Source organism: Streptomyces oryzae, assembly GCF_017676365.1.
In the GTDB taxonomy this organism is placed as follows: Bacteria; Actinomycetota; Actinomycetes; order Streptomycetales; family Streptomycetaceae; genus Streptomyces; species Streptomyces oryzae.
In genome coordinates this window covers 1-56,877 of the sequence record NZ_JADKMA010000018.1, presented here as the reverse complement: position 1 = coordinate 56,877, position 56,877 = coordinate 1, and the positions used below count along the sequence as shown (strand labels likewise).

At 71.6% G+C, this 56,877-nt stretch carries 48 protein-coding genes and 1 pseudogene (1 of these 49 only partly in view); 17 read left to right on the top strand and 32 right to left on the bottom strand.

Annotated elements, in window-relative coordinates; all coding sequences use genetic code 11:
• The 3 genes from lnt to ITI46_RS06045 form a co-directional block, all read right to left on the bottom strand.
• Positions 1-1,314: the 5' portion of an apolipoprotein N-acyltransferase gene (gene lnt / locus ITI46_RS06055; protein ID WP_247745533.1), read on the bottom strand. It extends 630 nt beyond the left edge of the window; 1,314 of the gene's 1,944 nt are visible here — the first part of the coding sequence; it begins with the start codon at positions 1,312-1,314; its stop codon lies beyond the left edge, outside the window.
• Positions 1,315-2,128: 814 nt separating this feature from the next.
• The gene (locus ITI46_RS06050; protein ID WP_209238341.1) at positions 2,129-3,769 is read right to left on the bottom strand and encodes an amidohydrolase; all 1,641 of its coding nucleotides are present in this window, start codon (positions 3,767-3,769) and stop codon (positions 2,129-2,131) included.
• A gap of 84 nt (positions 3,770-3,853) precedes the next feature.
• A complete protein-coding gene (locus tag ITI46_RS06045; protein ID WP_209238340.1) occupies positions 3,854-4,294 on the bottom strand; it encodes an Lrp/AsnC family transcriptional regulator in 441 nt (146 codons plus the stop codon).
• Positions 4,295-4,531: 237 nt separating this feature from the next.
• Here ITI46_RS06045 and ITI46_RS06040 point away from each other — a divergent pair, with 237 nt between their 5' ends.
• The 3 genes from ITI46_RS06040 to ITI46_RS06030 all read left to right on the top strand — a co-directional run bounded on the left by ITI46_RS06040 (position 4,532) and on the right by ITI46_RS06030 (position 6,936).
• Positions 4,532-4,963 carry a hypothetical protein gene (locus tag ITI46_RS06040; RefSeq protein ID WP_209238339.1) on the top strand — a complete coding sequence of 144 codons (432 nt, stop codon included), beginning with the start codon at positions 4,532-4,534 and terminating at the stop codon, positions 4,961-4,963.
• Between the two features lie 78 nt (positions 4,964-5,041).
• Complete coding sequence (locus tag ITI46_RS06035; RefSeq protein ID WP_209238338.1) at positions 5,042-6,097, top strand: Gfo/Idh/MocA family protein; 1,056 nt, start codon at positions 5,042-5,044, stop codon at positions 6,095-6,097.
• 146 nt (positions 6,098-6,243) lie between these two features.
• Positions 6,244-6,936 carry an HhH-GDP family DNA glycosylase gene (locus ITI46_RS06030; protein ID WP_372451851.1) on the top strand — a complete coding sequence of 231 codons (693 nt, stop codon included), beginning with the start codon at positions 6,244-6,246 and terminating at the stop codon, positions 6,934-6,936.
• 24 nt (positions 6,937-6,960) lie between these two features.
• Here ITI46_RS06030 and ITI46_RS06025 read toward each other — a convergent pair whose 3' ends face one another.
• A complete protein-coding gene (locus ITI46_RS06025) occupies positions 6,961-7,917 on the bottom strand; it encodes an endonuclease/exonuclease/phosphatase family protein (protein ID WP_209238337.1) in 957 nt (318 codons plus the stop codon).
• A gap of 128 nt (positions 7,918-8,045) precedes the next feature.
• On the bottom strand, positions 8,046-9,221 hold the full coding sequence (locus ITI46_RS06020) for an acyl-CoA dehydrogenase family protein (protein ID WP_209238336.1): 1,176 nt from the start codon (positions 9,219-9,221) through the stop codon (positions 8,046-8,048).
• A 388-nt stretch (positions 9,222-9,609) separates the two neighbouring features.
• On the opposite strand from ITI46_RS06020, the gene ITI46_RS06015 reads away from it, so the two are divergent.
• A complete protein-coding gene (locus ITI46_RS06015; protein ID WP_209238335.1) occupies positions 9,610-10,866 on the top strand; it encodes a glycoside hydrolase family 18 protein in 1,257 nt (418 codons plus the stop codon).
• A gap of 161 nt (positions 10,867-11,027) precedes the next feature.
• Here the strand turns inward: ITI46_RS06015 and ITI46_RS06010 are convergent, their stop codons facing one another.
• Positions 11,028-11,303, bottom strand: coding sequence for a GlsB/YeaQ/YmgE family stress response membrane protein (locus ITI46_RS06010; RefSeq protein ID WP_209238334.1), 276 nt, complete (start codon positions 11,301-11,303; stop codon positions 11,028-11,030).
• Positions 11,304-11,416: 113 nt separating this feature from the next.
• Between ITI46_RS06010 and ITI46_RS06005 the strand changes: the two genes are divergently transcribed.
• The 4 genes from ITI46_RS06005 to ITI46_RS05990 all read left to right on the top strand — a co-directional run bounded on the left by ITI46_RS06005 (position 11,417) and on the right by ITI46_RS05990 (position 17,661).
• Positions 11,417-13,207, top strand: coding sequence for a bifunctional 3'-5' exonuclease/DNA polymerase (locus tag ITI46_RS06005; protein WP_209238333.1), 1,791 nt, complete (start codon positions 11,417-11,419; stop codon positions 13,205-13,207).
• A gap of 159 nt (positions 13,208-13,366) precedes the next feature.
• The gene (gene gnd, locus ITI46_RS06000; RefSeq protein WP_209238332.1) at positions 13,367-14,839 is read left to right on the top strand and encodes an NADP-dependent phosphogluconate dehydrogenase; all 1,473 of its coding nucleotides are present in this window, start codon (positions 13,367-13,369) and stop codon (positions 14,837-14,839) included.
• 111 nt (positions 14,840-14,950) lie between these two features.
• Complete coding sequence (locus ITI46_RS05995) at positions 14,951-15,154, top strand: hypothetical protein (RefSeq protein ID WP_209211691.1); 204 nt, start codon at positions 14,951-14,953, stop codon at positions 15,152-15,154.
• A gap of 401 nt (positions 15,155-15,555) precedes the next feature.
• Positions 15,556-17,661 carry a M4 family metallopeptidase gene (locus ITI46_RS05990; protein WP_209238331.1) on the top strand — a complete coding sequence of 702 codons (2,106 nt, stop codon included), beginning with the start codon at positions 15,556-15,558 and terminating at the stop codon, positions 17,659-17,661.
• Positions 17,662-17,741: 80 nt separating this feature from the next.
• Here ITI46_RS05990 and ITI46_RS05985 read toward each other — a convergent pair.
• The 7 genes and pseudogenes from ITI46_RS05985 to ITI46_RS05955 form a co-directional block, all read right to left on the bottom strand.
• Positions 17,742-18,640, bottom strand: a pseudogene (locus ITI46_RS05985) (geranyl diphosphate 2-C-methyltransferase).
• A 44-nt stretch (positions 18,641-18,684) separates the two neighbouring features.
• Positions 18,685-19,740: a family 2 encapsulin nanocompartment cargo protein terpene cyclase gene (locus ITI46_RS05980; RefSeq protein WP_209238330.1), complete on the bottom strand. Its 1,056-nt coding sequence runs from the start codon at positions 19,738-19,740 to the stop codon at positions 18,685-18,687.
• Between the two features lie 135 nt (positions 19,741-19,875).
• Positions 19,876-21,222, bottom strand: a complete 1,347-nt coding sequence (locus ITI46_RS05975; protein ID WP_209238329.1) for a Ni/Fe hydrogenase subunit alpha — start codon at positions 21,220-21,222, stop codon at positions 19,876-19,878.
• Entirely contained in the window at positions 21,219-22,013 is a 795-nt protein-coding gene (locus tag ITI46_RS05970) for an NADH-quinone oxidoreductase subunit B family protein (protein WP_209238328.1), read from the bottom strand. Before ITI46_RS05970 ends, ITI46_RS05975 begins: the two co-directional genes overlap by 4 nt.
• Position 22,014: 1 nt before the next feature.
• Entirely contained in the window at positions 22,015-22,851 is an 837-nt protein-coding gene (locus tag ITI46_RS05965; protein WP_209238327.1) for an FAD/NAD(P)-binding protein, read from the bottom strand.
• Positions 22,848-23,330, bottom strand: coding sequence for a cyclic nucleotide-binding domain-containing protein (locus ITI46_RS05960; RefSeq protein ID WP_307808073.1), 483 nt, complete (start codon positions 23,328-23,330; stop codon positions 22,848-22,850). Before ITI46_RS05960 ends, ITI46_RS05965 begins: the two co-directional genes overlap by 4 nt.
• Complete coding sequence (locus ITI46_RS05955; protein WP_209238326.1) at positions 23,327-24,484, bottom strand: 4Fe-4S dicluster domain-containing protein; 1,158 nt, start codon at positions 24,482-24,484, stop codon at positions 23,327-23,329. The genes ITI46_RS05960 and ITI46_RS05955 overlap by 4 nt, the downstream gene beginning before the upstream one ends.
• Before the next feature lie 172 nt (positions 24,485-24,656).
• Between ITI46_RS05955 and ITI46_RS05950 the strand changes: the two genes are divergently transcribed.
• The 3 genes from ITI46_RS05950 to ITI46_RS05940 all read left to right on the top strand — a co-directional run bounded on the left by ITI46_RS05950 (position 24,657) and on the right by ITI46_RS05940 (position 28,565).
• Positions 24,657-25,217 (top strand): hydrogenase maturation protease, encoded by a 561-nt coding sequence (locus ITI46_RS05950; RefSeq protein WP_307808072.1) that lies wholly within the window; start codon positions 24,657-24,659, stop codon positions 25,215-25,217.
• 116 nt (positions 25,218-25,333) lie between these two features.
• Complete coding sequence (locus tag ITI46_RS05945) at positions 25,334-25,738, top strand: DUF302 domain-containing protein (RefSeq protein ID WP_209238324.1); 405 nt, start codon at positions 25,334-25,336, stop codon at positions 25,736-25,738.
• Positions 25,739-25,853: 115 nt separating this feature from the next.
• Entirely contained in the window at positions 25,854-28,565 is a 2,712-nt protein-coding gene (locus ITI46_RS05940) for a cation-translocating P-type ATPase (RefSeq protein ID WP_209238323.1), read from the top strand.
• A gap of 7 nt (positions 28,566-28,572) precedes the next feature.
• Here the strand turns inward: ITI46_RS05940 and ITI46_RS05935 are convergent, their stop codons facing one another.
• Positions 28,573-29,448 carry a universal stress protein gene (locus ITI46_RS05935; RefSeq protein ID WP_209238322.1) on the bottom strand — a complete coding sequence of 292 codons (876 nt, stop codon included), beginning with the start codon at positions 29,446-29,448 and terminating at the stop codon, positions 28,573-28,575.
• A 185-nt stretch (positions 29,449-29,633) separates the two neighbouring features.
• On the opposite strand from ITI46_RS05935, the gene ITI46_RS05930 reads away from it, so the two are divergent.
• Positions 29,634-30,557 carry a universal stress protein gene (locus tag ITI46_RS05930; RefSeq protein WP_209238321.1) on the top strand — a complete coding sequence of 308 codons (924 nt, stop codon included), beginning with the start codon at positions 29,634-29,636 and terminating at the stop codon, positions 30,555-30,557.
• A 41-nt stretch (positions 30,558-30,598) separates the two neighbouring features.
• Here ITI46_RS05930 and ITI46_RS05925 read toward each other — a convergent pair whose 3' ends face one another.
• From ITI46_RS05925 to ITI46_RS05910, 4 genes are all read right to left on the bottom strand, one after another.
• On the bottom strand, positions 30,599-33,019 hold the full coding sequence (locus ITI46_RS05925; protein WP_209238320.1) for a glycoside hydrolase family 65 protein: 2,421 nt from the start codon (positions 33,017-33,019) through the stop codon (positions 30,599-30,601).
• A gap of 101 nt (positions 33,020-33,120) precedes the next feature.
• Positions 33,121-33,906: an FAD:protein FMN transferase gene (locus ITI46_RS05920; RefSeq protein ID WP_247745531.1), complete on the bottom strand. Its 786-nt coding sequence runs from the start codon at positions 33,904-33,906 to the stop codon at positions 33,121-33,123.
• Positions 33,899-34,333 carry an FMN-binding protein gene (locus ITI46_RS05915; protein WP_209238319.1) on the bottom strand — a complete coding sequence of 145 codons (435 nt, stop codon included), beginning with the start codon at positions 34,331-34,333 and terminating at the stop codon, positions 33,899-33,901. The genes ITI46_RS05920 and ITI46_RS05915 overlap by 8 nt, the downstream gene beginning before the upstream one ends.
• 109 nt (positions 34,334-34,442) lie before the next feature.
• A complete protein-coding gene (locus ITI46_RS05910) occupies positions 34,443-35,825 on the bottom strand; it encodes a ferredoxin reductase family protein (protein ID WP_307808071.1) in 1,383 nt (460 codons plus the stop codon).
• 160 nt (positions 35,826-35,985) lie between these two features.
• Between ITI46_RS05910 and ITI46_RS05905 the strand changes: the two genes are divergently transcribed.
• Positions 35,986-36,780 (top strand): response regulator transcription factor, encoded by a 795-nt coding sequence (locus ITI46_RS05905; RefSeq protein WP_280634725.1) that lies wholly within the window; start codon positions 35,986-35,988, stop codon positions 36,778-36,780.
• Positions 36,777-38,225 (top strand): sensor histidine kinase, encoded by a 1,449-nt coding sequence (locus tag ITI46_RS05900; protein ID WP_209238318.1) that lies wholly within the window; start codon positions 36,777-36,779, stop codon positions 38,223-38,225. Before ITI46_RS05905 ends, ITI46_RS05900 begins: the two co-directional genes overlap by 4 nt.
• Positions 38,226-38,241: 16 nt before the next feature.
• Here the strand turns inward: ITI46_RS05900 and ITI46_RS05895 are convergent, their stop codons facing one another.
• From ITI46_RS05895 to ITI46_RS05885, 3 genes are all read right to left on the bottom strand, one after another.
• Positions 38,242-40,581: a heavy metal translocating P-type ATPase gene (locus tag ITI46_RS05895; protein ID WP_209238317.1), complete on the bottom strand. Its 2,340-nt coding sequence runs from the start codon at positions 40,579-40,581 to the stop codon at positions 38,242-38,244.
• A gap of 325 nt (positions 40,582-40,906) precedes the next feature.
• The gene (locus ITI46_RS05890) at positions 40,907-41,365 is read right to left on the bottom strand and encodes a pyridoxamine 5'-phosphate oxidase family protein (protein WP_209238316.1); all 459 of its coding nucleotides are present in this window, start codon (positions 41,363-41,365) and stop codon (positions 40,907-40,909) included.
• Between the two features lie 193 nt (positions 41,366-41,558).
• Positions 41,559-42,134: a CGNR zinc finger domain-containing protein gene (locus tag ITI46_RS05885; protein WP_209238315.1), complete on the bottom strand. Its 576-nt coding sequence runs from the start codon at positions 42,132-42,134 to the stop codon at positions 41,559-41,561.
• A gap of 103 nt (positions 42,135-42,237) precedes the next feature.
• Here ITI46_RS05885 and ITI46_RS05880 point away from each other — a divergent pair, with 103 nt between their 5' ends.
• Positions 42,238-43,410 carry an epoxide hydrolase family protein gene (locus tag ITI46_RS05880; RefSeq protein ID WP_209238314.1) on the top strand — a complete coding sequence of 391 codons (1,173 nt, stop codon included), beginning with the start codon at positions 42,238-42,240 and terminating at the stop codon, positions 43,408-43,410.
• Between the two features lie 96 nt (positions 43,411-43,506).
• On the opposite strand, the gene ITI46_RS05875 is transcribed toward ITI46_RS05880, so the two are convergent.
• Positions 43,507-44,916, bottom strand: a complete 1,410-nt coding sequence (locus tag ITI46_RS05875; protein WP_209238313.1) for a C39 family peptidase — start codon at positions 44,914-44,916, stop codon at positions 43,507-43,509.
• Positions 44,917-45,212: 296 nt separating this feature from the next.
• Between ITI46_RS05875 and ITI46_RS05870 the strand changes: the two genes are divergently transcribed.
• The gene (locus tag ITI46_RS05870; protein WP_209238312.1) at positions 45,213-45,854 is read left to right on the top strand and encodes a uridine kinase family protein; all 642 of its coding nucleotides are present in this window, start codon (positions 45,213-45,215) and stop codon (positions 45,852-45,854) included.
• A 380-nt stretch (positions 45,855-46,234) separates the two neighbouring features.
• Positions 46,235-48,499 (top strand): AAA family ATPase, encoded by a 2,265-nt coding sequence (locus ITI46_RS05865; RefSeq protein WP_209238345.1) that lies wholly within the window; start codon positions 46,235-46,237, stop codon positions 48,497-48,499.
• Here ITI46_RS05865 and ITI46_RS05860 read toward each other — a convergent pair.
• The 10 genes from ITI46_RS05860 to ITI46_RS05815 form a co-directional block, all read right to left on the bottom strand.
• Entirely contained in the window at positions 48,420-49,661 is a 1,242-nt protein-coding gene (locus tag ITI46_RS05860; protein WP_209238311.1) for a hemolysin family protein, read from the bottom strand. The genes ITI46_RS05865 and ITI46_RS05860 overlap by 80 nt on opposite strands.
• Positions 49,658-51,121: a hemolysin family protein gene (locus tag ITI46_RS05855; RefSeq protein WP_209238310.1), complete on the bottom strand. Its 1,464-nt coding sequence runs from the start codon at positions 51,119-51,121 to the stop codon at positions 49,658-49,660. The genes ITI46_RS05860 and ITI46_RS05855 overlap by 4 nt, the downstream gene beginning before the upstream one ends.
• A gap of 233 nt (positions 51,122-51,354) precedes the next feature.
• Positions 51,355-51,822 (bottom strand): PH domain-containing protein, encoded by a 468-nt coding sequence (locus ITI46_RS05850; RefSeq protein ID WP_209238309.1) that lies wholly within the window; start codon positions 51,820-51,822, stop codon positions 51,355-51,357.
• Between the two features lie 20 nt (positions 51,823-51,842).
• Positions 51,843-52,691, bottom strand: coding sequence for an ATP phosphoribosyltransferase (gene hisG, locus ITI46_RS05845; protein ID WP_209238308.1), 849 nt, complete (start codon positions 52,689-52,691; stop codon positions 51,843-51,845).
• 60 nt (positions 52,692-52,751) lie between these two features.
• Positions 52,752-53,024 carry a phosphoribosyl-ATP diphosphatase gene (locus ITI46_RS05840; RefSeq protein WP_209238307.1) on the bottom strand — a complete coding sequence of 91 codons (273 nt, stop codon included), beginning with the start codon at positions 53,022-53,024 and terminating at the stop codon, positions 52,752-52,754.
• Between the two features lie 33 nt (positions 53,025-53,057).
• Positions 53,058-53,543, bottom strand: coding sequence for a 6,7-dimethyl-8-ribityllumazine synthase (gene ribH / locus ITI46_RS05835; protein WP_209238306.1), 486 nt, complete (start codon positions 53,541-53,543; stop codon positions 53,058-53,060).
• 65 nt (positions 53,544-53,608) lie between these two features.
• Entirely contained in the window at positions 53,609-54,964 is a 1,356-nt protein-coding gene (locus ITI46_RS05830; RefSeq protein WP_247745530.1) for a bifunctional 3,4-dihydroxy-2-butanone-4-phosphate synthase/GTP cyclohydrolase II, read from the bottom strand.
• A 71-nt stretch (positions 54,965-55,035) separates the two neighbouring features.
• Positions 55,036-55,719 (bottom strand): nicotinamide mononucleotide transporter family protein, encoded by a 684-nt coding sequence (locus ITI46_RS05825; RefSeq protein WP_209238305.1) that lies wholly within the window; start codon positions 55,717-55,719, stop codon positions 55,036-55,038.
• A complete protein-coding gene (locus tag ITI46_RS05820) occupies positions 55,716-56,351 on the bottom strand; it encodes a riboflavin synthase (protein WP_209238304.1) in 636 nt (211 codons plus the stop codon). The genes ITI46_RS05825 and ITI46_RS05820 overlap by 4 nt, the downstream gene beginning before the upstream one ends.
• The coding region (locus ITI46_RS05815; RefSeq protein ID WP_209238303.1) for a RibD family protein at positions 56,352-56,877 on the bottom strand (526 nt) is incomplete at its 5' end.

Here is a 56,877-nt window from a genome sequence, read left to right as displayed (position 1 = left end):
GACCGGGTGCTGCTTGGTGTAGGAGGCGCCGGGGCCCTTCTTCGGGTCCCAGACGATGCCCTGGTTCTCGACGTAGCCCTGCTTGGTGGGGTGGTCGACGAGGGCGCCGACCAGTACGGGGACGCCGACGGCCTTGACGGCCTTGTCGATCCGGTCGCCCGCCTCGGGCCACTTGTAGGGATCGAGGTCGGAGGAGTTCTCCGGCCAGATCACCAGATCCGGCTTGGGCTCCTTGCCCTTCTTGATCCGGTCGGCCAGATCGAGGGTGGCCTCGACGTGGTTGTTGAGGATCTGCATCGGGCGGCCGAGGAAGTGCATCCCCGGCTGCTGGACGTTGCCCTGCACCACGGCGATGCGCACGGTGTCCGCCGCCTTGGTCGGCACCGGCACCGCGAACCCGGCGGCCGTGATCGCCCCGGCGAGCGCGAGGGCGCCGAACCCGGTGGCGTACGCCCGGGTGGTGCGCGCCGCATCGGAGCGCAGCCGCCAGGCGGTCAGCGCGACGGCGGCCAGCAGCGTGCCGGTGAGGGCGACCGCGAAGGACACCAGCGGGGCACCGCCGAGCGCGGCCAGCGGGGTGTAGGGCGAGCTGGTGTTGGCGAAGGCGAGGCGTCCCCAGGAGAAACCGCCGAACGGCAGCCGGTCGCGCAGGAATTCCTCGGTCAGCCACAGACAGGCACCCCACAGCGGCCAGAGGGGCAGCCGTGAGGTGACGGCGAGTCCCGCACCGAGCCCGAGCACGAACAGGCCCTGGAGGAAGGCGAGTCCGATGGTGGCGTCCCAGCCGACGACGTGCAGCCACTTGAGCAGTACGACGAAGAAGGGCCAGCCGAACGCGAATCCGAGCCAGGCGCCCTGAGAGCCGGTCCGGCCACGGGTGAGCAGGCTCAGCGCGGCGACGGCGAGCAGCGAGAGCGGCCAGATCCCGTACGGCGGGAAGGCGAACGCGAGGGCGACACCGCTGAGCGCGGCGAGGCCGGTGCGGCGTGCTTCGCGCCGGGCCAGCGCTGCCAGCCGGCGCATCCGGCCGGGGCGTCGGGCGCCTGGGGCCGCCGACTGCCCGGCGCGCGAAGGGACGTTACTGCGCGTGTCGGCACTGCTCGTGTCGGCACCGTCCGTTTCGGGCCGGTCTTTGTCGACACTGTCCGTGTCGGGGCTCTCCGGGTCGGCACTGCGCGTGGCCGCGCTGTCGGTGGCCGCGCTGTTCGCGGGCGCGGGCGCGCCCGGCGCGCTGCGCCGCGCGGCGGGTGCGGCCTTCCGCTCCCGGGAGCCGTCCGGGGCGGACGCGGAGGTGGTGTCGGGGCCCGATGCCAAGGTCGCGGCCTTCCTAGCAGGTCGTGCGATGCAGGTCGTGCGATGGTGTGTGCCGACGGTACAACGCGTGGGCCCCGACGCGGGGCGCGGGACCGTAAAGCGGCGGGAAAGCGCGGGGCGGCAGACATGCAGCGTGTCTGCCGCGTTGCGGTGGGTGATGTGTCGCCCCGCCTACAGCCCGGCCGGGCCCGGCCGGGCTGTGAGCCGCATCGTTCGGGTCGGGTTGCGCAATGCGCCACAGAGCTCGGGTGGTTCGGTCGGCTTGCGACGGACCCACCGTCGTGGTCACTCGCGCAGTTCCGCGCGCCCCTGGGGGTGGCCCGCGTCGCGCTGGCTCGCCCCTGGAGGGTGGCCCCGCGTCGCGTTGGTGGTGGGGGGAAGCCCCGGAGGGGATGCGGTCCGGGTCAATCTCCCGGACAGGGACCCGGCGCCCTTCGGGCCGACCTGGGACCCGCTGGCTGCGGATCGTCCGAAAGCCGTTGTCTACTGAGCGTCCGGGCCCCGTCCCGGGTCGCACCCGCCGACCGGCGGAAACCATCTGTCCCCGTGCCGCGGGCGCTGGACCTGGCTCGCAGTGGTGGTGCGCCGGTGCGGTACACCACCCCGTGGCCCAGCGGGGTTCGACGACAGCGCGGAAGCTCCCCGGTCGGACGTCCTGTGGTGGACGCGGCCGAACCTACCGGGCTTCGGGCAATCATTGTCAACAGCCTGGTCACCTGGGGTGTTTCGGCGAAATGCCTGGTCAGTGCGGACAAGGCGGCGTCAGGGCGACGGAGACAGGGGGTCTCGTTCGGCCGTATCGCGATCTCCTACGTCACTCGTCCGGCCGTGCGTAGACCGTACGTCCGCCCACCACCGTCCGCAGGCAGACCGGGACTTGACCGCCCGGCGTCAGGTCGGGCAGGCCCGGGGTGCCGGACCGGGGATCGGTGGACCAGTTGGCGACCCGGGTGTCGGGGGCCTGCACGACCAGCGGCCCGGTGCGCCACAGCGCGTAGTCGGCGGGTGCGCCGGGGACCAGCACCCCGGCGTCGTCGCGGCCGAGCGCGCGCCAGCCGCCCCTGGTGTGCGCGGTGAACGCGCCGCGGACGGAGATCCGGTGCCCGGGAGTGTGGTGGAATGCGGCAGCGCGGATGGCCTCCCATGGCCCGAGCGGGGTGACGGGGCTGTCGGAGCCGAGCGCGAGCGGGACACCGGCCCGCAGCAGAGCCGCGTACGGGTTGAGGGTGGCCGCGCGTTCGGAGCCCAGGCGGCGCGCGTACATTCCGTCCGCGCCGCCCCAGGCAGCGTCGAACCCGGGCTGTACGGAAGCGGTGAGGGCGAGGTCGGCGAAGTCGGCGATGGTGCGCTCGGTGAGCATCTCGGCGTGCTCGACACGGTGCCGGGCCGCCCGGACGCGGGCGAGGCCGACGGTCCCGGCGGCGCGGCGCACCCCCTCGGTGACCGCCTGGAGGGCGCCGTCGCCGATGGCGTGGAATCCGGCCTGCATCCCCGCCTCGGTGCACGCCGCGACATGCGCCGCGATCGCCTCGGCGTCCACCAGCGCGCTCCCGCTGGTGTGCGGCGCGTCCGCATAGGGGGCGCACAGATGCGCCGTGTGGGAGCCGAGGGAGCCGTCCGCGAACAGGTCGCCGGCGGCGCCGACGACGCCGAGCTCGCCGATACGGGCGGCATCCTTCGCCGAGGTGACCAGTTCCGCCCAGTAGCCGTGCACGCGGGGGCCCGGCTCTTCGGCGGCGAGCGCGAGCAGTCCGCGCAGATCGTCCTCGCCGGAGATCTCGGGCCCCGCGCACTCGTGCAGCGCGCCGATGCCCAGCGAGGCGGCGTGTGCGCGGGCGGCGCGCTGGGCCTCGGTGCGCTGCCGCGGGGTGAGTGTGGCGTATGCGGCCTCGCGTACCGCGTGGTGCGCGTCCCCCGTCAACGGGGCGCCCGGCTGGTACCCCTCGCGGGTGGTGATGTCCGGGACGAGGTCCAGCATGGCGGTGCTGGCGAGCGCCGAGTGGACGTCGATCCGGGTCAGATACAGCGGCCGCCCGCCGCTGGCCTCGTCCAGTTCGGCCCGGCCGGGGTGACGCTGTTCCGGCCAGGCGTGCGCGTCCCAGCCGGTGCCGAGCAGTACCGGGTCCTCGGGGCGCGCCTTCGCATACGCACGCACCTGGGCGAGTGCGTCGGCGAGCGTGGGTGCGCCGGACAGGTCGAGGCCGGTGAGCGCGAGCCCGGTTGCCGTGGTGTGCACATGGGCGTCGGTGAAGGCCGGAGTGACAAGGGCGCCGTCGAGGTGGACGACCTCGTCCACACCGTCGGCGAAGGAGTCGGCAGCGCCCTCCGTACCGATCCAGGCGATATTCTCGCCCTCCACGACCATCGCGGTCGCGAACGGGTCGGCGGGACTGTGCACCTCGCCCCCGCGCAGCAGGACGGTACGGGGCCGGGACGGGGCTGTGCGCTCGCTCATGCTCACAGTCTCCCGCCCCGGGCGCTCCGCGCGCGCACGGGGTCCGCGTGGCCCCCGGCGCCCCGGGCACCCGGGAGCAGCGGCTCAGATCCGGGGCGGGCGCGCCTCGTACGGGGTGGACAGCACGACTGTCGTACGGGTGGAGACCCCGGCGAGGCTGCGGATCCGGGCCAGCAGATGCTCCAGCTCGATGGGGGTGGCCACCCGCACCTTGAGGATGTAGTTCTCGTCCCCCGCCACGCTGTGGCACGCCTCGATCTCGGGCACGTCAGCGAGCCGGTCCGCGATGTCGTCCGGGGCGCTGGGGTCGAACGGTTTGACGGAGATGAACGCCGTCATCGGCAGTCCGACAGCCTCGGGGTCCACGAGCGCGGCATAGCCGCGGATGACGCCGCGCTGTTCGAGGCGGCGCACCCGCTGATGCACGGCCGAGGTGGACAGGCCGGTGGCCTTGCCCAGGTCGGTGTAGCTCATCCGCCCGTCCTTGACGAGCAGTTCCACGATCTGACGGTCGAGTTCCTCCACAGCGGATCACCGTACTGTGCCCGCGCGCCCGGCGCATCGAGGCCGCTCCGGCACGAGCGGGCGGCGCGCCGCGGCGAGCGGGCGCCCGGGGCGAACCCACGGACGCACGGCATGTGACGAAGCCCACACACGTGCACCCTCGTCCTCCCGCGCGGGGTGATTATGCGTGTGGCACGGCGGGAAGTGCTTGCTGTGGCCGGAGCCCAGTCGCCCGGCCGTTCCATCGAGGGGGATCACATGCGCACGACGAAGTCCGCCCACTCCGCTCATCGGCACCACGAGGCGCCTGAGAACGATGCGGCCGCTTCCCCGGACGGCCCGGACGTCTCCGCCGAGCAGACAGGACCGGTCGTTGAGGACGAGATGTACGAAGGTCTCCGCGTCAAGTGCCCCGAATGCCGCCAGGCCATCGCGGTGTTCACCCACGAGGAGAAGCTGCCGCGCCATGGGCTGTGCGCCTCGCCCTGGGACCCGTTCGGGCTGACGGTGTGCCAGGGCTCGGGCCGCCCGGTGCGGGACGCCACGCCCTGGGACACCGAGACCCGCGAGCGCGCGGTGAGTGAACTGCTGACCCTGCCAGAGGGGCTGGACTGGCGCACCCAGCCGTTCTCCCACGCCGGCCTCCCCGGCAACCGGCAGGACCGGGCCGTAGGGGCCGGCGCCGAGTAGCCCGACGCCCTCGCCAAGTCACCGTCGGCCGCCGGTAATTCGGTTGCCCCGGCCATCCGGCCCCGTCAAGGTGACCGCATGTCACGGCTGATGGTGGTGGGGCTGCGGCGCGGGATGGTGCTCGCCCGCTGGTGTGCCCGCGCGGGTTTCGAGGTGGCGGCACTGTGCGACCCCGATGCCGAACTGCTGGCGGCGGCCTCCGCCGAGTTCCCGGCGGCACGTACGGCGAGCACTTGGCAGGAGTTGGTGACCGCCGATGTGGAGGCGGTCGTCCTGGCCCACGACTTCGACGCGCACGCCGAGTCCGCGATCGCCTTCCTGGAACGGGGAGTGCACGTACTGAGCGAGTGCGCCGCGTGCGTGACCGAAGAAGAGGGCAGGGCGCTGGTCAACGCCGCAGAAGAGTCCGCGGCCAGTTACTCCTTCGCGGAAAACTACGTCGAGCACCCGCACATACGCACCATCGCCGGGCTGGTCGCGGACGGCGAGATCGGCTCCGTCGAGCTGATCGAGTGCGACTACGTGCACGGCCTCGCGCCGCAGGACGTCGAAGCGATGGTGGGCGATCCCACCCACTGGCGGGGCAGAATCGCCTCCACCGCGTACTGCACCCACACTCTCTCCCCCGTGCTGGATGTGACCGGAGCCTGGCCGGTACAGGTCACGGCGCACCCGGTCGGGACGGCCGAGCGGCCGATGGCGGTGGTGCTGGTCGCCCAGCTGTCGACGGGAGCGCTGGCGCTCACCCGGCAGACGTTTCTCCAGGGCGAGCCGGACAGCCACTGGTCGTGGCTGTCGGTACGCGGCACCCGGGGGCTCGCCGAGTCGCTGCGCGCGCCCGGTGAGGACGCCTGGTCGGTGCGGCTGCGCAACGAGCCGTGGGCGAGGGGCGGTTCGCCGCGGGACGAGATACGCCAGCCGCCGCGTACGACGCTGTACGGCGAGGCCGTCGCCTCTATGGAGGCGGGCACCGCGCTGATCGTCGAGGCGTTCCGGCGGACGGTGACCGAGGGGGCGCCGCCCCGGGTGCCGGTACGGGCCGCGGTCGCCGCCTCGCTGGTGGGGGTTGCGGGCGCCCGCTCGCTGGCGGAGGGCTCCGTTCCGGTGTCGGCACCCAGGGTGGCCGAGTGGTGAGCGGTGCGAGCCGCACGGCACCGTGGTGACGGATCGTGGTGCGCGTTTTCGGCCGGGCGCCGGTGAGGAACACCTGACCGGTAGCCCCCGTACGGGCCCGGAGTGGATTCCCGTACGACTGGGGACCCGGGTGCCGAGGAGGCGTTATGGCTGCGAAAACGAGCATGAAGAGCAAGTCGGCCGGCACCAGGCAGGCCGGCCGCCAGGACCAGCAGCAGGCCCTGGTGCGGGAGCTGCTGAAGCGGCACGGGACGACGTACGCGGAGGAAGCGGGCATCACGCTGCGTGACACTCCGCAGCCGCTCTACCAGCTGCTGGTGCTCTCCCTGCTGCTGAGCGCACGGATTCGCGCGGACATCGCGGTCGCCAGCGCGCGGGCGCTGGTGAAGGCGGGGATGAAGGACCCGAAACGGATGCTGGAGGCCACCTGGCAGCAGCGGGTCGACGCGCTCGGCGAGGGCGGCTACCGCCGCTACGACGAGCGCACCGCCACCCAGCTCGGCAAGGGCGCCGAGCTGGTGCTGGACCGGTGGGGCGGCGATCTGCGCAAGCTGCACAAGAGCGGCGACGTCGAGAGCGGCCTGCGCGAGGTCCCCGGCATCGGCCCCATGGGGGTGTCGATCTTCCTGCGCGAGGCGCAGGCGGTGTGGTCCGAGTACCAGCCCTACCTGGACGACAAGGCGCTCCAGGGCGCGGAGCGGCTGGGGCTGCCGAAGTCCCCGCAGAAGCTGGCAGGGATGGTGAAGAAGGACCAGCTGGCGTCGCTGGCGGCCGGGCTGGTGCGGGTGGCACTCAGCGCGGACGTGTCCCGGGACGTGTGGGACGCCGCCCGCGGCTGAGAGCAGGGCCTGGAGGTCGGAGGGTTACAGCTCGATCAGGGCCTGGACCGGCAGGTGGTCGCTGGGGTACTGGCCGTCGCGCTCGAAGGTGTTGATGGAGGCCCGCAGAACGCGGACGCCGGGTGAGGCGAGGATCCAGTCGATCCGGTCGCCGTCCGGAACCAGCGGTTTGTAGCCGTGGAAGGTCCCGTACAGCTTGCTGCGGGTCTCGGCGGTGTCCCAGGTGTCGGTGAGCCTGCCGTCGGCCAGCAGGGTGTCGTAGACGGGGTTGCCGTGCGCCGGGACGTTGAAGTCGCCGGTCACCAGGCGCGGGAGCGCGGAGTCGAGTCCGCCGAGGCGCTCGGTGATCAGCGCAGCGGACCGCTCCCGCGAGGGCTGGCTCCGGTGGTCGAGGTGGGTGTTGAGGTGGTACAGCTCGCGGCCGGTGGCCAGATCGCGGAACCGCACCCAGGTGACCATCCGGACAACGGTGTTGCCCCAGGTGGCCGAGCCGATGAGGGCGGGCTGGTCGGAGAGCCAGAAGTGGTCGTACTCGAGCGGCAGCAGCCGCCGGACGTCGTAGAAGACGGCCATGAACTCGTCCCGGCTGCCGCCCGCGCGGCCCAGGCCGAGCCAGTCGTAGCGGTCCCGTCCCAGGTCGGCCGCGATGTCCTTCAGCTGCGGGTACAGGCCCTCCTGAGTGCCGATCAGATGCGGCCGCTCGTGGCGGAGCAGCGCCCGCATGACGGGCCGGCGCTCGGGCCAGCTGTTGGGCGGGGTGTCGGAGGCGTAGCGCAGGTTGAAGGTCATCGTGCGGAGCGCTGCGGCCTCCCCGGCTCTGTGCTGCTCGCCCGACGGCGCTGCCGCCGGCTGTGCGCTCGTGGCGTCCGCTGGGGCGGCGTGCGCGGTCGCGGCGCGCGCTGCGAGGGGCAGCGCGAGGGCCGCCGCCGCGGCGGTACGGATGCCACGGCGGCGGGTGAAGTGCGGTACGGCTGCGGACATTTGGCGCCTCCGACTGTGGGCGTACGCGATGTCCGGGAGATTCTCGGACGGCCGGGTGAGGGGCAAGTGGCCGGTGCGCGTACGCGGCACGAACGCGACCGCCGCGCCGCGCACCGCCGGCTCCCGGCTCAGCCCTTGCTCTCGGGGCCCGCCAGATGCCGGGCGACCACCATGCGCTGGATCTGGTTGGTGCCCTCGACGATCTGGAGGACCTTGGCCTCGCGCATGTACCGCTCGACGGGGAAGTCCACCGTGTAGCCGTACCCGCCCAGCAGCTGCACCGCGTCGGTGGTGACGCGCATGGCGGCGTCGGTGCAGAAGAGCTTGGCCATCGCCGCCTGCCGGGCGAACGGCTGCCCCGCGTCGCGCCGCCGCGCGGCGGCCAGATACAGGGCACGCCCGGCCTCGATCTGGGTGGCCATGTCGGCGAGCATGAAGCGCAGCCCCTGGAAGTCCGCGAGCGGGCGGCCGAACTGCTCGCGCTCCGCCGTGTAGGCCAGCGCCTCGTCCAGCGCGGCCTGCGCTACGCCGACGGCGCAGGCCGCGATGCCCAGGCGGCCCGAGTCGAGCGAGGAGAGGGCGACGGTGAAGCCCTGGCCCTCGTCGCCGAGCCGGCGGGCCTCGGGCACCCGCACCCCGTCGAAGTGGACCTGCGCTGTGGGTGAGCCGTTGAGGCCCATCTTGTGCTCGGGTGCGGCGGCGCTCAGCCCTTCGGCGTCGGCCGGGACGAGGAACGCGGTGATGCCGCAGGGCCCCTCCTCGCCGGTGCGGGCCAGGACGGTGTAGAAGTCGGCGACGCCCCCGTGGGTGGTCCACGCCTTGGTTCCGTTCAGCACCCACTCCTCCCCGTCCCGGACGGCCCGGGTGCGCAGTGAGGCCGCGTCGGAGCCGGAGGAGGGCTCGGAGAGGCAGTAGGCGCCGAGCAGCCCGCCCCCGAGCATGCCGGGCAGCCATTCGGTGCGCTGTTCCTTGCTGCCGAAGTGGGCCAGCCCGTGGCAGGCGAGGGAGTGCACGCTGGTGCCGAGCCCCACGGTGAGGCGGGCCGCGGCCAGCTCCTCCAGCACCTGGAGGTACACCTGATAGGGCTGGCCCCCACCGCCGTACTCCTCCGGGTAGGGCAGGCCGAGAAGCCCCGCCTCGGAGAGCAGCCGGAAGGTCTCGCGGGGAAAGACGCCCGCGGCCTCCTGCTCGGCCGCCACCGGCTTGATCTCCCGCTGCACCAGGTCGCGGACGAGGGCCAGCAGGTCGCGTGCCTCGTCCGTGGGCAGTTCACGTTCCACCGGCTGCGGACCGTCCTTGGGCATGGCGCGCTCTCCTTCGGGTCAGGAACTGCGGCGACGGCGCCGGGGTGTGGCGGGTCGCCGAGGGACACCGGCCCATGGGCGGACCGGGGGTGCCGCTGCCCCTGCCGTGATACTGCACCGTCGGGTCGCGAGGGCGGCTGACCAGCGGCTGCGGCGAGTTGGAGTATGCCCGATCGCGGGCCGCGCGTCACCGGCGTACGGGACCGAGCGCGGAGCTGAACCGAACGGTGATCGGAGCTGAACCGAACGGTGATCGTGGCCGTTTCTGGGGGCGGCGCCGGCGAGAAACCAGATTGGTACGAACCATTGACGTACTGGTCTAGTCCTCCTACATTCCCCGGACATACGACCGGCACCACACCCCCCGCACCCCACACGCGAGGTGACCATGCTCGGATCGGACAGCAGACCCCGTTTCCTCCCCGGCAGACGCCGCGGACTCATCGCCCTCGTCAGCGCACTGTGCGCGGCAGCCCTTGCCGCGACCTTGCTCGCGACCAACGCGTCGGCCGGCACCGAGAAGCGGCCGGCCGCGAAGTCGACAGTGGCGGGCAAGACAGTCGGCTACTTCACCAACTGGGGCGTCTACCAGCGCAATTACCACGTCAAGAACATCGAGACCTCGGGCTCGGCCGACAAACTCACCCACATCAACTACGCCTTCGGCAACGTCCAGGGCGGCAAGTGCACCGTCGGCGACAGCTATGCCGACTACGAGAAGGCATACAGCGCCGACCAGAGCGTGGACGGCAAGGCCGACACCTGGGACCAGCCGCTGCGCGGCAACTTCAATCAGCTGCTGAAGCTCAAGGAGAAGCACCCGAACCTGAAGGTGCTGTGGTCGTTCGGCGGCTGGACCTGGTCCGGCGGCTTCGGCGAGGCCGCCAAGAACCCGGAAGCGTTCGCCGAGTCCTGCTACAACCTGCTCAACGACTCCCGCTGGAAGGGGCTGTTCGACGGCATAGACATCGACTGGGAGTACCCCAACGCCTGCGGTCTGAGCTGTGACACCAGCGGCAGGGACGCCTTCGCGAAGGTACTGAAGGCGCTGCGGGGCAAGTTCGGCGACAAGCTGGTGACCGCGGCGATCACCGCTGACGCGTCCAAGGACGGGAAGATGGATGCCACCGACTACAAGGCGGCCGCACAGTACGTCGACTGGTATCTGCCGATGACGTACGACTACTTCGGCGCCTGGGACGCGAAGGGGCCCACAGCCCCGCACTCACCGCTGACCACGTACGACGGCATCCCCAAGGAGCTCTTCAACACCAAGGCGAGCATCGCCAAGCTCATGCTGATGGGCGTCCCCATGAACAAGATGCTGCTCGGTATGGGCTTCTACGGCCGCGGCTGGAGCGGGGTGAGCAAGGCCGAACCCGGCGGTACCGCGTCCGGTCCGGCACCCGGCAAGTACGAGCAGGGCATCGAGGACTACAAGGTCCTCAAGGAGCGCTGCCCGGCCACCGGCAAGGTCGCCGGCACCGCCTACGCGCACTGCGGCGACCAGTGGTGGAGCTACGACACCCCGGAGACCGTCGGCACCAAGAGCGACTGGGCCGCCGAACAGGGCCTCGGCGGCACCTTCTTCTGGGAGCTCAGCGGTGACACCCCGGACGGAGAACTGATCAAGTCCATCCGGTAGCACGATCTGTAGGGCCTCGCGGCGGAGCCGCGGGGCCCTACGTCTGTGGAAGACGCGCCCCGAAGGGGCGCGGGGAACTGCGCGAGCGACCACAGAACGCCCGCAGACCGCAAACAACCCCCAGGGGCACCCCTCTCCGGCACAACCTCGCCGGGCACCCCCTACCGTCGAACCTTTCCCCCCGCACGGGCCCGTTCCAGCGCGCTGACGCCGACCGCCGCGAGAGCAATCTGGATGATCAGCTCGATCCAGTCGAACCCCCTGGTGTCCGCGACACCGACGGCACCGGCGATCCCGGTGCCGATGAGCGCCGCGACGATGCCGACCACGATCGTCCACAGCAGACCCACCTGCTGCCGGCCCGGCAGCACCAGCCGGCCGAGCGCACCGATGACGACGCCGACCACGAGCGCGCTGATGAGACCCGAAATCTCCATGGTTTCCCTCTCAGCCGGAAGGACGCCCTTCCGGTGACGAGTGTCCAGAAAGGCGGGAGATATGCGGTTCGCGGCCCGGGGCACTGTCAGTGGCGGCTGAGAGACTCCGGAACATGGGAGAGACGGGGGTTCCGCACACCGCCCCGGAGGCGCCCGGCGCCGGCCGCAGGGCTCCTTCCGGGGGCCGGTGGGCGCTGGTCCCGGCGGACGGTGGCCGGGTGCGGGTGTGCCCGCTGGACGCACGGGGCCGGGCTGCCGGCCCGGTGCGTACGGAGGAGTCGGCGGCGGCTGCCGTACGGGCACGGCCCGGGGCGGTGCGCTGGGTGTGGCGTGCCACGTCGCAGGTGCAGCCCGCGCTGCTGGCGGCCGGGGTGCGGGCCGAGCGGTGCTATGACGTCGAGGCGGCAGAGGCCCTGCTGCTGGGCCACGAGGGACAAGCGGGCGGGCCGCGCTCCCTCCCCGCCGCCTGGGCCCGGCTGCACGGGCGGCCGGTCCCCCCGGACCAGGCGCCGGCCCCGCGGGAGACGGATCCGCAGCCCTCGCTGTTCGAGACCGGTCCGGTGCCGCTGCCGGACGGGGTCGACCCGCTGGACGCGCTGCTGGAGGTCTACGCGGCACAGCTCGACCGCACGGCGCGGGCCGAGCATCCCGACCGGATGCGACTGCTGCTGGCCGGGGAGTCGGCGGGCACGCTGGTGGCCGGGGAGATGACGCACGCCGGGGTGCCGTGGAGCGCGGAGATCCACCGCGAGCTGCTGGACGAACTGCTGGGCGAGCGGTATGCGGGCAGCGGCCTGCCCAGGCGGCTCGTGGAGCTGGAGGAGGAGATCTCGCACGCGTTCGGGCCCGGCGCGCGGGTGCGGCCCGACCTGGCAGCGGACGTGCTGCAGGCGTTCGCCCGCGCGGGAATCCGGCTGAGCTCCACGCGGGCCTGGGAGCTGCGGAAGGTGGACCACCCGGCCGTCGAGCCGCTGCTGCGCTACAAGAAGCTGTATCGGCTCTACACCGCGCACGGCTGGAGCTGGCTGCGCTCCTGGGTGCGGGACGGGCGCTTCCGCGCCGAGTACGTGCCCGGCGGTGCGGCCTCCGGGCGATGGACGACCAACGGGGGCGGTGCCCTGCAGATCCCGAAGGTGGTGCGGCGGGCGGTGGTGGCCGATCCGGGCTGGCGGCTGGTGGTGGCGGACGCCGACCAGATGGAGCCGCGGGTGCTGGCGGCCGTCTCCCGGGACCCGGGCCTGATGGCAGTGGCGAGCGGCGAACAGGACCTTTACACCGCGCTCTCGGAGCGGGCGTTCTCCGGCGACCGCGCCCAGGCCAAGCTGGCGCTGCTCGGCGCGATCTACGGCCAGACCAGCGGCGACGGACTGAAGAACCTGGCCGCGCTGCGAAGACGGTTCCCCGCTGCCGTCGCATATGTGGACGAGGCGGCCCGCGCGGGCGAGGAGAGCCGCCTGGTCCGTACGCACCTGGGCCGCACCTGCCCTCCGCTGGGCCGGGACGGCGGCAGCGGGGAGGACGCGGGCGGCACAGGCCCCGAGGCCGGTGAGGGCCTCGGCACCAACGGCGACCAGGACGGCACGGCGGGCGCGGCCGGCGGCGGGGCGGGGGCCGCGCGGGCGCGGGGGCGTTTCACCAGGAACTTCGTGGTCCAGGGCAGTGCGGCCGACTGGGCGGTGCTGATGCTGGCCGCGCTGCGGCAGCGGCTCGCGCACCTCGCAGCCGAACTGGTGTTCTTCCAGCACGACGAGGTCATCGTGCACTGCCCCGCCGAGGAGGCGGACGAGGTGCGGGAAGCCATCACCGCGGCGGGCGAGCAGGCAGCCGTCGCCGCGTTCGGACCGACGCCCGTACGGTTCACCTTCACCACGGCCGTCGTGGAGTGCTACGCCGACGCCAAGTGAACCCGCACTCACCCGGCGCCCCGGAGCCCGGGCGCGTCGGGACGGCGAGCGGCCCGGTGCGTGTCAGGAGACGATCGACAGGGCAGCCGTGCCCGGACCCACGGAAGGGGCCCCGCAGGGCTCCGGCCGGGAAGCCCGGCACGTCCGAAAGGGAGGATCATGACAGCTTCGGCGCAGATCGGTGTCACCGGCTTGGCCGTCATGGGACGCAACCTCGCCCGTAATTTCGCCCGCAACGGCTTCACCGTCGCGCTGCACAACCGCACCGAGGCACGGACCAGGGAGCTGGTGGAACAGTTCGGCCACGAGGGCGACTTCGTGCCGGCCACCACGGCCCCCGAGTTCGTGGCGGCGCTGGAGCGGCCACGCTGTCTGGTGGTGATGGTGAAGGCGGGCGGGCCGACGGACGCGGTGCTCGAGGAGTTCGCCGAGCTGGTGGAGCCCGGCGATGTCATCGTCGACGGCGGCAACGCGCACTTCGAGGACACCCGCCGCCGCGAGGCCGCGCTGCGCGAGCGCGGCATCCACTTCGTCGGCACGGGGATCTCCGGCGGCGAGGAGGGTGCCCTGCTGGGCCCGAGCATCATGCCGGGCGGCTCGGCCGAGTCGTACGAGGCGCTGGGCCCGCTGCTGGAGCGGATCGCGGCCCGCGCCCCGGACGGTGCGCCGTGTGCCGCGCACATGGGTCCCGACGGTGCCGGCCACTTCGTCAAGATGGTCCACAACGGCATCGAGTACGCGGACATGCAGCTGATCGCGGAAGCGTACGACCTGCTGCGGAAGGTCGCCGGGCTGACGCCCGCCGAGATCGCGGAGGTCTTCCGCGGCTGGAACGAGGGCCGGCTGGACTCCTACCTCATCGAGATCACCGCTCAGGTCCTCACCCACACCGACGCGGACACCGGCCGGCCGTTCGTCGACATCGTGGCCGACCGGGCCGAGCAGAAGGGCACCGGCCGCTGGACCGTACAGACGGCACTGGACCTGGGGGTCCCGGTGCCGGGCATCGCGCAGGCGGTCTTCGCCCGCTCGCAGTCCGGCCGCACCGACCTGCGCGAGGCCGCCGCCTCCCTCCCCGGCCCGCACCCGGGCGGGGACGGCGGCGCCGGGAGCACCGGGACGGCGCGGTTGCCGGAGGCCGAGCGGGCACGCTTCGCCGAGCAGGTGGAACAGTCGCTGTACGCCGCGAAGGTCATCTCCTATGCGCAGGGCTGGGACATGATCCGCGCCGGGAGCAGGGAGTACGGCTGGGGCATCGATCTGTCGTCCGTCGCCGCCATCTGGCGGGCGGGGTGCATCATCCGGGCAGCGTTCCTCGACCGCATCCGTGCGGCCTTCGCCGAGCGCCCCGGACTGCCCACGCTGCTGGCCGATCCGGAGTTCGCCGGGGAGCTGGGCCGGGCGCAGGGGGCATGGCGGGAGACCGTCGCCACGGCGGCTCGGCACGGGGTGCCGGCACCGGGCATCTCGGGGGCGCTCGCCTACTACGACGGACTGCGGGCCGACCGGCTCCCCGCCGCCCTCACGCAGGCCCAGCGGGACTATTTCGGCGCCCATACGTATCAGCGCGCCGACCGGGAGGGCACGTTCCACACCCGCTGGGGCGGCGACCGCGGGGAGGTCCGTCCGTAACAGCACCGTCCCGGCCCCGTCGCCAGGCTGTTCCCGGAGCACCCTCCCCGGCCCCTCCCCACGTCTTGATCAGCAGTGACGCTGAACAGAACCGGAAACGAGGGGGGACCGATGGCCACCGGATGCCGTGACTGCGCGACCTGCACCAAGTCGGGGCTGGGGAAGCTGGTACAGAAGACCGCGGTCGGGCTGATGTATCTGTGCACCGTGGGGATCGGCTACGTCCTCAAGCGAGGGCTGCGGCGCCACTGCCCCCAGTGCGGACATCTGCTGTCCAACCACGCGCGGCGCGCGGACGGTTCGTTCCGGGACTGAGCGCGGCTGAGGGCCGCTTGGACGGCCAACTCCTGCCAGTCGCGGAGATGTTGAACGGGAGTGCGGCATGGTCCGGCGAGTGAACTTTCCGGATAGCGAACGCGTCCATACGGACAACGGACTGTTTCCGGCCAAACCCTTGATGCGCTCCTGACAGACGCTCGCCGGAATGGCACTCTGCGACTGGCCGCCGCGCAACCCCACGCACGTCGGGCGGCTGTTCCTTCACGCGGCTTCGGACGGTCTCCGTCCCGCCGCGCCAGTACCACCCGTTCCACTGGTTCCACCAGTTCCATCGCTCTGCCTTGCTCTGCCTTGCTCTGCCGAGATCTGCCCGGACGGTCATCCGCCGCCCGGTCTCCCTGGCCGCGCAACCCTGCGGCCCGCAGAAGGAGTCAGCAATGCGAAGATCCACCTCCCACAGAGGCTCCACCAACTCCCACAGACCCCACAGACGTCGCCCCGGGCGTCTCGTCCGCCCCAAGGCGTCCGCCGGCATCGCGCTCGGCGCCGTCGCCGCCCTGCTCTCGATAGCCGTGCAGACGGGCCCGGCCGCGGCCGACGACCAGGGCCGCGCCACCGCCGGGACGGCCGCGGCCAAGGCCGCCAAGGGCGCCGACACGGGAGCCCTGCCCGCCAAGCTCTCGCCCGCACAGCGCGCCGAACTCCTGCGCAAGGCCGACAGCAAGAAGGCCGCCACCGCTGAAAAGCTGGGCCTCGGCGCCAAGGAGAAGCTGGTCGTCCGCGATGTGCTCAAGGACCGCGACGGCACCGTGCACACCCGCTACGAACGCACCTACGACGGGTTGCCCGTCCTCGGCGGTGACCTCGTCGTCGAGACCTCGAAGCAGGGCAGCACCAAGGAAGTCCTCCGCGCCTCGAAGCACGCGCTGAAGAACGTCCCCGCCAAGGCGAGCGTGCGTCCCGCCACGGCGGAGCGGCAGGCCCTCAAGGCCGCAGACGCCGCGGGGTCGAAGAAGACCGACGCCGACCGGGCACCCCGCAAGGTCGTCTGGCTGGCCAAGGGCAAGCCCGTCCTCGCGTACGAGACGGTGGTCGGCGGCCTCCAGGACGACGGCACGCCGAACGAGCTGCACGTCGTCACCGACGCCCGCTCCGGCAAGAAGCTCTACCAGTGGCAGGCCATCGAGAACGGGATCGGCAACACCCAGTACAGCGGCCAGGTCACCCTGAGCACCGCCCAGTCGGGCTCGAACTACACGCTGACCGACAACGACCGCGGCGGCCACAAGACCTACAACCTCAACCACGGGACGTCGGGCACCGGCTCCCTCTTCTCCCAGTCCTCCGACACCTGGGGCAACGGCAGCCCGTCCAACGCCGCGACCGCCGGCGCCGACGCGCACTACGGTGCGGCCGAGACCTGGGACTACTACAAGGAGGTCTACGGCCGTTCCGGAATCCGCGGCGACGGCCGGGGCGCCTACTCCCGGGTCCACTACGGCAACAACTACGTCAACGCCTTCTGGAGCGACAGCTGCTTCTGTATGACCTACGGCGACGGCTCGGGCAACAGCAAGCCGCTGACCTCGCTCGACGTCGCGGGCCATGAGATGACACACGGCGTCACCTCGGCCACCGCGGGTCTCATCTACAGCGGCGAGTCCGGCGGTCTGAACGAGGCGACGTCCGACATCTTCGCCACGGCAGTCGAGTTCCACTCCGGCAACTCCACCGATGTGGGTGACTACCTCATCGGCGAGAAGATCGACATCAACGGCAACGGCACCCCGCTGCGCTACCAGGACAAGCCCAGCAGGGACGGTGCCTCCAAGGACAACTGGTACGCGGGCATCGGCAACATCGACGTGCACTACTCGTCGGGCCCTGCCAACCACTGGTTCTATCTGCTGAGCGAGGGCAGCGGCGCCAAGGTCATCAACGGCGTCAGCTACAACTCGCCCACCGCCGACGGCCTCCCCGTCACCGGTATCGGCCGCGACAAGGCGGCGCTCATCTGGTACAAGGCGCTGACCACCAAGTTCACCTCCACCACCAACTACGCCTCGGCACGCACCGGGACGCTCGCGGTGGCGGGTGAGCTGTACGGCACCAGCAGCACCGAGTACAAGGCGGTCGCGGACGCGTGGGCCGGCGTGGCCGTCGGCGCCCGCTCCGGCGGCGGTGACCCTGGGGACGGCAAGACGTTCACCAACGACACCGACGTCGCCATCCCGGACTACCCCGGCCCTGCGGTCACCTCCGAGATCACCACCAGCGGGCTGACCGGGCGGGCCCCCACCAGCCTGAAGGTGGGCGTCAACATCGTGCACACCTACAGCGGTGATCTGCAGATCGACCTGATCGGCCCGAGCGGCAGGTCCTACCGGCTGCACAGCGTGGCGGCCGACCCGACGCCGAACATCGACACCACCTACACGGTGGACGCCTCGGCGGAGAACGCCAACGGTGTCTGGCAGTTGCGGGTCCAGGACAGGGGGCCGGCCGACACCGGCTACATCAACAGTTTCAAGCTCACGTTCTAGCGGCCCCGGGAGCACCCCGGCCCGTGTCCGTGTGAAGGCCGCAGCAGCCAACTCGGCTGCTGCGGCCGCCGGATTGCTGGTCAGACGCGGTCGGCTGCGATCAGCAGATACTGAAAACTGCCGTTGCGGTAGGCGTCCAGGAACGTCTCCTCGATGCCGGTGACCAGGTGGTCGGCCTTTTTTCGCAGCTCCCAGTAGGGGATCGTGGCGTCGGTCAGGTTCTCGACGTGAACGGGACCAGCCGGTTCCGGGCCATGGCACGGAAGTAGGCCGACCGCGGATGGATGTCGCAGATGTAGTGGGCGTTGATCAGGGAGACCTCACGGGAGGCGCGCCCGTAGGTGTCGTTGTAGCAGCCGGTGATGGCGACGTAGCGTCCGCCGCGGCGCAACAGCCGGGCGTGTTCGGCGAACAGCAGGTCCAGTTCCACGTACATGGTGGACTCGTTGTTCCAGGATGCCGCGTACGCGCCCGAGGGCAGGCCGGTGTCGAGCATGTTGCGGTGGTGGTAGCGCACCTTGTCGTCCACGCCGCGCTTGCGGGCCTGTGCGTTGGCGAACTCCGCCTGCTTGGCCGAGATGGTGACACCGTCGGCGTGGCAGCCGTACCGCAGGTGCGCGACCAGGCTGCCGCCGCCACGTCCGCATCCGGCGTCGAAGACCCGGTCTTCCCAGGTGAGGGGTCCGAGGTGGGAGGCGAGTAATTCGGCCTGGGCCTGTTCGAGCCGGTGCAGTTCACGGGTGATCCGTTCGCGGCGCCGTTCCGGATCCGTCTCGTCCAGTACCGACCAGTCGGCGTCGCCGACGCCGTAGTGGTGGTGGTAGACGTCATCGACCTTGCCGAGCTCGAGGTTGACCGGGTTCTCCTCGGCGTTCCAATAGTCCGCGACGCGGTTCTGGTACGTGGACTGGGTCGGAACCGGTGCGGCCTTGGTGCCGGGGTGAGCGGTGGTCAACAGTGACTCCTTGCTGTGGTGCATGCTGTGCGATCGGTGCGGCGGGCCCAGTCGGCCCGGAACAGTGCTCACCAGTAGTCGGGCAGGTGGTAGCGGTCGGTGTTGGTGGCGTGCCACTCGTGGTTGCCGGAAACCCAGTCGTCCAGGCTTCGGGCGTAGCGCTCGACCAGTGGTGAGGTGGCCGACAGCACCGCGGACTCCGTCTCGAACGCTTCCATGATCTCGTTGTGGATCTCGACGCTCTTGAGATAGGCGCTCCTGAGGCCGCACTGGTCGTTCCCGGCGACCACTTGGGGCAGGTTCAGATGGTCGGGATCGCTGGCCAGTTCCTTGGTGAAGGAGTACAGGTCGTTGACGATCGTGGTGGCGTTACAGGCCAGGGCGGTGATGCGCTGGATCTCGGGCCGGGCGTAGACCGCTTCGGGCAGTTCATAGCCGTCGACGGCGTCGACGATGGACAGGCAGGGCCGGAAGTTGTTGAACTGCCGCATCACCAGGTACTCCCAGATGTGTGGCATGTGCCGCGCCTCCGCCCAGGACGCCTCGGCGAGGTAGCCCAGGTGCAGTCGGGCCATGTCGTGCACGAACCGGTCGGTCTGGCTGGGGGTGGCGAGGGCTGCGTAGTCCTTCAGGGCCCAGTGGTAGGCGCGCAGCGGGCCGTCGGCCTGCACACCGCAGCGCCATTCCGCTTCCAGCTGCGCCGGCCCGTGGAAGGGGTCGAGGGCCGACTGCGCGACGACCAGCCTGCCGCCCAGGCCGCGTCGCGCTCCCCCTCTGCCCTCGTCCTCCTCGCAGTAACAGCTGTCGACCAGGTTCTCGGCCAGCAGCAGCTTGCCTGCGACGGTGAGGCGTTCCAGGTCGGCCGCCGCCGGATGCTGCAGGACCACGGCCCGGCCGAACTGGAACCGGGTGAAGTCGCCGTTCCACTCGGAAGGAAAGAGGTCCAGCTGACGAGCCCACGCCTCCAGCCTCCGGTCGATCTCCGCGACCTTCTCCGGGTCGGCGGGCGCGGCCGGCCGGTACCTCAGCCCGGGGATCGCTCCGCTGCGCCGGGCTCGTAACGAGCGGACCAGGTTGGGCGGGCCGGGCGGCGAGAACGCGGCGGCGTTCGTGGACGTGCTCATGGGCGTGCGCTCCATCGGTCGGTCTGGGGAACCGCACGTTCAGATAAACAGCCGGCCGTAGCGGGTGAGAACCGCGCGAAAGGGGGCGCCTTCACAACTGGAGGGCGCACTCCCCTACTGCGTGACACCGCACAATCACTCCTCGCGCGTCACCGAGAGGCGCAGGAAGTGGGCGGAGCAGGAGATGCAGGGGTCGTGGTTGCGGACAGCGCGCTCGCTCAGGGCGGCGAGCTCTTCGTCGGAAGCACGGCCGGCCGTGAGACGCGCTTCCAGCACGCGCCGTACGTCCTCTTCGATCGCGCCCTGGTTCTGGGACGTGGGAGGGACGAGCACGGCGTCGGTGACGGTGCCGTCGGCGTCGAGGGTGTAGCGGTGGTAGAGCAGGCCGCGTGGCGCTTCGGTGGCGCCGTGGCCGGTGCCCGCACGAGCGGGGACGTCGACGTGGGATGCGGGCGGTGGTTCGTACTCGTCGATGACGCGGAGCGCTTCCTGGACCGCGTAGAGCACTTCGAGGGCGCGCACCACGATGCTCCGGAAGGGGTTGCGGCACACCGCTCCCCCAGCCGGGTCGCCGAGCGCCGCCTCGCGCGCCAGTTCGCGGATCTCGGGTGGCAGCCAGCGGCCGCTGATGGCGAAGCGGGCGAGTGAGCCCGCCAGGTGGCGGCGCCCGTCCAGCCGGGCCTGAAGGGCTGTGGAGTAGGGCACCTGGTGCTCGACGACATGCTCGCTGAAGGCGCTCAGCGGGAAGGTGCGCGGGGCCTGCGTTTCCGCGCCGGGTGCGGGCAGCACAGTGGGGGTGCCGGACTCGATGGCGTATGTGCCGGGTTCGGCGAGAGCGAAGAAGTCGTGGTCGCTGGTGGCGTCGGGGAAGTCGAAGCCGGCCACCCATCGCACCGTCGCCTCCGCGTCGTCCCGGGCGCGGCGCAGGCGCTCCCGCAGGGGGCGGAGCTCGGTGCGCGCTGGCACGCGGTGGAAGCCGCCGAGGCGGACGTTGACCGGGTGGATGGAGCGTCCGCCGAGCAGCTCGACGATGGCGTTGCCCGCCTGCTTGAGGCGCAGGCCGCGCTCGACGTCCGCCGTGCTGAGCCGGGCGAGTTCGACGATGTCGGAGCAGCCGAAGAAATCGGGCGCGTGCAGCAGGTAGATGTGCAGGGTCTGGCTCTCGATCCACTCCCCGCAGTAAAGCAGTCTGCGCAGGGCCGCCAGCTGTCCGCCGACGGTGACGCCGCAGGCGTCCTCCAGCGCGCGGCAGGCGCTCATCTGGTAGGCGACCGGACAGATGCCGCACACCCGGGAGGTGATGTCGGGCGGTTCGGTGTAGGAGCGTCCGCGCAGGAATGCCTCGAAGAAGCGCGGCGGTTCGTAGACGGACAGTCTGCTGTCCACGATCCGGTCGCCGCGCAGCCGCAGCCGCAGGGTGCCCTGCCCCTCGACGCGGGTGAGCGCGCCCAGGGGAAGTTCTCTTTCGGTGTCCGCGCTCATCCGAGTTCCTCCTGCCGTGATGCGGCGTCGAACTCCGGTGCGGCCGTGTTGAAGGTGCGCAGTACGCGCACGATGTCCAGGGTCGTCATGCCGTCGCGGCGCAGCAGCGGGATGAAGGCGGGGAATTTGGTGGAGTACGAAGGGCCGAAGCAGCCGTAGCAGCCGCGTCCGTAGGCAGGGCACAGCGCCCCGCACCCGGCGTGCGTGACCGGCCCCAGGCAGGGGATGCCGCGGGCGACGACGATGCAGGGGGTGCCGCGCCGTTTGCACTCGAAGCACACGCTGTGCGCGGGAGTGTCAGGGGTGCGCCCCGCGAGGTAGGCGGTGATGACCTCCAGCAGCTGCCCGCGGTCGATCGGGCAGCCGCGCAGCTCGAAGTCGACCGGCACATGGGCGCTGATCGGGGTGGAGGTGGCGAGGGTGTCGATGTATTCGTCGCGGGCGTAGACGGCCGCGCGGAACTCGGCCACGTCCGCGTAGTTGCGCAGTGCCTGGATGCCGCCCGCCGTCGCGCACGCGCCGAGGGTCACCAGACGCCGGGAGACCGCGCGCACGTGCTGCACCCGTTCGGCGTCCTCGGGGGTGGTGATCGAGCCGTCGACCAACGACACGTCGTACGTGCCTTCGTCCGGCGCGGTGACGGCTTCGTGGAAGAACGCCACCTCCACCTTCCCCGACAGCGCCAGCAGGTCGTCCTCGCAGTCGAGCAGCGTCAGCTGGCAGCCGTCGCAGGAGGCGAACTTCCAGACCGCCAGCCGGGGCCGCGCGTCCTCCGGCTCCTCGTCGCTCATCTCACAACTCCCTTACGGCGAGCAGCGGTTCGGCGCGATCCCAGCGAACCACCGGTCCGTCCCTGCACAGCAGCAGAGGGCCGAGCTGGCAGTGGCCGCAGTGTCCGGTGCCGCAGTGCATGGTGCGCTCCAGGGAGAGCTGGATCCGGTCGGGCGCGATGCCCCGGCGCGCCAGATCACGAGCGGTGGCGCGCATCATCACCTCCGGACCGCACAGGAACGCCACCGTCCGGTCGGGGTCGAAGCCGGCCCGGTTGAGCAGCCCGGTCACCACTCCTACGTCGCCGCGCCATGTGTCGTCGGGCCGGTCCACGGTGACCAGGACGCGAGCGCCGGCGTTCCGCCACCGTTCCGGCTGGCCCGCGTAGAGCAGGTCGCCGGGGCTCCGTGCGCCGACCAGGACGTTCAGCCGCCCGTACCGCTCCGGTGCCCTGAGCGCCGCGGTGATCAGCGTACGCAGCGGGGCCAGGCCGAGGCCCCCCGCGACGATCAGCAGGTCGAGACCGGCCGCGGCGGACAGGTCCCAGCCCGTGCCGAAGGGGCCGCGCACACCGACCGGGGCGCCGGGCTCCAGGCTCGCCAGCCTGGTGGAGATCGCGCCGACGGAGCGCACGGTGTGGGTCAGCCGGTCCCCCTCGATACGGGACACCGACAGCGGGATGTCTCCGACGCCGAAGCCGAACACCATGGCGAACTGCCCAGGAGAAAAGGGCGGCAAGGCAGAACGCACCGGCTCCAGCACGATCGTCGCCGTGTCGGAGGTCTCGCGTCCGCGGTCCACCACCCGGTAGGGCGACGGTGGCAGCGCGGGCCGGGCATCGGGCGCCAGGACCGTCATCCGACCGCGCCCCGGACGCCGGATTCGTGGCTCTTGTCGTTTCCGTACAGGTCCAGCAGTCGGGTACGGGCAGAGCGCAGTCGCTCTCCGATCACCTGGTCGGCGATGGTGCGGAAGAGCGCGAGACCGGCGGCCGGCTGGTCCTCCATCGCCGCGCGTACCCGGGCGGCGTCGAACTCCCAGGCGTGCACCGCACTGCGGGTGCGGGCCCCCAGGTGCCAGCGGTACGGCTCGAAGAGCCAGGACCAGCCCAGCAGTTCACCGTCCGCGACGGTCTCCACAACCACAGGACCGCGTCCGGGGATGTGCACATCCAGCGCGACCAGGCCGCTGCGCAGGACCCAGAACCGGTCGGCGACGTCGTCCTCGCCGAAGATCCGGGTCTCCGCCGGCAGGGTGACCTCGTGCGCGAAGCCGAGCAGCCAGCCGCGGTGCACCGGGGGCAGGGCTTCGAGGAAGTCGCGCCGCCCGGCCGTCACCGCGACACCTCCCCTGCGCCCCTGGCCGCTGCCCGCTCGGCGTTGAGCGCGTGGGCCTCCTCGGTGATGTCGATACCGACCGGGCACCACACGATGCACCGGCCGCAGCCCACGCACCCCGTGCTGTCGAACTGGTCGTGCCAGGTGCCGACCTTGTGGGTGAGCCACTGCCGGTAGCGGCTGAGCGGCGACGCCCGGACCGGGCCGGCGGACAGGTGGGTGAAGTCCACGTCGAAACAGGACTCCCACCGCCGCCACCGCTCCGCGTGCTCACCGGTCAGATCGGTGACGTCCTCCACGCTGGTGCAGAAGCACGTGGGGCAGGCCATGGTGCAGTTGCCGCAGGTCAGGCAGCGCGCGGTGACGTCGTTCCAGCGGTCGGCGTCCAGCGTCTCCTGCATGAGGGCCCGCAAGTCCACCTCGGGCATCGTGCGCCCCATCCGCCCCGCTGCTTCCTCGACCAGCCTGCGGGCCGTGCCCGCGGTCTCCTCGTCGGCCGGTACGTGCGGCAACCGGGAGAGCACTTCCTCGCCCTCAGCGCTGCCCGCCCGGGCCAGAAAGCGATGGCCACCGCCGTCGACCACCTCGGTGAGGGCCAGATCGTAGCCGGGGCCGACGGCCGGTCCGGTCCCCATGGACACACAGAAGCAGGTGGCACCCGGCTCGGTGCACTCAACCGCCACCACGAACGCCTGCCGACGACGGGCCGCGTACCGCGTGTCGGCGTGCGGGCCACCGCCGAGCACCCGGTCCTGGATGGCGATCGCCCGCAGGTCACAGGGCCGCACCCCGATGAACGCGTACGCCGGCGGCTGGCTCGTCTCTTCCCTGACCTCCATGTCGCCGTCCGCCGTGAGGTCGGCGGTCCACTGGCGCTCGCGCTGCGGATGCAGGTACGTCTTCCACGACTGAGGGCCCGCGCTGTGCGCGAAGGCCGCCCCGTCGGTTCGGGACCGCAGCCGGTAGTGCCCGGCCTCCAGCTCCACCCCCCACCCGTACGGCAGCTCGGCGCCGCTCGTGATCTCGGCCAGCACGATGGCCTGGTCGCGCACGGTCGGCCCGATCACCGTGCGCCCGTCTCCGGCCAGCAGCGCGATGAGCGCGTCCAGCCCGTCCTTGTCGAGCACCGTGCTCGCCGGTGTGCCGACAGTCATCGCTCATCTCCCGGTGCGGGGGGCTGGGACGCGGCCAGTATCAAGCGCGACCCCGGCCTCCCGGACCCACCGACCACGGGGATGGGCCCAGACGGACGTCTGTCGTCCCTCCGTACGGTGGCCGCACGCGAGTGGCGCCACTCGCTCCGCGTGCCGCGGTAGGAAGGACGGAGTGAGCCCTCCGCACGTCTCCTCGCGCATCGTCGTCATCGGGATCGGCAACATCCACCGCCGCGACGACGGCGTCGGCCCGGCTGTGATCACCCGCCTCACGCGCCAGGTCGAGGAGGGCACGCTGTCCGCGTCCGTGGGGCTGCACGTGAGCGACGGGGAGCCCGCCCGGCTGCTCGCCCTCTGGGAGAGCGCAGACCTGGGCGTCGTGGTCGACGCCGCCCGGAACTCACCGCCGGCTCCGGGGCGGGTGCACCGTCTGGAAGCCGACGGCCTCGTGCTGCCCCCTGCCGCCGACGCAAGCTCGCACGGCCTCGGCCTCGGCGACGCACTGCGGCTCGCCCACGCCCTGGACCGGCTCCCCCGGCGCCTGGTGGTCTACGGCGTCGAGGCTGCGGACACCGGCTTCGGCACCGGACTGACGCCCCGGATCGCCGAGGCAGTCGGACCGTTGACCGAACGGGTCGTAGAGGAACTTTGCGACCCACGGTTCCGCGCGCGTCCCGGCCGCGATGGCGAATCGGCATCCACGTGTCTCAGTGCGGACCACGGCGGCGTCTGAGCGGGTGCCCCCCGATCGGGCGGGTACACGTGGCAGGAGCCCCCGTGCTCTGCTCCTCTGGAAACAGGCGACTCACGCGCCGCGGACCGGCGGCGACAGTAGGGAGAGCCACAGAGATGGACTACGCCCGCACCATCACCCTCGACCTGCCCTACGAGCAGGCGGTCCCGAAAGTGAAAGAAGCCTTCATGGAACAGGGCTTCGGCACCCTCACCGAGATCGACGTGACCGCCACCCTCCGGGAAAAGCTGGGCCACACCATGGAGAACTACGTGATCCTGGGCGCCTGCAACCCCCAGCTGGCCCACCGTGCCCTGGACGTCGAACGAGAAGTCGGCCTGCTGCTCCCGTGCAACGTCGTGGTCCGCACGGCCGAGAACGGCAAGACCGTGGTACAGGCCCTCGACCCCGACGTCATGGTCGCCGTGCCCGAACGCACCGAGATGCAGCCGATCGCAGAAGAAGCCGCCGCCCGCATCCAATCAGCCCTCGACACCCTGCGCACCACATCGCCGAGCTGACGGCTCCCCGGCGCGTACGACGACTCCCCGGCGTACGACCATTCCCGACCCCACCGGGACCGGCGCGCTTGAAGTCGGCCTGATCAGGTAGCGGACCAGCCACCGGAGCACCGTCATGCAGCCAGCCACGCCGGAGTCGGAGGAGTCAGCGCTCCCCGTGGAGGTCGACCCGCGTGAGCCGCTGGCCCGTCTGCGGCAGGATCTCAGGACCGGGCCGCAGGGGCTGTCCCGCCGGGAGGCGGAGCGGCGGGCGGCCGTATACGGTCCCAACGAGGTCCGCAGGGAGCAACGAGGCCGGCTGCGGCGCGAACTGGGGCGCCAGCTGGTGCACCCGCTCGCCCTGTTGCTGTGGGGGGCCGGAGGGCTGGCCTTCGTGGCCGGGACGAGCGTGCTGGGGATGGCGATCGTCGCCGTCATCCTCCTGAATGCCGGGTTCGCGCTGCTCCAGGAGCGCCAGGCGGAACGCGCGGTCGAGGCGCTGGCCACCTTCCTCCCCGCGCATTCACGGGTGGTACGCGACGGCCAGGAGCAGACCGTGGAGGCGACTCAACTCGTTCCCGGCGACCTGATCGTCCTGGAAGAAGGCGACAAGGTCCCGGCCGACGTGCGGCTGGTGGAAGGTGCGGTGGAGATCGACCTGTCGATGCTGACGGGCGAGTCCGCACCCGTGGAGCGGGCAGCGACCCGGACCGTGGCCGGTGCTCCCACTCTGCGCGAACCGAATCTGGCCTTCAGTGGCACCGCTTGCGTGGAGGGACAGGCCAAAGCCGTCGTCTTCGCAACCGGCCGGCACACCGAACTGGGCCGTATCGCTGCGCTCAGCCAGCGCACCCGACGCGAGGGCAGTCCGCTGGAACGCCAGGTCAAGCGGGTGGCCTGGTTGATCGCGGCAGTCGCTGTCGGAATGGGAGCCGTCCTTCTCGTCATCGGGGCAGCATCGGGCCTTCCGTTGAAGGACGCCCTGACGTTCGCGATCGGGCTGCTGGTGGCGAACGTCCCCGAAGGGCTGCTCCCGACCATCACGCTCGCGCTGGCCATGGGGGTGCGGCTGCTGGCGCGGCAGGGAGCGGTCGTCAAACGCCTCAGCGCGGTCGAGACGCTGGGCTCGACGCATGTGATCTGCACCGACAAGACCGGCACCCTGACCCGCAACCGCATGCGTCTGCGGTCCGTGTGGACGCCCACCGGTGGGGAACACAGCGCCGAGGGCCAGAACCAGAGGGAAGAGGGACAGCGCCAGGGGAAAGACGTCGTCAGACTCGCGCAAGCGATGTCCGAGTGCACGACAGTCAGCCGCTCGGAGAGCGGGGAGCTTGCCGGCGATCCCACAGAGGTCGCGCTGGTCGAGGGGGCCGCGCACCTGGGTCAGGCCGTGGACCTCGACGCCCGGGACCTGCGCAGACGAGCCCTGTTCCGCTTCGACCCCCGGCTGCGGACGATGTCGGTCGTCAGCGAACTGCAGGGCGAACCGACGGTCAGCGTCAAGGGCGCTCCGGAAGCGGTGCTGCCCCGGCTCGCCGGCGGAGCGGACACCACGGCGGCGCGCGAGGCCGTCGACGCGATGGCGCACGACGGGCTGCGCGTTCTCGCCGTCGCGACACGGACGCTGGAGGCCGACGGCCTGCCGTCGCGGCGGGAGGACGTCGAGTGTGACCTGGAGCTGCTGGGTCTCGTCGGACTCCACGATCCGCCACGTCCCGAGGTCGCCGATGCGGTACGCCGCTGTCACGACGCCGGGCTGCGGGTGCACGTTGTCACGGGCGACAACGGCAGCACCGCCGCCGCGGTGGCTCGGGAGGTGGGTATCGGTGATCCCGGACTGAGCGTGCTCGCGGATGCCGAGTCGGTCAGCGAACAGCGGCTGGACGAACTGCTCGCCGCGCCCGGTGAAGTGGTGTTCGCCCGGGCCTCTCCGGAGACGAAACTGCGGGTGGCGGACGCCCTGCGGGACCAGGGCCAGATCGTTGCGATGACCGGTGACGGGGTCAACGACGCACCGGCACTGCACCGGGCACACATCGGCGTCGCCATGGGACTGTCCGGCACGGACGTGGCCAGAGAAGCCTCCACGATGGTCCTCACGGACGACAACTTCGCCACCATCGTCAAGGCCGTGGAGTCCGGACGCCGGGTCTACGACAACGTCCGCAAATTCATCCTCTACATCTTCGCGCACGCCGTCCCGGAGATCGTGCCGTTCCTGGTGTACGCGCTCAGTGGCGGCGCGATCCCGCTGCCCCTGACTGTCTTGCAGATCCTCGCGATCGACCTGGGCACCGAGACGCTGCCCGCCCTGGCACTGGGCCGGGAACCAGCCGAACCCGGACTGATGACACGACCTCCCCGGCGTCCCGGGCACGGCTCCGGGGTGATCACCAAGGACATGCTGATCCGGGCATGGGCCTCTCTCGGGCTGGTCTCCACCGTGCTCGTGATGGGGGCCTACTTCTACGTACTGTGGCGTGCCGGCTGGACACCCGGCACCTCCACCTCCGCGGGCAGCGCCATGCACCAGGATTACCTCACCGCCACCACTGCCACGTTCGCAGGCATCGTCATGTGCCAGGTCGGCACCGCGATGGCGGCCCGGACCGACCGGGCGTCGTTGCGCGAGGTCGGACTGACGACCAATCCCCTGCTGCTGGCGGGCATCGGCTTCGAACTCGTCTTCACGGCCGTGCTGGTCTGGGCGCCACCCTTCCAGAGCGTCTTCGGAACCGCCCCGTTGCCCTGGGACGTCGTGGCGCTGCTGCTGACGTTCCCCGTGCTGGTCTGGGGCACCGACGAACTGCGGCGTTCGCTGCGACGGCGTCGTAAAGCGGCCTGAGGCCGGCCTATTCGTGCGGCACGACGGCGACCGGGCACGCGGCGTGATGCAGGGCCGCATGGGTGACCGGACCGATCCGGGTGGGAAACGGATGGCCGCGCAGCCGACGGCCCACCACGAGCAGGCTCGCGCCCTTGCTGCTCTCGACGAGAAACGGGGCACTGGCCCCCATGGCCGGCTCGGTTTCCACTCCGACGTGCGGAAAGCGGCGCCGCCAAGGTTCCAGCGCCCGGTCCAGCTCGGCCTCGGCACGGTCTCCCGCGCGGACCAGGACGGCCGGGTCCGGCAACGCGGACGGATACGAGTAGAGGGCCTGCACGCTCCACGCGTGGGCGACACGGAGGACCGCTCCGCGGCGGTCCGCCGTCCCGAAGGCGAAGTCCACGAGCGGAGCGTAAGCGTGCGTCAGGTCCACGCCCACAACGACGGGTGCCGCAGCGCCCTGGCTCCTGGCGTCGGGGTGCCGCACCGCAACGACCGGCATGGTGGCGTGGGCGATGACCGACAGCCCGACCGAGCCCAGGAAGAACCCCGTGACCGGTCCCAGCGCCCGGGACCCGATGGCGAGTACGGGTGCGCCCTCGGCCGCGTGCAGCAGCGCCCGCACCGGACTCTCGCCGAGCACGTCCTCGTCGATGCCCAGCCCCGGCGAGACTTCGGTCGCGGCCTCGGCCGCCGCCCGGAGGTTCTGCTCCGGCCAGGGCGCCGTCCGGCCACGCTCGGTGCCGGTGCCGGTGCCGGTGCCGAGGTCGGGCGTCCTTCGCCGGCCCACCGCCGTGACGATGTGCAGCCGGATACCGCGCCAGGCGGCCTCCGCAGCCGCCCAGCGGGCAGCTCTCAGGCTCTCGTCGGAACCGTCGACCCCGACCACCACCGCGTTCACCGGGCAACGTCTCCCTCTGGCGCTGTCTACGGGCAATCGGCCTCCCGCCTCCCCTCTCAGGGGATCACCGATGGGTGCTTCCGGCCACGCGAGCGCATCCGGCCTCCGGTTGCCGAGGGTCCCGCGGTGCGCGACCGTACGAAGAACGGACGGACGTGACGCAAGAGCGAGGGCGGGAGATTCCCGTGCAGCTGCCGCAGACAGTCGTAGGCACGGACGGTTCACCCCCGGCCGGGGCCGCAGTGGAACAGGCCGCCCGGGAAGCAGCGTGCCACGCTGCGCAGTTGCGGATCGTCTACGCCGTCAGCCTGGTGCCGCCTCCGGGAATCGCCTCCGTACTGGACGAAGCCGGGGAGAAGGCCCTGCGGGAGGGCGGGGAGCGCGTGCTGGCCGAGGCCGAGTCCGCCGCGCGGGCTGTCGCACCGGAGGTCGAGATCAGCACCACGCTGGCGATGGGCGACCCGCGCCAGGTGCTCGCAGAACTGTCCCGGGACGCGCTGATGACCGTCGTCGGCAGCAGCGGGAGCAGCGGCATCGCCAGTGGCCTGCTCGGTTCCGTCTCCAGGCATCTGACGACGCATGCCGCGGGGCCCGTGATGGTGGTCCGCGCTACCCCGGTGCCCGCCGCGCCCATCGTTGTGGGCATCGACGGCTCGCCCGCCGCAGAGGCCGCGACGGCTTTCGCCTTCGCCGAGGCCGCCGCGTGCGGGGAGCCTCTCGTGGCTCTGCACGCCTGGTCGGAGTGGCGCGTACCGCCCGTGCCCCCGGAGGATCCCGAACTGAGGTACGCGAAGGCTCCCGGGGAGCTCCGAGCGGGTGAGGAGCGACTGCTGGCAGAGCTGCTGTCCGGGTGGGGCGAGCGCTACCCCGGGGTCACGGTCGAGCGTCGGACGGTACGGGAGCGGGCGCGGCAGGCGCTGATCGAGGCAAGCCGTTCGGCCCGGCTCCTCGTGGTCGGGAGCAGAGGCAAAGGCGGCTTCGCCGGCCTCCGTCTGGGCTCGGTCAGCACCGCGGTTCTCCATCACGCGCACTGCTCGGTGGTTGTGGTCCGCGGCGGGAGTGATGTCCCGGACTCCGGTGGGCAACTCCTCGCGCGGCCTGCTGTCTGAAGGAAGGCCGGGACCGGGCACTGTGCAGGGAACCTCCCGCCTCAGTTTCCGGCGGGCCCCCCGAGGCTGATGGTGCAGGTCTCACCCGGAGGTACGGTCACGGCACGCCCGCGTACGGAGAAGCGCAGCGGCGATCGCTCCGACAGCGGGAGGCTCACTTTCAAGATGTCACCGCGCATCTGGACGCTCACGCCCCAGTGCTCGCGGAAACGGACCGCGAAGCCGTAGGTGCACAGCTCCGGGATGGGCGCCGGGTCGACATGGAGTGTGTCGTCCCGGACTTCCAGCCCGGCCAGCCCTCGCTGCACGAGGTCGAGAGTGCCGCCCATGGCCCCCAGGTGAATGCCTTCGGGCGTCGTCCCTCCCTGGACGTCGGCGACATCCCCCAGCAGCGCCTCCTGCATGTAATGCCACGCGTCCGGGCGACGTTCGCGCGAGAGCAGCCAGCCGTGCACCAGGCCACTGAGCGTGGAGCCGTGACTGGTTCGGGGGAGGTAGAAGTCGACCGTGCGGTCCCAGGTCTCGTCGTCGAGGCGGTACCCCAGCCGGTGGAAGACCGCTGCCAGCTCCGCCGGCGAGAACAGGTATCCGAGCATCAGGACATCGGCCTGCTTGGAGACCTGATAGCGGTTGACTGTATCGCCCTCGGCCTCCAGGAGACGGTCCAGCCGGCGAATCTCCCCGTAGCGGGCGCGATAGCGCTCCCAGTCCAGCTCGGCCAGCAAGTGATAGCCGTCGAACTGGTCGATGACGCCGCGGTGGAAGGGAATCCGCAAGCGCCGGGAAACGTCCTCCCAGCGCGCCAGTTCTTCGTCGGTGAGCGCCATGTCCGCGAAGAGGTGATCTCTCCGCGGGTGCGGAAGCCGGCCGACGAGTTCCAGGGCCCGGGTGAGCACCCAGGAAGCCGTCACATTGGTGTAGGCGTTGTCATCGACCCCAGGACGTTCGGAGTCGGGATACGCCTCGTGGTATTCGTCCGGGCCCATCACCCCCCGGATGCGGTACCGCTCGTGCGCGGGATCGTACTCGGCCAGCCCGGACCAGAACCTGGCGATCTCCAGCAGCATCTCCGCGCCATTGGTGTGGAGGAACTCCCGGTCCCCGGTCGTTTCGGCGTAGCGCCAGACGTTGTACGCAATCGCCGAGCCGACGTGGTGCTGCAGCCTCGACCTGTCGGGCAGCCAGCGATGGGAGCGGGGGTTGAGATGCAGCGTCTGGGTTTCTTCGCGGCCATCACTGCCGCTCTGCCACGGAAACATGGCACCGGTGTGCCCGGCCTCGGCGGCGTTGCGCCGTGCCGCGGGCAGCCTGCGGTGGCGGTAGTTGAGCAGTGCCTTGGAGACCTCGGGAAAGTGCAGGTTGAAGTAGGGGAGAACGAACAGCTCGTCCCAGAAGACATGCCCCCGGTAAGCCTCTCCGTGCAGCCCTCGGGCCGGTACACCGACGTCGAGACCGGCGGTGTGCGGGGAGAGGGTCTGGAGGATGTGGAAGAGATGGAGCCGCAGGATGCGCCCCGTGATGCCCGGCACGTCCAGATGCGCCCGCTGCCACAGGTGCCGCCACGCCCGGTGGTGGGAGACCACGAGCTCCGGAAAGCCCGGAGCTCGGCTCGCCGCCTCGGTGGCGGCGCTGAGCGGGTCGCTGATACCCCGGTCGCCTGACATGAACATCGCCACCGTCTTGTCCACGTGAACGCTCACGCCGGAGCGCAGGGGCAGCGTCAGACACTGCAGGGCGCGGCCTTCGGACCGCGGGCCGGGCCGCATCAGACTCCCCTCCCCCGCCGAGCACCGCAGCCGCGCCGCCTGTGCCACCGTGATGCACGAATTCCTCGTACGGCACCGCACCCATACGACGTCATCCGCGGCTTCGCCTGCCTCGAGCGACGTCAGATGGTGCCCCGACAACTCCCGGTACCGTGCCACACCGCTGTTGGTGACAGTGGCGTCCAGTTCCGCCTCGACGTCCAGCGCCCCGGACCAGTTCTCGGCGGTGAACGTCGTGCGCAGAGCAGCGAGGTGCGGCTGACCCATGTGCACGAGACGCTGCTGGCCGACCCGCAGCCGGCGCCCGGCCGCGTCCTCCCAAAGGAGATCTCTCGCCAGGCTGCCCGCTTTCAGGTCGAGAGACTGCCGGTACTTCAGGAGGCCGGGCTGGTCCGGCGACCACCAGTCCGCGGCAGGGCCGCTTCCGCTTCTCTCACTGATCCGGAAGCGCAGCGGCAACCAGTTCGGGAGGTTGACCATGTCCTCGTTCTCCACCTGATGCCCCGCCACCACCGATCGCAGCCGGTCGTAGCAGCCCGCCGCATAGGTGCCGGGGTAGTGGTGGTCGTCCGCCTCGGCCTCCGGCGCAGCTCCACGGGTGGCGAAGTATCCGTTCCCCAGCGTGCACAGCGCTTCGCGCAGGCGTTCCTCAGCCGGGTCGTACCCTTCGTACACCCACGACCATTCGGTGCTCATCGGGAAACTCTCGGTACCGCGGTGGCGTTCACGGGCAGAAGCTACCCGCCCACCGCCGCACGAGGACGACGACACAGCCGTGTTCCATCGCCCGGCGGCACTCAGCCGCCGGGCGGCAGGCCCGGGACCACCCCGTCCTGCGCAACCGCCACCAGTCGGTAGCCGTCGATGCCGCTGATCCACTGGCGTGCTGCGGTGCCGAGCACAACCGCTGCGGTGGCGTAGACGTCGGCCCAGGTCAGATGGGGGCCTGTCACGGTGGCCGACAGAAGCCCCGTCGCAGGGGCACCGGTGCGGGGGTCGATGATGTGGTGGCCGCGTTCCGCCGTGCCGGAGGTGGCGACCGCGAGGTCCCGGCCTTCGACGGTGGTGAGCACCTGGCCCGGGCGGCAAGGATCCGCGATGCCGACACGCCACGGCCGGCCGGGCGCGGCCTCCCCGGTGAGCTGGATGTCGCCGCCACCGTTCACACAGACGTTCCGGACACCTGCGTCACGGAGAATGCGGGTGGCCCCTTCGACGGCCCACCCCTTGACCAGCCCGGAGGGATCGAGGCGGCCACCGGGGTGGGCAGTGAAACAGCCGCGGGTGCGCCGCTCGGCCTCCTCACACAGACGCAGCACCGTGGCGACCACCTCCGGCTCCCGGTCCAGGGTGGTGGCGTCGCAGGCCAGGCGGCTGATGGCGCTCTCGGGCCGGTACGTCGAGAAGAGGGCGTCGACGTGATGGAGCCAGCCGACGGCCGCACGCAGGGCACCTGTGACGGCCGGGGTCCGTGGATCGCGGATGTCGAAGGAGAACACCGTGCCCATCACGTGTTCCACATGGCGCAGACCGGTCCTGGGCGCGGCCTCGGCCGGGGGGCACGTCCGCCGGGTCTCAGCCATGGGCCCGGTCCAGTGCGCTCTGGAGGGAGCGGACATAGCCGTCGCTGGTGTACGTGGCACCGGAGACGGCGTCTATCTGTGCGCTCTGTGCGTGCAGCGCCTCCTGGGTGAGACGTGGTACCGCGTCCCTGGCGATCTCCTGATCACGGCTGTTTTCCGAGGGCACGCGCAGGACCTTGACCGCTGTCAGCCGGCCGCCCTTCAGCGTCGCCTCGACCTGGACGGGCCCGTAGCGGGTGTTGATGACGGAGCCGGTGTAGGAGCCGGTGCGGCTGCCGCCCGTGCTCGCGGAAGCGCTGGGGGATCCCGTGCCGCCCGTCGCAGAGGGTGCGGTGGCAGCGGGCGAGTCGCTGTGATGCGGCTTGAACGACAGCAGCATGACGACACCGGCAACGGTGCTGAAGGCGGTGACCGCGGCTCGACGCACGGCGCTCTCCTCGATGGCTGTAGGGATGCGGCAATGGCTGCAGGGATGCGGCGGGGTACGCGGGCGCAAGGCGGTCACGGTCCGGTGGCAGCCGTGGCGCCCGCCCAGGTCAGAACGCGAAGGACTCGTGGTGGATGCGGCGAGGCGGGACGCCGACCGCGCGCAGGGCGCGCACCGCCGCGTCGGTCATGCCGGGTGGGCCGCACAGGTAGACGTCCCGTTCAGCGATGTCCGGGACGTGGCGGGCGAGGGCCGGGCCGGTCAGGGGCAGCGAATGACCGGCCGGGTCGCTGACGGAGTAGTGCACGCGGGCACCGCGGGTGGCGGCGATGGCGTCGAGTTCGCCGCGCAGGGCGAGATCCTGCGGCCTGCGGGCCCAGTAGATCAGCGCGGTGTCGCCGGGCAGCGCCTCGAACAGGGCCCGCAGCGGGGTGATACCGACGCCTCCTGCCAGCAGCAAAGACTTCCCGGAGCCGGCGCGATCCGGGGTGAGGCCGCCGTACGGGCCTTCGGCCCATACGCGGGTGCCCGGAGTGAGGCGCGCGACGGCGGCGCTGTGTGCGCCGACGGCCTTGACCGTGATGCGCAGCCAGCGGACGTCCGCGGGCGCCGACAGCGAGTAGGGGCTCGCGTTCCACCACAGCCCGGGGGTGAGAAAGCGCCAGCGGAAGAACTGCCCGGGGCGGGCTCGCAGCTCATCGAGGCGCTCACCGGTGACGTACACCGAGACGATGCCGGGGGCCTCGGCGCGGACCTCGGCCACCCGCAGACGGTGCCGGCGTGCGGCGCCGACCGGCTTGAGGAAGCGGTACCAGCACAGCAGCGCGGCGACCCCGCCGTACAACGCGTACCAGACGAGCTGGGCCGGCCGGTGGCCGACGAAGTCGGCGCCGTTCGCGAGCTGGTGCCCGAAGGCCAGGAAGATCGCCGCGTAGGTGGCGAAGTGCAGGTAGTGCCAGGTCTCGTAGCTGACCCGGCGGCGGGCCGCGCGGGCCGAGAGGACGGCGGTGAGCAGGAACAGCAGGAAGCCGGCGGTGGCCTTGAGCATGTCGGGGTAGTGGAGGACCACCGTGGTGGTCTCGCTGACCACGCCCTTTCCGCCGGTCAGCGCGTATCCCCACAGGATCAGCAGGACGTGGGCGAGCACGAGACCGATCGTGTAGCGGCCTCCCGCCGCGTGCCAGCGTGCCAGCCGGTCCGTTCCCACGGCGCGGTCCAGCAGCGGAATCCGCGCCATCAGGGCGAGGAGCACCGCGCAGGCGTACCCCGCGAGCAGGCCGGTGATCCGGCCCGCTCCGGTCAGCCAGCCTGCCGGGCCGACGACCGAGGCGGTGTCGGCCCACCACATCGCGAGGACACCGGCCGCACCGCCCCAGATGAGCCCCTGGGCGAGCAGCGGGACCGCGCGGACGCCGGTGCGCCGCGGCGCGGGCCGCCGGTGCGGGGTGGGCCGCCGGGCAGCGGCGTCCCGGACGTACGTCAGGTCGGTCACGGCGCCTCCTCCTTCGGTGAGCTGGGCTTTCCGCGTGACCGAGCCTGACCGTCCTTGCTGTGAGAACCTTCTGAAGGAGCGGCTCCAGGCGACATTCAGAGGAAACTCAGAAGGTCGTCAGGGCCGCCCTCCCACCGGACCGGGGGATGCTGGAGGGACCATGCACGATGTGACCTCCCTCCCTGCTCTGAACCGGCCCGACGGCAGTCCGGTGCGCGTCCTCGTCGTCGACGACGAGCCGGACCTCACCGACGTCCTCGGCACAGCCCTGCGTTCGGAAGGCTGCCAGGTCCGTACGGCCGCCGACGGCTCCTCGGCCCTGGAGGCGGCCGGTGCCTTCCACCCCGACGCGGTGGTGCTCGACTGGATGCTGCCCGACATCGACGGCCTGACGGTGCTGCGCGGGCTGAGGGAGCGCTCACCCAGTGTGTGCGTCCTTTTCCTGACCGCGCGGGACGCGGTGGAGGACCGCATCGCGGGCATCACGGCCGGCGGGGACGACTACGTCACCAAGCCGTTCAGCCTGGAGGAGGTGCTGGCACGGCTGCGGGGGCTGCTGCGCAGGGCGGGCATGACGCATGCGCCCGGCGACCACCGGCTCGTGTTCGCGGATCTGGTGATGGACGAGGAAGCCCGCGAGGTGACCCGGGCGGGCGAGACCGTGGAGCTGTCGCGGACGGAGTTCGAGCTGCTCCGCTACTTGATGCGCAACCCGCGCCGGGTGCTGTCGAAGGAACAGATCCTGCAGCGGGTGTGGTCCTACGATTTCGGCGGCCGGGCGCACATCGTCGAGCTGTACGTCAGCTATCTGCGCAAGAAGGTCGACGCCGGGCGGTCCCCGTTGATCCACACCGTCCGGGGCGTGGGATACGTCCTCAAACAAGAACTCAAGCAGGACCTCAAGCAGGGGCCTGGCCCGGCGGCCGGACCGGCGCCCGGTGAGGGATCGCCGTGAAGACGAGGCTTCGTCTCAAGCCGCCCCGCTCGCTCCGCGCACGGCTCACCGTCGGACTGGTGGTGCTGCTCGCGGCGGCGTGCCTGGCGGTGGGCGTGACCACCGTGCTCGCGCTTGAGGGTTTCCTGGTGCGCCGTCTCGACCAGCAGCTGGCCGCGTCCGGCGGCAGGTTCGCCGCCAGCCTGGAGCACGAGAGGGACCCTGACGGTGACAACCGCCCCGACACCAGGGGGCAGTCCGTGGGCACGCTCGGCGTCCGCCTGCTGCGCGGGCGGGCAACGCAAGCCGCAGTCGTACGGGACGACGCCCAGGCCGCTGTCCCGCTGACGCACGCCGACCGGCGCTCCCTCGCCAACGTGCCCGTCGGCGAGAGCGGCCACACCATCCGGCTCAGCGCCCTGGGCCGCTACCGCGTCACCGCTGTGGCCGGTGACGACGGAGACGTGCTGATCACCGGCCTCCCCCTGCACCCGGTCGAGGAGACCGTGCACCGGCTGGAAGGGGTGGAGACCCTGGTCTTCGGAGCAGCGCTCGTGGTGACCGCGGTCGCGGGCGCCGTGTGGGTGCGCATCTCGCTGCGCCCGCTGGACCGGGTGGCCGCCACCGCGACGGAGGTGACACGTATGCCGCTGGCCAGCGGCCAGGTCGCCATGCCCGCCCCCCTGCCGACGGGTGACCCCGGCACCGAGGTGGGACAGGTCGCCACTGCCCTCAACCAGATGCTCGGCCATATCGGCGACGCCCTGGACCGCAGACACGCCAGCGAGGAGCGACTGCGGCATTTCGCCGCTGACGCAAGCCACGAGCTGCGCACCCCCGTCGCCACGGTCCGCGCCCACACCGAGCTGGCCCTCCGCCACAAGGGACCGCTGCCCCCCGAGGTACAGCACGCCCTCGAACGTGCCCACTCGGAGTCCCAGCGGATGAGCGGCCTGGTGGACGACCTGCTCCTCCTCGCCCGGCTCGACGCGGGCCGGCCGCTGGCCCGTGAGCGAGTGGACCTCACACGCCTCGCGCTGGACGCCGTCGACGACGCCCGCACCGTCGCACCGGACCACCACTGGCAGCTGGACCTGCCGCCCGAGCCCGTCCATGTCAACGGCGACGAACACCGCCTCCATCAGGTCGTTGCCAATCTCCTCACCAACGCCCGCCGGCACACGTCGGCCGGCACACAGGTCGTCGTCGCCCTCACCGCACACCCCGGCAGCGTCGAGTTGACGGTCACCGATAACGGCCCCGGCATCCCCGAATCCCTCCAGCCCGAGATCTTCCTCCGCTTCACCCGCGGCGACCACAGCCGCAGCCGCACGGCCGGAAGCACCGGCCTCGGGCTGGCCATCGTCGAAGCCGTCGTCACCGCCCACCAAGGCGACGTCGAGGTCACCAGCCGTCCCGGCCACACCCGCTTCCGCGTGACCCTCCCCACCGTTCCGCAGCGCTGAGGGGCGAGCAGCCGTCTCACGGAGCGAGGGAGAAGTAGGTCTCCTCCTCCTGCACGAAGTGCAGGCGCAGAACGCTGTGCAGCCCGTACAGGCACGCACGCAGATCATCGAGCTGCTCCCGCGCCAGGCCACCCTCAGCCGCGGCCAGTTCCAGATGGGTGGCGATACGCCGGGCGAGGCGCTCGATCTCCGCGTGGGCACGGCTCATGGTGGCGGTCGCTTCAGGGCCGCCGAGTGTGGGCGCGAGAGCGGGATAGAGCTGGTGCTCTTCGGCGTATTCATGCGGCAGGAGCCGTTCCGTGAGCAGCCGGTGCACCTCGCGCACGGCCGCGAGAGCCTTCGGGCCGGGACTGTCCGACAGCTGGTCAGCGGCGTCCCGCACGGCTTCGACGGTGTCCTGGAGGTCCTCGTGTTCGGCCGCGAATCGTTGGACGAGCGCTTCGGCTGCGGGCTGGAGCGCGGGGCGCGCAGCCCGGCCGAGGCGCAGGGCACGCAGGGCGTTGAGGATGACCGCGACGTCGATACCTTCCTGGAGCAGCGCACCGACAGCGGGCGGAAGCAGGCCCACGGCGGCTGCGGCCATGGCGGCCAGGGACATCAGCATGCCGCCGAGTGCGCTCTGCACGGCGATGCGGCGTGCGCGTACGGCGATGGCGACGGCGTCGGCGAGGCGGTCCACGCGGTCGGTCGTCAGGACGATGTCAGCGGCCTCGGAGGAGGCGGTGGAGCCGCGGGCGCCCATGGCCACGCCGACGTCCGCAGCTGCGAGTGCCGGGGCGTCGTTCACACCGTCGCCCACCATCACGGTGACCGCACGCTCGCGTTCGGCGCGGACGGCGGCGACCTTGCCGGCCGGAGTGAGTTCGGCCTGTACGTCGTCGAGGCCGAGGACGGCCGCGATCTCCCCGGCCGGTTCCGGCCGGTCACCGGTGAGCAACGTCAGCCGCCCGATGCCCGTCGTGCGCAGTCGGCGCAGGGTACGCGGCGCGTCCCTGCGCAGCGGGTCGCGGAGGAGGACGGCGCCGACGGGGCTGCCTTCGACGGTGAGCCAGGCGACGGCGGCCCCGTCCAGGAGTGCGCGGTTGTCGGCCGCTCGTGCCCACCCGGGCAGGTCGGTGCGGGCCTCGAGGCGGCCGACGGACATCCGGCGCCCGTCGAGAGTCGCGGTGGCGCCGCGTCCCGGCTCCTCGGTCACGTCAGCGGGCGGCGACAGTTCCAGTCCGCGATCGCGGGCCGCGTCGACGATGGCCTGCGCGAGGACGTGCGGCGAGTACTGGTCGAGCGAGGCGGCCAGCCGCAGTACGTCTGCGGGTTTCCAGCCGGGTGCGGCAACGACGTCGAGGGCCCGCGGGCGACCGCCGGTCAGGGTGCCGGTCTTGTCGAGCAGCAGGGTCCGCGCCCGGCCGAGGTTCTCCAGCGCGCCGCCGTCACGGATCACCACACCCAGGCGGGAGGCGCGCGACAGACCGGAGACGACGGCGACCGGTGCCGCGAGAAGGAGCGGACACGGGGTGGCCACCACCAGAACCGCCACTGCCCGTACCGCCGAACCACTGACCAGCCAGGCCAGCCCCGCCGCCGCGAGGGACAGGGGCAGGAACCATGCGGCGTAGCGATCCGCCAGCCGGACGACCGGAGCTGACTCGGCACCGGCCTCGCGGGCCAGCCGCACGATCCCCGCGTAGGTGCTGTCCTGCTCGGTGGCGGTGGCCCGCAGTTCGAAGGCGCTGCCGGCGTTGACCGCACCACTGCGCACCGCCGCGCCCGCTACGCGCTCCACGGTCAGGGGTTCACCGGTGAGCACTGATTCGTCCAGTACGGCGGTCGAGCCGACCACCCGGCCGTCGACGGGAACCACCTCTCCGGGGCCGACGACGAGCACATCCTCGACGGCGACCTCGGCCAGCGGCACCGTGTGCACGTCGTCGCCGGTACGGCGCCGGGCCGAGCGCGGCGCGTGCTCCAGTAGCGCCCGCAGATCGTGGGAGGCCCTCCGCTGTGCCGCCTCCTCCAGCGTTCGGCCGGTGGCGAGCATCAGCGCGATCAGGACCCCGGCCAGGTACTCACCCACGGCCAGCGTGCCGCCGAGAGCGAGTACGGCGATGAGGTCCACCCCGGCGTGGTGCTGCCGCAACGCGCTCACCACCCATCCCACCGCAGGCCCGATGGCCGCTCCGGTCCCCAGGCCCCAGCACAGGTCGGCGATACGGTCCGCGCCGACGAGCCAGGCGGCACCACCGGCTGCCAGTGCGGCGGCCGTCACGGCCAGGAGAACCTGCTCGGTGCGCGGCCGCGGGGCAGCTGAGAACCCACGGCGGACGGACTCGACGGGGATGAAGCGAAGGCGGTGATCCATGGCATTCCTCGGTCCGACGCCCGCCCTGGGCCTGCCGGTCGTCCAGCCCACTGCCACGGCCGGCGTCAGCAGCGAGCGGCTGATCCCAGGCGCGGAGCACCCAGACGTATGGCCGGATCGTACGGCGCCCAGGGGAGCCCAGCGGCGTCACGGCACGCCGGTGGGCCCGTCCCCACGGGCGCCGGTTCGACACGTGGCGACCACGGTCGGCGTATGGGTAGGCGACCAGCTGTCGGACGCCGCCGGGCGTGGCCCTGCGGTCATCCAGGCTCTGGCCGCCTGCGAGTGGACCGCCCGAGGTCACGCGCTGTGTCCGACGGGGCGTTCACCGGCCGGAGCCGAACCTTCCCCGATCCACTGCCCTGCCGGCCGGCGCCACGGAGTAACTGAGATCGGTCGCGGTGAGCGAGGCAGGCACCAAACGCAGCCACATCGTGCCCCGTTCGCCCGGATCATCGTGCAAGTAGTGCAGGAAACGCTCGTCCCACAAAGCCTCGTCCGCACCCAGATAGCGGGCAAGCTTGCGCCGCCCCCTCGGCACATCAAAGGGCACAAGCTCAGCCCGGCCCCGAGCGATCACCTGCCGGACACACCCCGTCGCGAGATCGCAGTCGTCGACCACGAGGGCGACGTCCGGGTCGTCCTTCACGCGGTCGAACAGCCGGGCCCATGGGCCTGTCAGGGTCCAGAAGGCTCCCTCTTCCCAGAGGAACCAGACAGGACGCACCGTCGGCCCGCTCGTCGCGATACGAGCGGTGAGCGGCTGCTGCAGGAAAGCGTCCACATCGAATCCAGGAGATCCCACATCGCCAATCTTCCGCTGCCGCCGCCCACTTCACCACCGACCTACGACCTACGACCCGGGGGCCGAGATCGAACGTCACATCCTGGCTCACGACCTGAGGCCCTGCCCGTCGAGGAGCGCATGTTTCGCTGATCCCGCCCGCTGGGGTCACTTGGACGTACCGAGGTGGCGATCACTCCGCTGATCCGGAGTTCTTGCGCTGCTTGGCGTTGAAGCGCGCTTTCTTCTGGCGATTCCCGCATGTGTTCATGTCGCACCATTTGCGGGTGCGGCTTTGACTGGTGTCGAAGAAGGCGGCTTGGCAGGTTGGTGATGCGCACAGGGCCAATTTCCCGTCGCGTTCGCCTGCGATGATGCTGATCGCGTCGGCGGCGATCACGCTGAGGGCATCTTCCACGCAGGAAGCCGAGCTGAGCCGCCATTGCCGCTCACCCTCAGGCGTCAGGATCGCCGCGGCCCGGCCCTGAGCGCTGCGGTCATTGATGACTTGGACAGCAGCTGCAGGGAGAGCGTCCTGGACCGCGGCCGCTGTCGCGGCGGCGTGGATCGCCTCCCTCAGTTCCCGAGCGAGGTCGAGCTGGGCAGAGGTGCAGGAGGCCACGGCGAGGCCGTTCACCGCCAGCCAGTCGACGAGCCGCTGCGGGGTCGGAATGCGCTCCACAGCGTTGCCATGACGCTCCGAGAGGGTCCCCGTGAAGCTGGTCGCCAGCACGTTACCGAGGCGGAAGTCAGGGAAGCCAGCACGCATGGAACCACCTTAGGCGGTTGCAGCGGGGCTCGGCAACCTGCTAGAACCTTCTTAGCCGGTTCGCGATGAGTCGTAGCCGGTTCCACCACGGCCAGGAGGACTCATGCCCCGTCCGACCAGCGACGTGCAAGCATTTGAAGCCCACGCGACCGACGCCGACCTCGACGATCTGCGCGCACGATTGGCCGCGGCGCGGCTGCCGGAGGCTGAGACGGTCCACGGCGCGGCGCCCGGGCCTCGCCGATGGGAACAGGGAGTTCCGCTCGCCGACCTCGCCGATGTCGTGAACTACTGGCGCACCGAGTACAACTGGCGGTCGTTCGAAGAGCGCCTCAACCAGATCGGCCAGTTCCGCACGACCATCGACGATCTGGGAATCCACTTCCTGCACCGCCGGTCCGCGCGTGCGGACGCCACTCCTCTGATCCTGACGCACGGCTGGCCGGACAGCATTGTCCGGTTCATCGACGCAGTGGACGAGCTGGCAGATCCGAAAGATGCCGACGCGCCGGCGTTCCATGTCGTGATTCCCTCGCTGCCGGGCTTCGGCTACAGCGACAAGCCGGCCACCACCGGGTGGGGAACCGAGAAGATCGCGGCCGCATGGGTGGAACTGATGGAAAGGCTCGGCTACAGCAAGTTCCTGGCCCACGGCGGCGACTGGGGAGGGAATATCACCACGGTCATCGGCGGCAGGTTCCCGGCGCACGTTCTCGGCATCCACACCACGTTCGCGGAGGGGCCGCCCGGGTTGGCGACGGACGGGCTGACGGCGGTCGAACGGCAATGGGCCGAGGAAACCCGCGATTTCTGGCGCCACCGCGCGGCGTACGCGAAGCAGCAGGCGACCCGTCCGCAGACCATCGGCTACTCGCTCGTCGACTCACCGGTCGGGCTTCTCGCCTGGATCCTCGACAAGTTCGCCGAGTGGTCGGACACCGAAGACAGCCCGTTCGAGACGATTCCCAGAGACCGCGTGCTCGACGACGTCACCCTGTACTGGCTGACGCGGACCGGCGCATCGGCGGCCCGCATCTACTACGAAAGCCACAACTCACTCGACCCCGAACTCCGGGTCGACGTCCCGTCAGCACTCACCATGTATCCCCGCGACGTCGAGAAGTGTCCGCGCCCCTGGGCACAGGGGCGGTACCGGCAGATCGTCCGATGGAGCTCGCCCGAAAAGGGGGGACATTTCCCGGCGCTGGAGGTTCCCGAGTATTTCGTCAAGGATCTGCAAGAGGGCCTCGCGGCAGTGCTGGCCGCTCATCGGTGAACGTGACCTTGACGAACGGTGTTTCCACCCGCGAGGTGTCCCGCCGGCTGGGGCACCGTTCGGTCAAGGTCACAGTCAAGGTCACGGTCGACCGGCTCAGTACACCCCGTGCTTCTTCAGCACCCGCCGCTGAGCCGCCGTGGGGTTGACGGGCCAGTAGAGGTAGCAGACGCCGCCGGTGCCGCTGACGACCTTGCCGTCGGCGTTCTTGCGCTTGGTGCGGAGCCAGATATTTTCAAACTGGCGGCGCTTGTAGACGTGGCGGACAGAGGGGTTGTCCGGGGAGTTGGGGTCGTTGGCGATGACGTCGCCGGTCTTGGTGAAGCCGATGACGGTCATCAGGTGTCCCGCGGTGCCGTAGCCCGCGCCGTCGAGTTCGGACTCGATGAAGGACTGCGAGGTGATCAGCGGAATGCCGGCGGCGATGAACTCCTCGGCCTCGTTGAGAGAGTTGAGCCGGGTGACGATCCCGTTCATCTCCCGGTAGGTGCCGGCGTAGGCGCTGTTGAAGGGCCAGTTGCCGCAGCCCTCGTACTGATAGTCGAAGGTGTAGCGCGCGGCGTGGCAGACCTGGGGGTCGGCGTAGTCGGGGTTGACCCAGGCGAGGTCTTCGGGGGTGGGCTTGCGGCCCCAGTACTCGATGATCATCTGCGAGGAGGTGGGGCTGCACCACGCCTCGCCGCCGTTGTCGTACTCGGGGTACTGCCCCTTGTGGATCTCCTGCGAGTAGCGCGGCACCTTCAGCTCGACCGCCCGGCCGAGGCTGGGCTCGGAGGCGGGGACCTCGAACCGGTCGGGAACGTCGGAGCACATCGCACCCGCCCGCCAGACCGTGGGGGTGGCCTTGCTGCCGGGGGCGCGGTAGAGGGTCAGCCGGAGCCGGTAGGACTTCAGGCGCAGCCCGCTCGCCAGGTCGTCGATGGCGAAGGTGTCGGTGAAGACGGAGCTCTTGCCGTCCTTCTGGCCGTCCACCGAGGTACGGCGCGGCACATCGTCGCCGTCCCCCGAGGTCCAGATGCCCATGGTGTACCAGGGCGTGGCCTTGCCGTCCGAGTAGGTGCCGCGCAGCTCGATGCGGACCCAAGTGCCCTTGGGCGTTTGGGCGTTCCAGGAGGCGATGGCTTCGCCGGCGGGTACGGCGCAGGTGTGCACCGGCGAGGTCCAGGTGGCGTACTCCCAGTCGGCCTTCTTGCCGGTGTGCGGGTCCTTGTAGTCGGTGGTGCCCGCGGGGGCCGCGAGGACGATGCCGGGGCGGCCGTCCGTCAGTACGCGGACTCCCTTCGCCTGGCCCGAGGTCCAGTCGTCGTGCGAGGCCCAGGTGTGGAACTCCACGTTTCCTGCCTTCCCCGGCCGGCCGGGCGCGGCCGGCCGGCCCGCGCCGAGCGCGCCCGTGGTTCCACCCGACCGGGCGTCGGCTGCCAGGGCGGCGGGGGCGGCTACTGCCGAGGCCGCCGCGGCGACAGCGGCGGCCAGGACGGTACGGCGGTTGGCGGATCTGCTGGTCATGCGGAGTGCCCCCAGTCGTGGGTCGGTGCGGCGGTCGTCACAGGTGGTGCGTCGTCTCGGTCACGGGTGGTGCAAGGGTCGGTACACGGTTGTGCGAGGCGTCGTACGCATGCGTGCCCGGAGGTCGTACCCGGCCGTACGCGGAAGCCAACTATCGCGGCTGAGCGGGGCCCGTGCCAGGGCTTCGGCCGCTCGGCATGCCGTCGTCATTGGCTGAGCCAGTGACGGAGAGTGCTCGGCACACGCGGCGCGAGCCGCCACCGCACACCCGTGCGACCGAGACGTACGCTGGGGGGATGCCCGCTCCGCTCCCCCTCGAAGCGCTCGCCGACCGGATCGCCGCGCTGCCCGCCTCATGCGGCCCGGTGCGGCTGGTCGGCGTGGACGGGCACGCCGGGTCGGGCAAGAGCACGCTCGCGCAGCGGCTGTCGGAACTGCTCGGCGGAGCACCGGTGCTGCACCTGGACGATGTGGCCTGCCACGAGGCGCTGTTCGGCTGGACGGAGCGGCTCACCCGGCAGGTGCTCGCACCGCTGGAGCGGGGCGAGCCTGCACGCTACGTGGTGTACGACTGGGTGGCGCGTGTCCATGCGACCGAGGCGGTACTGCTGCCCGCTCCGGTCGTTCTCGTCGAGGGTGTGGGCGCCGGCCGGGCAGCTCTACGGCCTTATCTGGCTTGCCTGTTGTGGGCGGACATGCCGGCCGAGGCGGCCTGGCGGCGCGGCCGACGGCGGGACGGCCCGGGTCAACGGGTTTTCTGGGCGCAGTGGATCCCCGCGGAGCGCGCGCACTTCGCCGCCGATCCTTCTCGCCCGTTCGCGGACTTCCTCGTGCGGGAAACGGGCAAGGGGCGCATGGGATACGAGATACGGGAGAAGGCTGAGGAGGCGCCCGACGCGGCCTTGAATATGACCCTCCGTATAACTCATGGCAGTTGACAGCAGGCCGGTGGCACTCGGTGCAACCGAGCGGCTTGACCATTGGCGCCGGACCGATTACTTTTCCAACAAGCGGCCTACGCAGGCCGTCTTCAAACGCGAAGCCCCCGGTTGTTCCCCCGTGACCGGGGGCTTCGTTCTGCCCTGATACGGCTAAGCGGAATGGGAAACCCGCATTTCTCTTACGCTTGGTAGCGGTTTTCCGGAAACCTCCGGCCGGCACCGCAGTCGGCACGCCTCCCGCCGCCGCAGGTGCAACGTCCCCGGAAGCCGGGTACGCCGCCCTTCGACAGCGCCCTGGGCGCGGGTACGATGCGAAACAGCGTGGGAACCCCGGGTGATATCCGGCAGATGACGGGGGACGTTTCGTGGGGGACGTGATGAACTTCGGCACGCAGGACCCCCAGGGCCTGCACGCCCCGGCCGAACTCGCCTGGCTGCGTGGGGTGGACGCGTACACCGTCGGCGGATACGCCCAGGCCGAGGAGGAGTTCCGCACGGCCGTGCGGCTCGATCCCGGGATGGCCGACGCCTGGCTGGGGCTGCACGCCCTGCGCGCCGACACCGCGACCGCGCTGCTGCGGATGTACCACCACAGGGACCGCTTCGGCGAACAGCGCACCCGGCACGGGCGCACCCTCAACTCCTGGTACTGGCTGGGCTGGTGGGTGCAGCCGGTGCTCGAATACGAGCGCGACCTGCTGCTGGCGCACGCCTCGCACTGGCTGGACGGCCGCCATGTCGCCGAGCTCGACCGCGCGCTGGCCGGCTGTCCCCCGGTCGACACCGATCCGCAGGTACGGTTCCTGCACGCCTGCCGCGCCTACCTGGCCAAGGACTGGGAGGGTCTGGTCGCACACACCGAACCACTGGTGGACGACCCGCTGCTGGGTATCGAAGCGGGCCTCTTCGCGGGCATGGCCCGGGTGCGGCTGGAGATGTACGGGCAGGCCGAACCACTGCTGGCCGCGGCGCTGATGCGCTGCCGCAGTGAGCAGCCGCAGCGCAAGGAGCTGCGCTACTGGCTGGCACGCGCGCGTGAGGGCACCGGCCGCAGCGCCGCGGCACTGCCGCTGTACCGCGCCGTGCACCGTATCGACCCGACCTTCATGGACACGGCAGCCAGGCTGACGGCCATAGCGGAGACCGACGGCGTGGGCGGTACGGCTGAGGACCTTGCGGCCGCGGTCCTCTCGGGCAACCTGGGCGCAGGGCCGGACGGGCCCGCGGGGAACGCCGCGCAGGACCTCTTCGACCCCGGCCCCGAGGCGCCGGGCGACCCTGCGCAGGCTCCGGATCCCGCCGACCCGGCGGACAGCGCCGTCCCCCCGGACCGGAGCGGCCAGGGCCGGGCCGACGACGGGAGGGGACCCGGCGCCGGGAACGGGCCCCACCAGGACCAGCGCGGCGCGTTCCGCGAGGGCCCGCCGGGGTCCGGCCGGACAGGACCGCCCGGCGCAGCGCAGGGCAGTGCCGGACAAATGGGCGCTCAGGACGGCGCCGGACAGAGCGGTGCGGCGCAGGACGGCACCGGACAGCGCGGCGCGCAGGATGGTGCGGGGGCAGGGCTGGACGACGCGGCCGAGTCCGCCGACCCGGTGGTCGACCCGGAGGCCGACGGGCTGCGTCTGGAGGACTCCGGCGACCCCGCCGAGCCCGTACGGGTGGACACCAGCGTGCTGCGCGAGCGCGCTGCCGCGGGGGGCGGCGGCCGGGACGGGGACGGCAGGCTGCCGACGGGCCCCTCCGATCCGGTGCTGCTGGCGCAGGCGCTGGAGGAGCTTGAGCGGATGGTCGGCCTGGAGCCGGTCAAGCGCCAGGTCCGGGCGCTGTCAGCGCAGTTGCACATGGCGCGGCTGCGGGCCGGGCAGGGCCTGCCGGTGCAGCCGCCGAAGCGGCACTTCGTCTTCTCCGGGCCCTCCGGCACGGGCAAGACCACGGTGGCCCGCATCCTGGGCCGGGCCTTCTACGCGCTGGGCCTGCTGGGCGGCGACCATCTGGTCGAGGCCCAACGGGCCGACCTGGTGGGCGAGTTCCTGGGGCAGACGGCGGTCAAGGCGAACGAGCTGATCGACTCGGCGCTCGGCGGAGTGCTCTTCGTCGACGAGGCGTACGCGCTGTCCAACTCCGGCTACACCAAGGGCGACGCGTACGGCGACGAGGCGCTGCAGGTGCTGCTCAAGCGCGCTGAGGACAACCGGGACCAGCTGGTGGTGATCCTGGCGGGCTATCCGGAGGGCATGGACCGGCTGCTGGCCACCAATCCGGGACTCTCGTCCCGCTTCACCACCCGGGTGGACTTCCCCAGCTACCGTCCGCTGGAGCTGACGGCGATCGGCGAGGTGCTGGCCGCCGACAACGGCGACGTCTGGGACGAGGAGGCGCTGGAGGAGCTGCGCAGCATCAGCGGCCATGTCGTCGACCAGGGCTGGATCGACGAGCTGGGCAACGGCCGCTTCCTGCGCACCCTCTACGAGAAGAGCTGCGCCTACCGCGATCTGCGGCTGTCCGGCTACTCGGGCACCCCGACCCGCGACGACCTGGCGACGCTGCGGCTGCCCGACCTCATGCAGGCGTACGGCGAGGTGCTGTCGGGACGGGGTCCTGACGGTCCTCGTCCTGGCCCGCAGCCGCCGCCGGGCTGAGACCGCCACCTGCAGCGGCAGGGACCAGGCCCGCTGTCCCACTCGTCACCGGCCCGGCCGGCGCGGAGTCCCCGACCGGCTCGGGCTGCGCGGGATCCGCGGCCGACCCGGTGTGCGCGGGGTCCCTGGCCGGCTCGGTGTGCGCCGGGTCGTGCACCTCGCCGACCAGCATCTCCAGCACGTCCTCCAGCGCCGCGACCCCCAGCACCCGTCCCGTGGCGTCGGCGACGGCCGCCAGGTGCGAGGCACCGGCCCGCATGGCGGTGAGCGCGTCATCCAGCGGCAGCTCGCCGCGCAGCGTCGTCATGGGCCGCCACAGCCGCTGCGGCACGGCCCGGTCGGTCTCCTCCAGGTCGAGCACGTCCTTGACGTGCAGATAGCCGAGGAAGCCGCCGTCGTCGGCGCGGACCGGGAAGCGGGAGTAGCCGGTGCGCACCGTCAGCTCCTCCACTTGGCGCGGGGTGACGTCGGTGCCGACGGTGACCAGCTCGGTGCGGCCCAGCAGGACGTCGGTCAGCGGCCGGGAGCCCAGCTCCAGCGCGTCGGCGAGCCGCTGGTGTTCCTCCGCCTCCAGCAGCCCCGCCTGCCGGGAGTCCTCCACCAGCTGGTTGAGCTGCTCGCTGGTGAAGACCGCGGCGACCTCGTCCTTGGGCTCGACGCGGAAGAGCCGCAGGATGACAGTGGCACACGCCCCCAGCGCCGCGGTCACCGGCCGGGTCAGCCGTGCGAACGCGACCAGCCCGGGGCCGAGCCACAGCGCGGTGCGCTCGGGCGCCGCCATGGCGAGGTTCTTCGGCACCATCTCGCCCACCACGAGGTGGAAGAAGACCACCACGGCCAGCGCGATCACATACCCCACCGGATGCACCAGCGCGTGCGGCAGCCGTACGGCGTGGAAGGCGGGCTCCAGCAGATGGGCCAGCGTCGGTTCGGCGACGGCGCCCAGCGTCAGCGAGCACACGGTGATGCCGAACTGCGCGGCAGCCATCATCTGCGGCAGCGTCTCCAGCCCGCGCAGCACCCGCCGGGCGCGCACGGAGCCCCCGGCCGCGAGGGGTTCGATCTGGCTGCGGCGTACGGAGACGAGCGCGAACTCGGCGCCGACGAAGAAGCCGTTGGCGAGCACCAGCAGCGCGGCGAACAGCAGTTGCAGAACGCTCATGACGCCGCCGCCTCCATGCTGCGTACCGGCTGCGCGGAAGCGCTGCCGAGGCGGTGCACCGCGCCACCGGCGGCGGGCCCTGCGGCGCGGTGCGGAGCCACGATGCGGACGCGCTCGGCGCGGTGGTGCGCCACATGCCGCACCCGCAGCTGCCACTCCTGTGCGCCCTCGGGAGCGTCCTGCGGCGCACGCTCTCCGGCGCGCGGGTGCGGCACCCGCAGCCGGGCCGTGTCGCCGGGCGCGGGGATGCGGCCGAGCAGGTCGGCGACGAGCCCGGCCACCGTCTCGTACGGCCCCTCGGGCACCTCCAGGCCGATGCCGCGCAGCGCGCCCACCCGGCAGCTGCCGTCGGCCTCCCAGGCGGCGCTTCCCTCCGGGTCGGGCGGTGCGGGGGCCAGTTCGGGCAGTTCGTCGTAGAGCTGGCCGTCGTGTTCGTCGCGCACCTCGCCGACGATCTCCTCGACGATGTCCTCCAGCGTGACGACGCCTGCCGTGCCGCCGTACTCGTCCACGACGACGGCGATGGGCTGCTCACTGCGCAGCCGGGCCAGCAGCGGCCGGACGGGGAGGGTCTGCGGGACGAGCAGCGCGGGCACGGCGAGGCGGGCTGCGGGCGTGTGCAGGCGCAGGTGCGCGGGCACCGCGAGGGCGTCCTTGAGGTGCACCATGCCGACCACCTCGTCCAGCGTGTCCTGGTAGACGGGGAAGCGGGAGAGCCCGGTGGCGCGGGTGAGATTGAGCACGTCCTCCGCGGTGGCCAGCGCCTGCAGCGCGCTGACCCGTACCCGGGGCGTCATCACATGCTGCGCCGTCAGTCCGCCGAGCGCCAGAGTGCGTACGAAAAGGTCCGCGGTGTCCTGTTCGAGGGCACCGGCGCGGGCCGAGTGGTGGGCGAGGGAGACGAGTTCGCCGGGGGTGCGCGCCGAGGCCAGTTCCTCGGCGGGCTGGACGCCGAGGAGCCGCACCATGCGGTTGGCGGCCGCGTTCAGGCCCGCGATCACCGGCCGGAACGTGCGGGAGAAGAGGCGCTGCGGACCGGCGACGAACCGGGCCACCGCCAACGGCCGGGAGACGGCCCAGTTCTTGGGCACCAGTTCGCCGACGACCATCTGGACGGCGGAGGCGGTCAGCATGCCGGTCACGACGGCGACCCCGCCGACCGCGCCGTCCGGCACCCCGGCTGCGGTCAGCGGCCCGTCCAGCAGCCGGGCCAGCGCGGGCTCGGCCAGCATGCCGGTGACCAGTGAGGTGAGGGTGATGCCGAGCTGGGTGCCGGAGAGCTGGAACGACAGCTCGGGCAGGGCCCGTACGACGGCGCGGGCCTTCCGGTCGCCCTGGGCGGCGGCGCGTTCGGCCTCGGGTTTCTCCACGGTGACGAGCCCGAACTCCGCCGCGACGAAGAAGCCGTTGGCGAGGACGAGCAGAAACGCCACACCGAGCAGCACTAGCGGGAGGGTCATGCCGCGCCCCCACCAAGACGGGACACGGCGCACGTACTACAGGACGATCCGTCCATCGCTGGAGGTGGTCACTCCTCGGTTCGCAGGTGCCCGCACAGACGCGGGGCGGCTCATGCCGATGGGCAACAGAGTAGACATTCGGTCTCTTCCCGCGAAGACGCGCGGCACCACGCCGGGGTTGCCGATCCGGTGGCAGTCACGCTCCCTCCCGGCACCGCCAATTCCCGGCACCGCTACTTGCCGGCGCTGCCCGCGGCGCCCTGCGGGGTGCTCCGGTGCTCGACGAGGGTGCGCAGGGCACGGGCGTCGGCGAGCGCCTGCCGCTTGGCGATGCCCGGCTGGATGCCCATGGCGGGCAGGCTGGTGCCGTCGGAGAGGTCCAGCGAGACCCACGGGTCTCCGGGCCGCAGCCGGACGGCGAGCACCTGCGCCCATTCGAGGTGCCGCTTCGTCGTCAGATTGACGACCGTCACCCCGCGCTCGTCCGCCGTCACCCGGGGGCGGCTCAACAGCACCAGCACGCCCAGGAAGAGCGCTGCGGTGAAAATGAAGCTGGCCCGCTCCCCGCCGCCCAGCTGCAGCATCAGCGAGACGACGGTGATGACGACGAACGCGGCGAGCCCGGCCGTCAGCAGCACCGCACGGGTGCGGGTGGGCCGGAACGTGACGGGAAGCGCGGGAACCCCAGAGCTGTCGGTCATGGCGTGCTCCTGGTCGCGGGTCACAGACGGCAGGCGTGGATGCCTGTGGTGAGGATGGCGCGGGCGCCCAGGTCGTAGAGGTCGTCCATGATCCGCTGCGCCTCCTTGGTACGCACCATCGAGCGGACGGCCACCCAGCCCTGGTCGTGCAGCGGGGAGATGGTCGGCGACTCCAGCCCCGGGGTGAGCGCTACGGCCTGCTCCAGGTGCTCGGCGCGGATGTCGTAGTCCATCATCACGTAGCTGCGGGCCACCAGGACGCCCTGGAGGCGGCGCAGGAACTGCTGCACCTTCGGGGCGTGCTCGTCGGCTCCGGTGCGCCGGATGACGACTGCCTCGGAGTGCAGGATCGGCTCCCCGGCGATCTCCAGGCCGGCGTTGCGCAGCGAGGTGCCGGTCTCCACGACGTCCGCGATGACCTGGGCGACGCCCAGTTCGATGGCCGTCTCCACGGCGCCGTCCAGGTGGACGACGGAGGCGTCGATGCCCTTGTCCGCCAGGTGCTTGGCGACGATGCCCTCGTAGGAGGTGGCGACCGTCAGCCCGGACAGGTCGTCCAGGGTGGTGAGGGTGCCGGGCTTGGCGGCGTAGCGGAAGGTGGAGCGGGCAAAGCCGAGGGGCAGTACCTCCTCGGCCTTCGCCCCGGAGTCGAGCAGCAGATCGCGTCCCGTGATTCCGATGTCCAGCCGTCCGGAGCTGACGTAGATCGCGATGTCGCGGGGGCGCAGATAGAAGAACTCGACCTCGTTCTCCGGGTCCACCAGGACGAGTTCCTTGGTTTCCCTGCGCTGCTGATACCCGGCCTCATGCAGCATCTCCCCGGCAGGGCCGGAGAGAGAACCCTTGTTGGGGACGGCGATGCGCAGCATGAGCTTCCTTTGTTCGTGAAGGGAAAAGAGAGGGGGCGGAGAGGGCGGGTCAGGTGCGGCTCAGAGGTGAGCGTATACGTCGTCCAGGGAGAGACCCTTGGCGGCCATCAGCACCTGGAGATGGTAGAGGAGCTGCGAGATCTCCTCCGCTGTGCGCTCGTCGCCCTCGTGCTCGGCGGCCATCCACACCTCGGCGGCCTCCTCCACGATCTTCTTGCCGATGGCGTGCACGCCCTGGGAGGCGAGCTCGGCGGTGCGGGAGGTGCTGGGGTCGCCGTGAGCGGCCTTGTGCTGCAGCTCGGTGAAGAGCTGCTCAAACGTCTTGTTCGCCATGGTGGCCTCAGCCTACGCGGTGTCCGGTGCCGCTCAGCGCCTGGGTTCCGCGACCGTGCGCAGGGTCGCGGCCGTGGCCACCGCCGCCGTCACCGCCTCGTGCCCCTTGTCCTCCGTGGATCCCGGAAGCCCGGCACGGGCAACGGCCTGCTCCTCGTCGTCGCAGGTCAGCACGCCGAAACCGACGGGGACACCGGTGCGCACCGAGACCTCGGTGAGGCCCTGGGTGACGCCCTGGCAGACGTAGTCGAAGTGCGGGGTGCCGCCCCGGATGACGACGCCGAGCGCCACGATCGCGTCGTATCCGCGGTCGGCGAGGACCTTGGCGACGACGGGCAGCTCGAAGCTGCCGGGGACGCGCAGCAGGGTGGGCTCGTCGATGCCCAGTTCGCGCAGCGCACGCAGGGCGCCGTCCACGAGGCCGTCCATGACCTGCTGGTGCCACTGCGCGGCGACCACGGCCACGCGCAGGTCCTGGCAGTTCTCGACGGTCAGTTCGGGTGCGCCCTTGCCGCTCACGGTGCTCCTTGTGCTTGAAGTGTGTGCTGGTGCTGTTGTCGGTGGTCTATGGGTGTCGGCCGGTGTTACTGCGTTCCGCAGGGGGAGGTCCGCTCGGCGTCCAGCCAGGGCAGGTCGTGTCCCATCCGGTCGCGCTTGGTGCGCAGGTAGCGCAGATTGTGCTCGCCCGCCTGTACGGGCATCGGCTCGCGGCCGGTGACGCGCAGCCCGTGCCGCACCATCGCGGCGGTCTTCTCGGGGTTGTTCGTCATCAGCCGCAGCGACTTGACGCCCAGGTCGGCGAGGATCTGTGCGGCCGCCGCGTAGTCGCGGGCGTCCGCCGGGAGGCCGAGTTCGAGGTTGGCGTCGAGGGTGTCGCGGCCGCGCTCCTGGAGCTCGTAGGCGCGCAGCTTCGACAGCAGCCCGATCCCCCGGCCCTCGTGTCCGCGCAGGTAGAGCACGATGCCCCGGCCCTCCTGCTGCACGCGTTCCAAGGACGCCTCCAGCTGGGGACCGCAGTCGCAGCGCTGGGAGCCGAAGACGTCACCGGTCAGGCACTCGGAATGCACTCGTACGAGGACGTCCTCACCGCCTGTCGCGAGGTCCCCCGGGCCGGTGATGTCGCCGGTGACCAGTGCGATGTGCTCCACCCCGTCCACGATGGAGCGGTAGCCGTAGGCGCGGAACTCGCCGTGCCGGGTCGGCAGCCGGGTGGCCGCCTCGCGGCGCACGGTGGGCTCGGCGGAGCGGCGGTAGGCGATCAGGTCCTCGATGGAGATGATCCGCAGCCCGTGCTTGCGCGCGAACGGCACCAGCTCGGGCAGCCGCAGCATCGTGCCGTCCTCGCCGGCGATCTCCACGATGGCGGCGGCGGGCCGCAGCCCGGCCAGCCGGGCCAGATCGACGCCCGCCTCGGTGTGCCCGGCGCGGGCGAGCACCCCGCCGGGCTTGGCGCGCAGCGGGAAGGCGTGCCCTGGCCGGACGAAGTCCTCAGGGACGGTGCCGGGGTCGGCGAGCAGCCGGATGGTGGCGGCGCGGTCGGCTGCCGAGATGCCGGTGGTGACGCCGTGCGCGCGCGTCGCGTCGACGGAGACGGTGAACGCGGTGCCCATCGACTCGGTGTTCTCCGCGACCATCTGCGGCAGCGCCAGCCGGTCCAGGTCGGCGCCCTCCATGGGGGTGCAGATCAGACCGCGGCACTCGCTCATCATGAAGGCGACGAGCTCCGGGGTGACCAGCTCGGCGGCCATCACCAGGTCGCCCTCGTTCTCCCGGCTCTCGTCGTCGACGACCACGACCGGGCGGCCCTCGCCGATGTCGCGGATCGCCTCCTCGACGGGGTCGAGCGCGAGCCCGAACGACTCGTCGGCCGCCGCCGGTTCCCCCGGGACGGGGAGGCGCGGGGCCGGCGGTGCGTCGTACAAGTTCGGCAGCGCGGTCATGGGCGTACTCCTTCCTTGGTGGTGCGCTCGGGTGGCGTGCTCCGCGTCCGCTGGGCGGCTCCGGCCGGCGTTCACAGGGCGGCCCCGGCGGAGTTGAGCGCGGGCTCCGCGCGGGCGGCGGCCAGTGCGCGGGCGTCCACGCGGGAGCGCAGCCACCAGGCACGCAGGCCCCACAGGACGAGGCCGAGGTAGACGACGTAGACGAGGCCGGAGAAGGCCAGTCCGCTGCTGAAGGCGAGCGGCACCCCGACCACGTCCACCAGCAGCCAGGCGAACCAGAACTCGACCAGCCCGCGGGCCTGCGCCACCATCGCCGCCAGCGTGCCGACGAAGATGTAGGCGTCCGCCCAGGGGCTCCAGGACAGGGCCGGGACGAGAGTGAAGAGGGTGCCGACGGCGGCGGTGCCCAGCGCGGTGCCGAGCGCGAGCAGCCCGCGTTCGCGCCAGGTGGCGAACCGTACGGCGATGGAGCCGTCCTGCGCCCGCTGGTTGCCGCGCCGCCACTGCCGCCAGCCCCACAGGGCCACCCCGATGACCAGCAGCTGCTTGCCGACGCCGCCCGCGAGCTGGGCGGAGGCGAAGGCGCCGACGAGTATCAGCCCGGACAGCAGCTGCACGGGCCAGGTGGCTATGGAGCGCCGCCAGCCCAGCGCCAGTCCGAGCAGCCCCATGAGGTTGCCGAGCATGTCGGACCAGATGACGTGCTGTCCGAAGGCGGCGAACGCCTCCTGGTTCAGCCAGTGGAGACCGGTCATCGGGCCGCCTCGCTCCTGCGCAGCTCCTGGGCGAGACCCGGTGCCGAGGCGCCCAGCAGCCGCTCGACGTACTTGGCCAGCACGTCGACCTCGAGGTTGACCGGGTCGCCGGGCTGCTTGGTGCCGAGGGTGGTGAGGGCGAGGGTGGTGGGGATGAGGGAGACGGTGAAGTGGTCGTCGGCCGCCTCCACGACCGTGAGGCTGATGCCGTCCACGGTGATGGAGCCCTTCTCCACCAGATACCGGCCCAGCCCCTCGGGCAGGCCGACCGTGATGTCCGTACCGCTGTCCGCGTCGTGCCGTGCCGTGATGGTGCCGGTGCCGTCGACGTGGCCCTGTACGAGGTGGCCGTCCAGCCGGCCGCCGAGCGCCATGGGGCGCTCCAGGTTGACGGGTGAGCCCACGGTGAGCGCACCGAGGCTGGAGCGGTGCAGGGTCTCGGCCATTACGTCGGCGGTGAACTCGCCACCGCTCGTCTCGACTACGGTCAGGCACACGCCGTTGACCGCGATCGAGTCGCCGTGCCGTGCGTCGGCCGTGACGCGCGGCCCGCGCAGCCGCAGCCGGGCCGAAGCGCCCTGGTCCTCGACGGCGACGACCTCGCCCAGCTCTTCCACGATTCCGGTGAACACTCAGGACTCCTCGGGCTGCTCGGACTGCTCGGTGGTGGCGGTGGTGGCTCTGATGGAGGTTGTGGCTGTGGTGTTGGAGGTTGTGCCGGTGGTGACGGCGGCGGCCGTGCGGGCCGTCTGCGGCGCCGTGCTGCCGACGGCGGTGATCCGCAGATCGGGGCCGAGCCGCACGGTGTCGCTCACCGTGAGCCGCAACGCCTGCGCGATGGTGCTGATTCCGGCCTCGCCCAGCGCGGGCGGCCCCGCGCCCAGCAGCACGGGCGCGATGTAGCCGACCACCCGGTCCACCAGTCCGGCGGCGACGAAGGAACCGGCCAGCGTGGCGCCGCCCTCCAGCAGTACGGCGCGCACGTCGCGGGTCTGCAGAGCGGTCAGCAGCGCGTCCAGGTCGAGCCCCTGCCCGCCGTCCGCGGCGCGGGGCAGCCGCAGCACCTCCGCCGGGCTCGCACTGGCTGCGGCCTCCAGCTCCGCGGTGTCCGCGTCCTGCGCTACGGCGATCAGGGTGGGCGCCGCGTCGTCGAGCACC

Excerpts from the sequence above, each read along its gene's own strand:
- ITI46_RS06050 (WP_209238341.1), bottom strand. The coding sequence starts at position 3,769 with ATGAGCGAGCGCACAGCCCCGTCCCGGCCCCGTACCGTCCTGCTGCGC.
- ITI46_RS06040 (WP_209238339.1), top strand. The coding sequence starts at position 4,532 with ATGCGCACGACGAAGTCCGCCCACTCCGCTCATCGGCACCACGAGGCG.
- ITI46_RS06035 (WP_209238338.1), top strand. The coding sequence starts at position 5,042 with ATGTCACGGCTGATGGTGGTGGGGCTGCGGCGCGGGATGGTGCTCGCC.
- ITI46_RS06030 (WP_372451851.1), top strand. The coding sequence starts at position 6,244 with ATGGCTGCGAAAACGAGCATGAAGAGCAAGTCGGCCGGCACCAGGCAG.
- ITI46_RS06025 (WP_209238337.1), bottom strand. The coding sequence starts at position 7,917 with ATGTCCGCAGCCGTACCGCACTTCACCCGCCGCCGTGGCATCCGTACC.
- ITI46_RS06020 (WP_209238336.1), bottom strand. The coding sequence starts at position 9,221 with ATGCCCAAGGACGGTCCGCAGCCGGTGGAACGTGAACTGCCCACGGAC.
- ITI46_RS06015 (WP_209238335.1), top strand. The coding sequence starts at position 9,610 with ATGCTCGGATCGGACAGCAGACCCCGTTTCCTCCCCGGCAGACGCCGC.
- ITI46_RS06010 (WP_209238334.1), bottom strand. The coding sequence starts at position 11,303 with ATGGAGATTTCGGGTCTCATCAGCGCGCTCGTGGTCGGCGTCGTCATC.
- ITI46_RS06005 (WP_209238333.1), top strand. The coding sequence starts at position 11,417 with ATGGGAGAGACGGGGGTTCCGCACACCGCCCCGGAGGCGCCCGGCGCC.
- gnd (WP_209238332.1), top strand. The coding sequence starts at position 13,367 with ATGACAGCTTCGGCGCAGATCGGTGTCACCGGCTTGGCCGTCATGGGA.
- ITI46_RS05995 (WP_209211691.1), top strand. The coding sequence starts at position 14,951 with ATGGCCACCGGATGCCGTGACTGCGCGACCTGCACCAAGTCGGGGCTG.
- ITI46_RS05990 (WP_209238331.1), top strand. The coding sequence starts at position 15,556 with ATGCGAAGATCCACCTCCCACAGAGGCTCCACCAACTCCCACAGACCC.
- ITI46_RS05980 (WP_209238330.1), bottom strand. The coding sequence starts at position 19,740 with ATGAGCACGTCCACGAACGCCGCCGCGTTCTCGCCGCCCGGCCCGCCC.
- ITI46_RS05975 (WP_209238329.1), bottom strand. The coding sequence starts at position 21,222 with ATGAGCGCGGACACCGAAAGAGAACTTCCCCTGGGCGCGCTCACCCGC.
- ITI46_RS05970 (WP_209238328.1), bottom strand. The coding sequence starts at position 22,013 with ATGAGCGACGAGGAGCCGGAGGACGCGCGGCCCCGGCTGGCGGTCTGG.
- ITI46_RS05965 (WP_209238327.1), bottom strand. The coding sequence starts at position 22,851 with ATGACGGTCCTGGCGCCCGATGCCCGGCCCGCGCTGCCACCGTCGCCC.
- ITI46_RS05955 (WP_209238326.1), bottom strand. The coding sequence starts at position 24,484 with ATGACTGTCGGCACACCGGCGAGCACGGTGCTCGACAAGGACGGGCTG.
- ITI46_RS05945 (WP_209238324.1), top strand. The coding sequence starts at position 25,334 with ATGGACTACGCCCGCACCATCACCCTCGACCTGCCCTACGAGCAGGCG.
- ITI46_RS05940 (WP_209238323.1), top strand. The coding sequence starts at position 25,854 with ATGCAGCCAGCCACGCCGGAGTCGGAGGAGTCAGCGCTCCCCGTGGAG.
- ITI46_RS05925 (WP_209238320.1), bottom strand. The coding sequence starts at position 33,019 with ATGAGCACCGAATGGTCGTGGGTGTACGAAGGGTACGACCCGGCTGAG.
- ITI46_RS05920 (WP_247745531.1), bottom strand. The coding sequence starts at position 33,906 with ATGGCTGAGACCCGGCGGACGTGCCCCCCGGCCGAGGCCGCGCCCAGG.
- ITI46_RS05905 (WP_280634725.1), top strand. The coding sequence starts at position 35,986 with ATGCACGATGTGACCTCCCTCCCTGCTCTGAACCGGCCCGACGGCAGT.
- ITI46_RS05895 (WP_209238317.1), bottom strand. The coding sequence starts at position 40,581 with ATGGATCACCGCCTTCGCTTCATCCCCGTCGAGTCCGTCCGCCGTGGG.
- ITI46_RS05885 (WP_209238315.1), bottom strand. The coding sequence starts at position 42,134 with ATGCGTGCTGGCTTCCCTGACTTCCGCCTCGGTAACGTGCTGGCGACC.
- ITI46_RS05880 (WP_209238314.1), top strand. The coding sequence starts at position 42,238 with ATGCCCCGTCCGACCAGCGACGTGCAAGCATTTGAAGCCCACGCGACC.
- ITI46_RS05875 (WP_209238313.1), bottom strand. The coding sequence starts at position 44,916 with ATGACCAGCAGATCCGCCAACCGCCGTACCGTCCTGGCCGCCGCTGTC.
- ITI46_RS05870 (WP_209238312.1), top strand. The coding sequence starts at position 45,213 with ATGCCCGCTCCGCTCCCCCTCGAAGCGCTCGCCGACCGGATCGCCGCG.
- ITI46_RS05865 (WP_209238345.1), top strand. The coding sequence starts at position 46,235 with ATGAACTTCGGCACGCAGGACCCCCAGGGCCTGCACGCCCCGGCCGAA.
- ITI46_RS05860 (WP_209238311.1), bottom strand. The coding sequence starts at position 49,661 with ATGAGCGTTCTGCAACTGCTGTTCGCCGCGCTGCTGGTGCTCGCCAAC.
- ITI46_RS05855 (WP_209238310.1), bottom strand. The coding sequence starts at position 51,121 with ATGACCCTCCCGCTAGTGCTGCTCGGTGTGGCGTTTCTGCTCGTCCTC.
- ITI46_RS05850 (WP_209238309.1), bottom strand. The coding sequence starts at position 51,822 with ATGACCGACAGCTCTGGGGTTCCCGCGCTTCCCGTCACGTTCCGGCCC.
- hisG (WP_209238308.1), bottom strand. The coding sequence starts at position 52,691 with ATGCTGCGCATCGCCGTCCCCAACAAGGGTTCTCTCTCCGGCCCTGCC.
- ITI46_RS05840 (WP_209238307.1), bottom strand. The coding sequence starts at position 53,024 with ATGGCGAACAAGACGTTTGAGCAGCTCTTCACCGAGCTGCAGCACAAG.
- ITI46_RS05830 (WP_247745530.1), bottom strand. The coding sequence starts at position 54,964 with ATGACCGCGCTGCCGAACTTGTACGACGCACCGCCGGCCCCGCGCCTC.
- ITI46_RS05825 (WP_209238305.1), bottom strand. The coding sequence starts at position 55,719 with ATGACCGGTCTCCACTGGCTGAACCAGGAGGCGTTCGCCGCCTTCGGA.